Source organism: Actinoplanes palleronii (genome assembly GCF_016862315.1).
In the GTDB taxonomy this organism is placed as follows: domain Bacteria; phylum Actinomycetota; class Actinomycetes; order Mycobacteriales; family Micromonosporaceae; genus Actinoplanes; species Actinoplanes palleronii.
In genome coordinates this window covers 1-57,671 of record NZ_BOMS01000078.1, presented here as the reverse complement: position 1 = coordinate 57,671, position 57,671 = coordinate 1, and the positions used below count along the sequence as shown (strand labels likewise).

Sequence of the window (57,671 nt, the reverse complement as noted above, 5' to 3'; positions counted from 1 at the left end):
GACGACGAGACCCCGACGGTCCACACTCAAGGCCGCAGGTCCGGTTTCTTCAGCAAGTGGTTCAGCTGGTAAACCCCTATTTGGTACGAATGGGGAGCGCTCGTCCGTAGGCTACGAGCCACGTCCCGCCCGTGAGGCCGCCGCGAGACCGTGACCGCTCCCGGCCGCCGCGCGCCTCACGGTCCCGGCTGGTCCTCAGGGGTGTCTCCGCGACGCGGAGACACCCCTGAGAGCCAGCCAAAGTCTGGGGGCGCGGCCGGGCCGTGAGTGGCGCGGTCTTGCGCGAGACCATCACGGGACTCGGCTTGTAGCCTACGGACGGGCGCTCGGTATTCGTACTATATGGGGTTGAAAGCGGACTCTGGCACCCGCTACCTCAAGCGGAAAGCGGTCCGGAAATGCTTACTCGGGGTCGAGGACGGCTAGGAGTTCGCCGGTGTCCACCTCGGCACCGGGGTGAACCGGGAGTGAGGCGACCACGCCGGCCGACGGGGCGTGCACCGGGTGTTCCAGCTTCATCGCCTCGAGGGTGAGCAGCAGCTCACCGGCACGAACGCGCTGGCCCGGCACCACCAGGACGCGCCGCACCGCGCCCGGCAGCGGCGCGATCAGCGAGCTCTCGGCGGCCTCCGGCGCGGGCAGCGGGAAGCGCGAGATCTCACGGAGCGTCACCGAACCTTCGGGGCTGTCCACGTACGAGACGTCGCCGACCCGGTGCACCAGGACCGCGAGGCGGATGCCCTGGACGTTGAGCACCACCCGGTCCCGGCTGGCCGAGACCACCACGATCGGTGGGTGCTCGTCCACCGGGGCCTGACCGAGACCGGCCAGATCCAGCTCCTCCGGGTCGACCGGGCGGACCCACCAGCCGGCCAGCTCGCCGTGCCGGTTCATCCGGTAGCCGACCTCCACCGGACCGGTCGGGCCGTCGTAGACCGCGGTCTGCGAGCCGGACGGCACGTTGCGCCAGCCGGACGGCAAGGTGCTCAGCACCGGCGCGCTGGCCCGCCGGTCGGCGGCCCCGGCCAGCGCCGAGGCCAGGCAGGACAGCCGGACCGCGTCCACCGAGGAGAGCAGCGGGGCGAACACCTCGGGATGCCGGTCCAGGAAACCGGTGTCGATGTCGCCGGCCCGGAACGAGTGGTGCCGCAGCGTACGGACCAGCAGGTCCCGGTTGGTGACCACGCCGTGCAGCTGTGCCCGGGCCAGCGCCGAGGCCAGCATCCGGGCGGCCTCCTGCCGGGACGGCGCCCAGGCGATCAGCTTGGCCAGCATCGGGTCGTAGTGCATGCCGGTCACCGAGCCGTCCGCGACACCGGAGTCCAGGCGCAGGCCGGGCTGCGGCAGCGGGCGGAACGAGCCGGCCACGTCGGGCACCGAGAACCGGTGCAGGGTCCCGGCGCTGGGCAGCCAGGCGTACGCCGGATCCTCCGCGCAGATCCGCACCTCGATGGCGTGCCCGCGGATCGGCGGCGGACCGGGCATCGGCAGGCTGCCACCCTCGGCGATCAGCAGCTGCAGCCGGACCAGGTCGTAGCCGGAGGTGCACTCGGTGACCGCGTGATCGGTCTGCAGGGTCGGGGTGAGCTCCAGGAACCAGAAGTCGCCGTCCGCGTCGAGCAGGAACTCGACCGCGCCGGCGCCGACGAAGCCGAGCGCCCGGACCGCGACGATGGCCGCCCGGCACAGGTCCTCGCGCAGCGCGGCGTCCACCGCCGGCGACGGGGTCTCCTCGACGATCTTCTGGTACCGCCGCTGCACCGAGCACTCGCGCTCGCCGAACGGCACCACCGCGCCCATCGCGTCGGCCAGGATCGGCACCTCGATGTGCCGGACGTTGCCGACGTACGGCTCGCAGAACACGTCGCCGTCCACCTCGCGCCGGATCGAGGCGACCGCCTCGGCCAGCGTCGCGGCGTCCCGGACCACCCGCATGCCGGCGCCACCGATGCCGGCGTCCGGCTTGATCAGCACCGGGAACCCGGGCACCGTCGCCGGGTCGGTGAAGGACGGCAGGACCGGCACCTTCGCCTCGGCGACCAGCTTCTTCGTCTCGGTCTTGCGGTGCAGGGTACGCAGTGTCGCGGCCGGCGGCCCGACCCAGATCATCCCGGCGTCGACGACCGCGGCGGCGAACTCCGGGTCCTCGGCGAGGATCCCGTTGCCCGGGTGCACGGCGTTCGCGCCGGCCCGCTTGGCGGCGGCGATCAGCGCGTGCTGCTCCAGGTACGTCGCGGCCGTCGTGCTGCCCTCCAGGTGCACGGCGTAGTCGGCCTCGTTGACGTGCGGCGCGTCGGTGTCGACGTCCGAGTAGACGGCGACCGTCTCGATGCCGACCAGGCGGCAGGTGGCGAACACCCGGCGGGCGATCTCACCACGGTCGGCCACCAAGAGTCGTCGGATCACTGGTCTACCTTTCAAGGTCGGAACACACCGACGTGTTCGGCGCCGGCCACAGCGGCGCTGTGCACCGCGGAGAGGCAGAGGCCGAGGACGGTACGAGTGTCCCGGGGGTCGATGACGCCGTCGTCGGCCGCGGCGTGTTCCGCCGGGGGACGCGGCCAGCTGAACTGGAAGCGTGGTTCGTCGGCGCGGGCCGGTGTGCCACCGGGTTCCGGGCCGATCGTGAGTACCAGGTGCGGGACCGTGGACTTGGCCACGGCGTGCACCAGTGGGGCGTCGTGGCGTACGTCGGCGTCACCGTCACCGTCGTCGTCACTGCCGGACAGCTCGCCGGGGTGCCGCAGGAAAATCACCGGGGTGGCCGTGGCGTTGGCGAGCTGCAGGAAGTGCACCGCCTTCTGGGATTCGTCCGGTGAGAGCCAGACGCCGGGGCTGCACAGCACCCCGATCGGGTAACCGTGCAGCTCACCCCAGCCGGCCACCAGCACGCTGTCCGGTCCCGGCTTGAACTCGTCGAAGTCGGAGCCGTCCAGGAACCTGGCCAGCACCTCGCGCGGGTCTAAGCCGGCCGGGTCGGCGGCGGCGAGGCTGAGCAGCGCCTCCGAGTCGTACCGGGGCTCCGGCGGGCGGCTGGTCCGCGGCGGCGGGCCCTGCTTGCGCCAGTTGAACCGGCGTACGCACTGGCGGGCCAGCCGCAGCCCGTCCCGTTCGTCCTCGGCGAGCTGGTCGGCGGGTCCGGCGGGTCCGGCCGGCACCACCGGGGTGGCCCGCACCTCGACGCCGGAGCGCTGCGGGTGGATGGTGAGCACCTTGGCGTGCCCGCGCACCACGATCGTGTAGTCCGACAGGGCCGGCAGGTACGCCGCGTCGCCGCTGGTGGCGCCGAAGACCACGCAGACGGTCGGCACCCGGTCGGCGGTGAGCCGGCTCAGCTCGCGGGCGATGCTCCCGGCCGGTGCCGCAGCGCCTGTCGACTCGACCAGGTTCACCAGCGGCAGCCGGTTCTCCGAGGCGATCCGGGCCGCCCGGCGGATCTTCTCCGCGGTGTACGGATTGACCGCGCCCCCGTCCACCGTGGGGTCATTGGCGATCACCACGCACTCGACGTCCTCGACCACGCCGATACCGGTGACCACGCTCGCGCCGACCGGGAACTCCGAGCCCCAGGCCGCCACCGGTGACAGCTCCAGGAACGGGCTGTCCTGGTCGAGCAGCATCTCGATACGTTCCCGGGGCAGCAGCTTGCCGCGGGCGTGATGACGGGTCACCCACTTCTCGCCGCCGCCGGCCCGTGCCTCGTCGAGGGCTGCCTCCAGCACGGCGAGTCGCTGCAGGGTGATGCTGCGCCCCTCCAGGTAGGCGGGGTCGCGCGGGTCCAGCGTGGTGCCGAGCACGGTCATGTCGTGACCCCGATGCTCGCTACGCCCCTACCTGCGTTCAAATCCGCGCCCTTCCCTGTTCACGCCGGTGCCTCTCGGCCACCTCCGTAACGAGTGGCCGTGCGGGCGCGACACGGACCGGACCATGGTGGCCCGGTCACTGGAAAGAGTGGATCAAGCACGTTTGAGGGGCTGTCCCGCAGGACAGCCCCTATGAACGTGGTGCAGCGTAGGGTCAGACGCGTGCGCGCCGGGCAAGCCGCTCGGGATCGAGGATGATCACGCTCTTGCCGTCCAGGCGCAGCCAGGCCCGGGACGCGAAGTCGGCCAGCGCCTTGTTGACCGTCTCCCGCGAGGCGCCGACCAGTTGGGCCAGCTCCTCCTGGGTGAGGTCGTGCGTGACGCGCAGCACACCACCGTCACGGGTGCCGAATCGACCGGCCATCTGCAGCAGGTTCTTCGCCACCCGGCCGGGCACGTCCGTGAAGATCAGGTCGGCCAGGGCATCGTTGGTCCGACGCAGCCGACGGGCCAGGACCCGTAGCAGCTGTTCGGCGATCTCCGGCCGGTTGTTGAGCCACGGGCGCAACGACGACTTCTTCAGCCGGGCCAGCCGGCTGTCGGTCACCGCAGTGGCCGTAGCGGTCCGCGGACCCGGGTCGAACAGTGAGAGTTCGCCGAGCATGTCGGACGGACCCATGATGGAGACAAGATTCTGCCGACCGTCCGCCGCGCGGCGACCGAGCTTGATCTTTCCGGACAGAACGATATACAGGCTGTCGCCGGCCTCGCCCTCGTTGAAGACCACGTCGCCCTTACGGACTTCGATCGTGTCCATCTCCTTGGCGAGCGCCTCTGCGGCTTCCGGGTCAACGCCCTGGAAGATCCCGCTGCGCGCCAGTACCTCATCCATCGCCGCACCTCCGAAACGCGCAACGTCTGCGCTCGATCAGTCTAGGCGCACGCGGGCGGGAAACGGGCGGCCACCCCTTGATCCAGATACTGGACGGTAACAAAGTCCGCCGAGACCGCCGGTGATTATTCGTCGGTCCGGACATATCCAGACGGGCCTTTCGTCGGTCGCTCCCGCTTGCGAGCCGACGGTATCGTCCCGATCGATGAATTCGCACCCCCGGTCCCACCGCCAGCGAAGTTCTGGGCGTTTGGCCTTGAATGTCACCCTTGTCCTCGCCGCCGTGATCGGCGTGGGTCTCGGCGGCGTCGCCCTGGCCAACCGGGGGAGCAGCAAAGCCCCGGACTGGCAGAGCCCGGTCGCCGGCGCCACCGCCTCCGGATCCACGGTCAACAAGCCGGAATCGGCCACTGTCCCGTCGATCACGCTGTCCGCCACCGGCGACATCATGATGTCCAGCGCGCCGAACGGGCTCCCGCCGAACAACGGCGAGGGCTTCTTCGACCCGGTTCGCAAGAGCCTCGCGTCCGACCTGGTGATGGGCAACCTGGAACAGCCGCTCAGCGGGGACACCGGCGCGTCCAAGTGCGGCTCGCCACCCCAGCCCAACTGCTTCGCGTTCCGCTCACCGCCGTCCTACGCCAAGCACCTCGCCGACGGCGGCTTCCAGCTGCTCAACACGGCGAACAACCACGCGAAGGACTTCGGCTCGGCCGGTTACCGCAACACGATCGAGGCTCTCGAGGGCGCCGGGCTCAAATACACCGGTGCCGAAGACCAGGTCACGATCGTGGAGACGAAGGGCGTCAAGGTCGCGGTGATCGGCTTTTCACCGTACGCCGGAGCCAACAACCTGAACGACCTCACCCACGCGCGCCAGATCGTGAAGCAGGCCAAGGGCACGGCCGACCTCGTGGTGATCCAGGTGCACATGGGCGCGGAGGGTTCGACGAAGAACCACGTCAAGCCGGGCACCGAGAACTTCTTCGGGGAGAACCGGGGTGACCCGATCAAGTTCAGTCACGCGGTGATCGACGCCGGGGCCGACGTGGTCATCGGGCACGGTCCGCACGTGCTGCGGGGCATGGAGTTCTACAAGGGCAAGCTGATCGCGTACAGCCTGGGTAACTTCGCCGGCGGTGGGCACACGCTCTCCAAGGACGGCATCCTGAAATACGCCGGGATCCTCCGGGTGACCCTGACCAAGAACGGCAAGTACGCCGGCGGGAAGTTCCTCTCCACCTATCTCAACGGCGACGGGCTGCCCACCCGGGACGCCACCAACGAGCGCGGCCGGGGCCTGGTCAAGGACCTGACCTCGGCGGACTTCCCGAAGACCGGTGCCACGATCGGCGACGACGGAACGATCAAGCCGTCCGCGTGACCGACAGGGTGTGCGGCTCGACGTACTCTTTACCGGTGACTCGTCCCCGCACCGCCCCCGCCGACCCCGGGCCGGCCGTGCAGGCGGGGCCCGGTCCCGCCCCATCCGGCGCCGCGCCGTCCGGTTCTGCACAGTCCGGCCGCGCGCAGTCCGGCCGCGCGCAGTCCGTTCTCGAGCGGTCGATGAGGCGCTTCGCGCGCGAGACCCCGATCGGCTTGAAGCGCCGGGCCCGCAAGACCGCCCGGCTGCTCGCCGAGACGCACCCGGACGCGCACTGCGAGCTCGACTTCAGCACACCGCTCGAGCTGGCGGTGGCGACGATCCTCTCCGCGCAGACCACCGACGTCCGGGTCAACCAGGTCACCCCGCGGCTGTTCCTGAAATACCGATCGGCCGCCGACTACGCCGCTGCCGACCGGGCCGAGATGGAGGAGATCCTCCGGCCCACCGGCTTCTTCCGGGCGAAGACCGACTCGCTGCTCAAGCTCGGCGCGCTGCTGGAGGAGAAGCACGGCGGCGTGCTCCCGGACAAGCTCGACGAGCTGGTCGCGCTGCCCGGCATCGGGCGCAAGACCGCCAACGTGGTGCTGGGCAACGCGTTCGGGGTCCCGGGGATCACCGTCGACACCCACTTCCGGCGGCTCACCAACCGGTTCGGCTGGGTGCACGAGGACGACCCCGTCAAGATCGAGTTCCTGGTCGCCGACCTGATCGAGAAACGCGACTGGACCATGCTGTCGCACCGGGTGATCTTCCATGGGCGGCGGGTGTGCCACTCGCGCAAGCCGGCCTGCGGGGCGTGCACGCTGGCGGCGGTCTGCCCGTCGTACGGGACCGGCCCGACCGAGGCGGCCCCGGCGGCGAAACTGCTCAAGGGCCCGCGAGCCCGTGACCTGGCGGTGGCCGCCGGTGTCGACCCCGAGCTGGTGCCGGCCGGTGCGGCCCTCGCGGCGGAGGAACCGTGAGGAGGTTCCTTCCCACGGTGGCGGCCCTGGTGCTGCTCGCCGGGTGCACGAGCGGTGCTTCCGGTGACTCGGTCGAGGCTGCCTCCTCGACGCCCTCGCCGTTCGCGGCCTGCTCAACCCCGGTCCCTTCGGCCGCTGTCTCACCGGGCGCCGCTTCGCCGGCTGCCGCTTCGCCGGGCGTCGCTGCGCTGCAGGGGCTCTCGATCGGCTGCTTCACCGGGGACAGCCCGGTCGACCTCGGCGCCCTGCGCGGGCCCGCCGTGATCAACATCTGGGCGTCCTTCTGCGGGCCGTGCCGCACCGAGCTGCCGGTCGTCCAGAAGCTCGCCGACAAGACCACGGGCCGGCTGACCGTGCTCGGAGTGGACAGCGGCGACCGCTGGGAGGCGGCCGCCTCGTTCGGCGCCGACCACGGAGTCAGCATCCCCACGCTGTTCGACCAGGACAGGAAGCTGGCCGGGGCGGTCGGCGCGATCAGCCTGCCCAGCACGATCTTCATCGACGCGAACGGGAAGATGTACCTGCACCGGTACTCGATGGACGCCGCCGACCTGAGCGACCTGCTGCTCGAGCACACCGGCCTGCGGGTCGAGCTATGAGCCGAGGTGTGCTGCTGGACCAGCCGGGGAGCCTCCCGTCCTGGTTCGAGCCACTTCTGACCCGGGTCGAGAGCTGCCGCACCGAAGACTTCAGCACGCTGCGCCGACCGGCCGGCACCGCCGGACGCTCCAGCGCGGTCCTGGTGCTGCTCGGCGAGAGCCCGCCGTCGGCGGACACCCCGGGCGGCCCCGACCTGCTGATCCTGCAGCGGGCCGCGACCATGCGGAACCACGCCGGTCAGCCCGCCTTCCCCGGCGGCGCCACCGACCCGGAGGACGCCGACACCGTCGCCACCGCGCTGCGCGAGGCGAACGAGGAGGTCGGCCTGAACCCGGCCAGTGCCGAGGTGCTGGCCCTGCTCCCCGAGCTGTGGATCCCGGTCAGCGGGTTCTCGGTCACCCCGGTGCTGGCCTGGTGGCGTGCCCCGCACGAGGTCCATCCCCGGCAGGTCACCGAGGTCGCGCATGTGGCGAGACTCCCGATCAGTGAACTCGCCGACCCGGAAAACCGTATCCGGGTGCGACACCCGAGCGGTTGGATCGGCCCGGCCTTCCAGGTCCGCGGTCTGCTCGTCTGGGGTTTCACCGCGGGGGTGATCTCGGTTCTGCTGGACATGGCGGGCTGGGCGCAGCCGTGGGAACCGGGTCGCATCGTGGAACTGCCCGACGCCGCGGCCCCGGTGCCGGCGGCGCGCGGCGGTGCACCCGACGAGGTGGTGCCGTGACGTGCGCCTGACTTCTATGTTGAGTGAGTGCCAGTGGTCGATGTCATCCTGATCGTGCTGATGCTGCTCTTCGCGATCAGCGGCTACCGCCAGGGCTTCGTGATCGGGGCGCTCTCGCTCGGCGGCTTCTTCAGCGGAGTCCTGATCGGCCTGCAACTCGGCCCCTTGCTGGCGAAACAGTTCGCCGACGGCACGGTCCGCCTGGTCGTCGCGCTCGCGGTGATCCTCGCGCTGGCCGTGCTCGGGCAGACCCTGGCCGGGTGGCTCGGGGCCAGCCTGCGGCGGGCCATCTTCAACCGGCCGCTGCAGCACCTCGACGACGCCGGCGGCGCCGTCGTCTCGGTGGTCGCGGTGCTGCTGGCCGCCTGGCTGGTCGCCGTGCCGATGGGGTCGACCCCGTTCCCCGAGATCAACAAGGCGGTTCGCAGCAGCGCGATCCTCGGCGGGATCAACGGGCTGATGCCCGACCAGGCGCAGGCGCTCTCCTCGGCGCTGCGGGAGACCCTGGACACCAACGGCTTCCCGGACGTGTTCGGCGGGCTCACCCGCACCCAGGCCAAGGAGGTCGCCGAGCCGGATCCTGCGCTGCGCGGCTCCAAGATCGTGGCTACCTCGAAGAAGTCGGTGCTCAAGGTGCTCGGCGCCGCGCCGAGCTGCTCCCGGCGGATCGAGGGAACCGGTTTTGTGTACGCGAACGAGCGGGTGATGACGAACGCCCACGTGGTCGCCGGCACCCGTGAGGTCGTGGTGGAGACGTCGCGCGGGCAGCTCGAGGGCACCGTGGTGGTCTACGACCCGAAACGGGACCTCGCCGTGATCCGGGTGCCGGGGCTGACCGCGCCGGTCATGCCGTTCGTCAGCAAGGCCGCCGGGAGCGGGGCCAGCGCGATCGTGCTGGGCTACCCGCAGGACGGGCCGTACAACGCGCAGTCCGCCCGGGTGCGTGACGTCGGCGACATCACCGGCCCGGACATCTACGAGTCGGGTGACGTGACCCGGGAGATCTACACGATCAAGTCCCTGGTCCGCAGCGGCAACTCGGGTGGTCCGCTGATCTCACCGGCCGGCGACGTCCTCGGCGTGATCTTCGCGGCGGCGGCGGACGACAAGAACGTCGGTTTCGCCCTGACCGCGGCCGAAGCCGCCCCGGTCGCCAAGCTGGGCCGCGAGAGCACCCGAGGCGTCAAAACCGGCGAGTGCGCCTAACCCAGCGTGTGAAGTTGTGGTGCGGAGCGCGCCGAAAGTCCCCACGCACGGTGTGGAGCCACCGAGTGTGTGAAGTTGTGGTGCGGAGCGCGCCGTAAGTTCACACGCACGGTGTGGAGCCACCGAGTGTGTGAAGTTGTGGTGCGGAGCGCGCCGTAAGTCCCCACGCACGAGGGGTGACCGTGCCCACCCGCGGACGTCGCCCCGGAGGGCTTCGCGTTCTGGACGCGCCAGCGGCCAGCGAAGCCCGCAGGGGTCCCGGCGGGAGCGGCGATCTGTACCCCGGCGGACGCACGACCAAAAGATTTTGATCTGACGAAGAAAGCTAGCCGGCCGTCCTGGCGAAGCGGCGGATCGTGATGGCGCCGGCCAGGGCCGAGATCGCGAACAGGGCGATCGCGATCCACCGGGCGTGGCTCGTGCCGGCCGGGCGGGCCTCGGCCGGAGCGGCCCAGCCTCCGGCGTTGGTGCCCGGCACCACGGCGGCGTCGCTGGTCGGGTCGGCGTCCTCGCGCGGCGCGGACTGCGCCTCACCCGGCGCCGGCGCGCTGCCGAACCGGGCGACCCCGGCCGGCGGCGTGTTGTCCAGCGGGTTGGTCCGCACCTCGGGAACGTCCGCGGTGAGCGCGCCGGTCGGGTCGACCATGCCGAACCCGAACTGGTCGTCGCGGCCCGGCGTGCCCCGGTCCTTGGCGGTCCGGATGACCCGGTTGATCACCTCGCCGGCGGACATGTCCGGCCAGCGGGAGCGGATCAGTGCGACGGTGCCGCTCACCATCGGTGCGGCGAAGCTCGTGCCCTGCACCTTCCAGTAGCCGCCCGGCTTCGCACCGACCAGGTCGGCGGCCGGCGCCGTGACCACGGTCTCCTTGCCGGTGATCGAACCGGTCCAGAGGTCGGTGCCGTTGCGGTCCATGCCGGCCACGGCGAGCACGCCCGGCTCGCGGGCCGGATACCAGACTCCGCGGGCGCTCGACGTCGCGCTGACGTTGCCGGTGCAGGCGACCACGACCACGTCCTTGGCGAACGCGTAGTCCAGGGCGGCGGCCAGCGCGGGGCTGTTCGCGCTGCCGCCGAGCGACAGGTTCACCACCCGGGCGCCGTGGTCGACGGCCCAGCGCAGGCCCTTCGCCACGATCAGCGCGTCGTCGTAGCGGTTCGCCTCGTTCAGCACCCGGACCGGCAGGATCTTGGCTTTCGGGGCGATGCCCACCACGCCGGTCTTGTCGTCGTTGCGGCCGGCGATGATGCCGGAGACCGTGGTGCCGTGGCCGACCGGATCGCTGTCGCCGTCGCCGTTGCTGTCCACCAGGTCGAGCCCGGGCAGCACCTGGCCCTCCAGGTCGACGTGGTGCGCGTCGACGCCTGAGTCGATCACCGCGACGGTCACACCGGCGCCGTCGGAGTAGGTCCACGCGTCGGCCAGGTCGAGCGTCTGCAGCTGCCACTCGTCGGCCCGGACCGAGTCCTGACCCGCGGCGCCCGGCTCGGTCACCGGCTCGACGAGCGTGGTCCCCTCGATCACCTCATCGGTCACACCCGGCTCAGCCAGCGCGGGGCCGGCGAAGCCCAGCGGCCCGGCGGCGAGGCCCAGCGGCCCGGCCGCGAAAACCAGCGGATCGGCGGCGAAGGCGGGTGCGGCTGCGGGACCCATCACGAGGAATCCGGCCAGAGCCGCTGCGCCGAGCCGGCGTGCGGTCAGCAACGGAAGCCGCCGAAGGGTGCACGACACCGCGGCCGTAGCGGCCGGAAGGTTGTGCTCACTCTGGTCACGGGTCGGCGTCGCCATTCTGATGATGGTCAGTCGATGGGGGGAGATTACTCCGAAACCATGGCGTGTCGCTGCGGTCCGGGGTCTCTAATCGCACTGAGAGTCTGTCCGCACTTCGGTTTCCGGATAGGCCAGCTGGATCAGACGAATTCCCTCACGCCGAGTGATCAGTCGGCCACGCCCCGGTGGTAGTCGCTCCGGTCGTACCGTGCCGATCAGCGGGCCCTCCTCGGGTGGCCCGGACATCACCAGCCCAGGCGCGGAGAGCTCCCGCAGCCGCTGGATCACCGGCTCGTAGAGTGCCCGGCTCGCGCCGCCGGCCCGCCGGGTCAGCACCAGGTGCAGCCCGACGTCCCGGGCCTGCGGGAGGTGTTCGAGCAGCGGGGTCAGCGGGTTGACCGGTCCGGCGGCGACCAGGTCGTAGTCGTCGACCAGGACGAACAGCTCCGGGCCGGTCCACCACGAACGGTCCCGCAGCTGTCTCGCGGTGACCTCCGGGCCGGGCAGCCGGCGCTCCATGTAGCCGGCCACCGACTCCATCAGCTCCAGCGTCGGCTGGCTCTGCATGCCGTACCCGATCCGGTGCTCGGTCTCCGGCAGGTCGATCAGGCTGCGGCGGTAGTCGACCAGGATGATCCGTGCCTGTTCCGGGCTGAACCGGCTGGTCACCGACGTGGCTAGGGCGTGGAGGAAGGACGACTTGCCGCACTCGGCGTCGCCGAACAGCAGGAAGTGCGGGTCGGTGGCGAAATCCACGGTCACCGGCGCCAGGTCCGCTTCGGCCAGGCCGATCGGCAGGTGCAGGCCGCTGCCGGTCCCGGCGATCTTCTGGTACGGCACGAGCGCCGGCAACAACCGCACCCGCGGCGCAGCCTCACCACCCCACGCCCCGGCCACCGCCTCGACCAGCGCGGCGGTGTCACCCAGCGAGCTGACCTCGGGCCGGGCGGTGAGCAGGTGCAGCCACTGACCCTTCAGCGCCGGGTGCTCGATCACACCCCGCCCGGGCTGCTGCTCCGGCACGGTGATCGCGGCCCGGCGCCCGACGTACGAGTCCGCCGTGTCACCCAGCCGCAACTCCACCCGGGAGCCGAACAGGTCCCGTACGGCCGGCCGGAAATCCATCCACCGGGACGCGCTGGCCACCAGGTGGACGCCGTAGGAGAGCCCGCGCGTCGCCAGGTCGGTGAGCACCGGCTCGAGCTCCTCGAAGTCGGTACGCACCGTCGCCCACCCGTCCACCACCAGGAACACGTCGGCACCGGCCCGGGCGGTGCGGAAGTCGGTGATCGAGCCGGCGAACGTCCGTTCCCGCTCGGCCAGCACGGTCACCATCTCGCCCACCGTCCGGCGCACGCCCTCCGCCTCCAGCCGCCCGAACACCCCGCCCACGTGCGGCAGGTCGCGCAGCCCGCCGAGCGAGCCACCCCCGAAGTCCAGGCAGTACACCCGCACCTCGGCCGGGGTGTGCGCCAGCGCCAGCCCGCAGATCAGCGTGCGCAGCGCCGTCGACTTGCCGCTGAGCGTGCCGCCGACCACCGCCACGTGCCCGGCCGACCCGGCGAGCTGCAGCCACAGCACGTCCCGCAGCTGCTCGCGGGGCTTGTCGACGAGCGCGAGCGGCACCTGCAGGGCGCCGTGCAGCGCCGGGTTGGCGCAGGTCAGCCCGCGCTCCTCGGTGCGTACCGGCGGGCCGAGCAGGTCGTCGAGGCCGGCCGGCCGGTCCAGCGGCGGCAGCCACACCCGGTGGGCCGGCGGTCCCTGCCCGGCCAGCCGGCCGACCAGCACGTCGAGCAGGGTGGGCGCGTCCGCCGGGGCCTCGACCGGCGCGGGTGCGGGCGCCGCCATCGTCCGGGTCGTGTAGGGCACCACCCGCACCTCGACGGCCCCGCCGTCCCGGACGCCCGGCCGGCGCAGCTTGCCGGACACGAACGACCCCCGGAACCGGGTCAGCGGCTCGGCGCCGAACTTGAGGTACGCGTGCCCGGGCGCACTCGGCAGCTCGCTCGCGTCCGGCACGCCGAGCACCACGCGCGACTCCAGACCGCTGAACGTCTTCAACCCGATCCGGTACGACAGGTGGGTGTCCAGCCCGCGCAGCCGCCCCTCCTCCAGCCGCTGACTGGCCAGCAGCAGGTGTACGCCGAGCGAGCGCCCCAGCCGCCCGATCTGCAGGAACATCTCGATGAAGTCCGGCTTGTGCTGCAGCAGCTCGGCGAACTCGTCGCAGATCACGAGCAGTGACGGCAGCGGTGGCAGCGCCGCGCCGGCCGCCCGGGCCCGGTCGTAGTCCGGCAGGCCGGCGAAGTTGCCGGCCCGGCGCAGCAGCTCCTGCCGCCGGATCAGCTCGCCGTCGATCGCCTCCGCCATCCGGTCGACGAGCGGCAGCTCGTCACTCAGGTTGGTGATCAGCGCGGCGGTGTGCGGCAGCCGGTCCAGCGAGGCGAACGTGGCACCGCCCTTGAAGTCGATCAGCACGAAGTTCAGCGACTCCGAGGAGTGCGTGCCGGCCAGGGCCAGCACCAGGGTGCGCAGCAGCTCGGACTTGCCCGACCCGGTGGCGCCGATCAGCAGGCCGTGCGGGCCCATCCCGCCCTGCGCGGACTCCTTCAGGTCCAGCTCGACCGGCAGGCCCTCCGGGGTCACCCCGATCGGCACCCGCAGCCGGTCCCGCCCGGCCCGCGGCCGCCACCCGTCGGCCGGCCGGAAACTCTCCGGGTCGCCGAGGCCGAGCAGCTCGGTGAACCCGGTCTCGACCGGCGCCGGCACGCCGGTGGGATCGGCCGACGTGCGACCGGCCAGGCGCAGCGGCGTCAACCGGCGGGCGATCGCCTCGGCGGCGGTCACCGGCAGGCCGTCCGCCCGGCCGGCCTCGGCTTCCAGGTCCAGGGTGGCGGTGTGCAGGGCGCCGGTCCGGTCCACGGCCAGCGCCAGGGTGGCCCGGTCGATCAGCCGGGGTGGCGGGGTGTCCAGGTCCAGCACGGTCACGCCGTCCAGGCCGTCGTTCCGGTCGTTCGCCGGGAGCGGGCCGGCGCCGTCCCGGACGATGACCACGTGTGGCGTGGCGGCGCCGTCCGGGTGGAACCGCGCCCGGCCGGCGAGCACGTCGCCGAGCAGCGCGTCCAGCTCGGTGTCGGCGCCGGCGACCAGGCGCAGCGGCCCGAGCGCGTCGGCGCGTTCCGGGTGCAGGCCGTGCGGCAGCCACTTCACCCACTCCCAGTCCGGGCGCCGGTCCGGGCCGGCGCAGACCGCGATCAGCAGGTCGTCCGGCGGGTGGAAGACCGCGAGCTGGACGAGCGCGGCCCGGGCCAGGGACCGGGCCGGCTCGCCACCGCGCAGGTGCACCCGGGCGAACCCGCGCAGCGACATGGCCACCGGCAGGTCCGGGACCACGGAATACGCGTCGAGAAACCGTCGCAGCGCGCCCGCGGCCATCGGCTCCAGCTCGTGCAGCGGGCGGGTGGCCGGCGGCAGCAGCGGGGTGGCCAGGGTCTGCGGGCCGAGCCCGACCCGGACCACACCGAAGTCCGGATCGTCCGGCCGGCGCTCCCAGACCCGGTGGCTGGCGACCGTCGACCAGAGCCGGGACGGGTCGGGATGGCGGTAGAGCAGCCCGGTCCGCTGCCGCCGCACGGTCTCCCGGGCCCGGCGGCGCAACCCGGCGAGGTGGCGCAGGTACTCCCGCCGGGCGGCGGCCAGCTCGGCCCGGCGGGGTGCGTTCGCCGCACCGAACGACGTGGTCAGCACGGCCAGCGCGGAAACCCCGAAAAGGCCACCGATGACGTACGAATAAGCACCGCCCCGGCCCTGCCCCATCATCATCGCCATGGCCACCGTGCCACCCAGCATCGGCAGCACCATCAGCGCCTGCTGCCAGCGTCCACCGGCCTGGGCCGGCACCTCGGGCGGCGGCTCGATCGGCAGCTCACCGGCCGGGATCTCGGGCGCCGGCCGCCGTTCGGCCCGCTTGATCACCACAGTTCCCATCGCCGCGCCCTCCCACCGCTCCGCGTGCCCACGCCGCACCAGAGTTCCATTGATCAGTAAGTATCGATACGTTCACCTGTGGACAACCCGGAACTGTGGAAAAGCGGGGGCCCGTGTACACCGGTCTGGCTCGTGTGACGATCAGCGCCCCGCACCGCCGGGTGGACGTGGCGCTGCCCGAGCACGTGCCGCTGGCCGAGCTGCTGCCCGAGGTGCTCCGGCACGCCGGTACCGACCTCGCCGACGCCGGTGAGCGGCACGGCGGGTGGGTGCTGCGCCGCGCCGACGGGACGGTCCTCGAGGTCGGCCGCGGTCTGCACAGCCAGGGCGTACGCGACGGCGAGGTGCTGCACCTGCGCCCGGCCCACGACGAGTGGCCGGAGCTGGAGTACGACGACGTCGTCGAGGCGGTGGCCGAGGGCGCCCGGCGGCGTGGCGGCGCCTGGACCCCGGCGGCCACCCGGGCGACCGCGCTGACCCTGGCCGGTGTCGCCCTCACCGCCGGCCTGGCCGCCCTGATCGCCGCTGACCTGCGCGGTGACGGCGCGGGATGGACCGGCCTCGGCCTGGCGGCGCTGCTCGTCCTGGCCGCGACGGCCGCCGCCCGGGCCTATGCCGCGCGCAGCGCCGCCGTGGTGCTCGGCGCGTTCGCCCTGCCCTACGCGTTCACCGGAGCGGCCACCCTGATCGCCGCGGCCGGCACACCGACCGGTCCCGGCGGCCCGGGCGCCGCCAGCACCGGCTGGCCTGGCGCGACCGGGATCGTCGCCGCCGGGATCGGCGGCCCGGAGCTGCTGGCCGGGTCGGTCGCGACCCTGGTCGCGGCGGTGCTCTGCGGCGTCGGGACGGCGGCCGGCGCCCGGATCTTCACAGCCGGCGTGACCGTCGGGACACTCGGCGCCCTGGCCGCGTTCACCGCTCTGGCCGGTGGCCCGGCGGCCGGCGCGGCGGCGCTGCTCGCGGTGCTGGTCTGTGGCGTCTCGGTGCTGCCGGTGCTGGCCATCCGGCTCGGCCGGACCCCGATGCCGCCGGTCGCCCTCCCGCTCGGCACCGCCGCCGAGGAGGACTTCTTCACCACCCCGGCGGAGCTGAACGGCGCCGCGGAGCGGAACGACGCCGCGGAACCGGGCAGCACCGCGGAACGGGACGGCTCCGCCCTCGACGCGATCCGCCGGCGACCGGACCGGGCGGTGGTCTTCGCCGCGGTCGGTCGCGCCGACGACCTGCTGACCGGTCTGCTGCTCGGCCACGCGGTGCTGGTGGCGGGCTCGGTCGCGGTCCTGGCCACGGTGCACACCCTGGCGGCCCGGCTCCTGCTCGGCGCCGCCGCGGTCGCGCTGCTGCTGCGCTCGCGGCTGTTCCGGGCCCGGCGGCAGCGGCTGCCGTTGATCGCGGGCGGGCTGGCCGGGTGTCTCGCGCTCGGCGCCGGGCTGCTGGCCGACGCCGGACCGGCGGCGATGCCCGCGGTCACCGCGGGCTGTGTGCTGCTGGCCCTGCTGCTGGCGGCGGCCGGGGAGACCTGGCCGAGCCGGCCGTCGTCGCGCTGGCCGGCCCGCGCCGCCGACCTGCTGGACGTGCTGGCCACGGTGTCGGTGATCCCGGTCGCCTGCGCGGTGGCCGGTCTCTACCAGGCGGTCAGCGGCATCCCGTTCTGACCGATTCTGCCCACGGAAAGCGGAGGAGAGTCAGGCCGGAACATGGCCATACGACCGCACCTGCGGGGCCGGAGCCCCGCAGGTGCGGTCGTCAGCGGTGTGTGGGGGAGCGAGCGGTCAGTGCGCTCCCTCTTCGGCTTCCTCGGCCTCGGCGCGCTTGAAGGACGCGCGGATCTCGGCTTCCGCCTCGACCCGGCCGACCCAGGTCGCGCCCTCGACCGACTTGCCGGGCTCCAGGTCCTTGTAGACCGTGAAGAAGTGCTGGATTTCCATCCGGTCGAACTCGCCCAGGTGGTGGATGTCCCGCAGGTGCTCCTGACGCGGGTCCTCGAACGGCACGCAGAGGACCTTGTCGTCGCGGCCCTTCTCGTCGCTCATCCGGAACATGCCGATCGCGCGGGACCGGACCAGACAACCAGGGAACGTCGGCTCCTGGATCAGCACCAGCGCGTCGAGCGGGTCGCCGTCCTGGCCCAGGGTGCCCTCGATGAAGCCGTAGTCGGCGGGATACTGGGTGGCCGTGAAGAGGGTCCGGTCCAGCCGGATGCGCCCGGTCTTGTGGTCCACCTCGTACTTGTTGCGCTGCCCCTTGGGGATCTCAACCAGAACGTCGAAATCCATTATGTCGCTCCCCTTATGCTTGCCCGCTGATTAGACCGGGCCGCCGGGCGGGAAGCGGGGGAATGGAAGCAGGCCCGCAGGATCCGCGCGCAACGGTGTGCCGGATGTCGCTAGTCTCCCCTAAGTCTGACGCCACAGGCGAGGAGGGGCGTGTGACGAGGCAAGATTCACAGAACGGTCCGGGCGACGACGGCGTGTCGGACGGGTCGTCGCGGCCGGATTCCGGTAACGGGCAGCCCGGTCGAGCCGCTGTGCCCGCGTCCCCGCCAGGCACTCCGTGGCCCGGTGTCCCGAATCCTCCCGATTTGAACACCCCGGGTCGGGCCAGTGTGCCATCCGGCAGCCCGGCCTGGCCCGTGGTTCCGCAGTTTCCGGCGGCGCCACCGACCCAGCAGCTCCAGCAGGTTCAGCCGTCCCAGTCTGCCCAGCCGTCCCAGCCGACCCAGCAGCTTCCGCCGATCCAGCCGGTTGTCCCGGCGAAGCCGGCCGAGGCGCCGGCCGTCGGTGCGTACGGAAAAGCCTCTGTCCCGTTGAACACCGCGCGTCCGGCAGCGGCCGCGCCCACCGCGGCGGTCCGGGCACCGGCCGCTTCCCCGGCAAAACCCGCCGCCGGCGAGACCGCTGCGGCGAAAAGCCCTTCCCGGACGAAACTGATCGCCGTCGTCGCGGTCGCCGCCGTGCTGGCCGCGGTCGCGCTCGTCGGCCTGGTGGCGCGTCCCGGCCCGATCGCCGGCTGGTTCGGCGACGACCCGGCCACGCCCGCGCCGGTGGCCACCACCCCGGACCCGGCGCCCACCCCGGTGCTGGTCGCCGCGGCCGGCCAGGGCGACGCCCCGAACGAGGCCGCGGTCAAGGAGGCCCTCGACCCGCTGGTGAACTCGTCCGCGCTCGGCTCGACGGTGCACGTCTCGGTGCTCGACGTGTCCTCGGCGCAGGTGCTCTACGCAAAGAACGCCGACATCCCGACCACACCGGCGTCGACCACCAAGCTGCTCACCGCGGTGACCGCGCTGGCCGCCCGCGGACCGGCCTACCGGCTGGCCACCCGGGTGGTGGCCGGCGAGAAGCCCGGCGAGGTGGTGATCATCGGGGGCGGCGACCCGACCCTGGCGATCAACGCGAAGGGGCAGTTCCCCGGCGCGGCCCGGCTGGACAAGCTGGCCGCGCAGGTGAAGAAGGCGATGGGCGACACCCCGATCACCCGGGTGACCGTGGACATCTCGCTGTTCAGCGGCTCGGACACGGCGGTCGGCTGGGACTCGAGCGACATCTCGCCGAACGGCCAGGTCGCCCGGATCCAGGCGCTGATGACCAACGCCGGGCGGATCACGCCGGTGCACAACGAGACCGGCGGCGACCCGCGGTTCACCGATCCGGCGATGGCGGCCGGCCGGGCCTTCGCCAACCAGCTCGGCGTCGCGTCGGAGAAGGTCCGCAAGGGCACCGCGCCGGCCGCGGCCGGTGACACCGCGTCCGCGTCGGCGAGCGCCCCGGCGAGCGCGCCCGCGACCGGGGAGATCACCGCCGGGCAGGAGCTGGGCAAGGTCGAGTCGCCGCCGCTGGTGCAGGTCCTGGACTGGATGCTGCAGCAGAGCGACAACACCATCGCGGAGACGATGGGCCGCCAGGTGGCGCTGGCCGCCGGCGACGAGGCCAGCTTCGACGGCACCGCCGAAGCGATGATCAACAAGCTGCGCGAGCTGGGCCTCAACGGCGACGAGGCGGACCTCTACGACGCCAGCGGCCTGTCCCGGCACAACGGCATCAGCCCGTCCCTGCTGGTGCAGACCCTGGCCCTGGCGGCCGGCGGCACCAAGCCGGAGCTCTCCGCGATGTTCAACGGCCTGCCGGTGGCCGGCTGGTCCGGCACGCTGCGGACCCGGTTCGCCACGCCCAGCCCGAACCAGGCCGCCCAGGGGGTGGTCCGGGCCAAGACCGGCACGCTGAGCGGGGTGAACACCCTCGCCGGGGTGCTCGTCACCAAGGACGGGCGGGTGCTCGCCTTCGCGATCATGGCGAGCGCGACGTCGGACTCGTCCACCGCGAAGGCGGCGCTGGACAAGGTCGCGGCCCGGCTGGTGGCCTGCGGCTGCTCCTGACCCGGGGCCGGTTACACCCTGAGCGGGGGTGCCGGCCTCGGGGTTTCTCCGGAGTGCGCTGTGGAGTCGCGCGGGTACTGTCGGCTGCATGGCGCAGTTCGTAGACTGGGATCTGGCCGCCGCGACCGCTGGCGCGCTCTCCAAATCCGGCCCGGCGGTCTCTTATGACGAGGCCGCTCAGGTGGTGTCCGAGCTGCGGGAGCTGACCGATCAGGCAGCCGGCCACGTGGCGGCATACACCGGCCTGATCTCGCAGGTCGCGGTTCCACCGGTGCGGGTGGTGGACCGCCGCGACTGGGCGAAGGTGAACATCGCCGGCCTCCAGCAGGTGATCACTCCGCTGGTCACCAAGCTCTCCGGCGACAAACAGCCCGGAGCGTTCGCCGACGCGATCGGCTCCCGGGTGACCGGCGTGCAGGCCGGCACGATCCTGGCCTATCTCTCCGGCCGCGTCCTCGGGCAATACGAGGTGTTCTCCGGCGACCCCGGCCAGCTGCTGCTCAACGCGCCGAACATCGTCGAGGTCGAGCGCAAGATCGGCGCGGATCCGCGGGACTTCCGGCTCTGGGTCTGCCTGCACGAGGTGACCCACCGCACCCAGTTCACCGCGGTGCCCTGGATGCGGGGTTATTTCCTCGGCCAGGTGCAGGCGTTCGTCGACGCCTCGCAGGGCGGCGAGCACCTGCTGGAGCGGGTGCGGCGCGGTGTCGGCACGCTCTCCGAGGCGCTGCGCGACCCGGAGAGCCGGGCCTCGGTGCTGGACATCGTGCAGACCCCCGGGCAGAAAGCCGTGCTGGACCGGCTGACCGCGCTGATGACCCTGCTGGAGGGGCACGCCGAGTTCGTGATGGACGGCGTCGGCCCCGAGGTGATCCCCAGTGTCGAGTCGATCCGGGCCAAGTTCAACCGCCGCCGGGAGTCCGGCAACCCGCTGGAGAAGACCATCCGCCGGCTGCTCGGCATCGAGGTCAAGATGCGGCAGTACGCGGAGGGCCACAAGTTCGTGCACGGCGTGGTCGAGCGGGTCGGCATGGACGGCTTCAACAAGATCTTCGAGTCGCCGCTGACCCTGCCCTGGCTGGAGGAGCTGGGTGACCCGGACGCCTGGGTGACCCGGGTCCACGGCTCGCACGCCGCGCTCGACTGACCGTGGCCCGGATCCCGGCGCCGGTCGCCGCGGTCCGCTCGGCGGTCCGCCGCTGCCTGGCCGACCTGCCGACGGACGCCCTGGTGCTGGTCGCCTGCTCGGGCGGGGCGGATTCGCTGTCGCTGGCCGCCGCGGCCCGGTTCGTGCTGGGCCGAGCCGGCCTGGTCACGGTGGATCACGGGCTGCAGGAGGGCTCGGACCGCCGGGCCCGGTCGGTGGCGGCCTGGGCCCGGGACGCCGGCTTCGACCCGGTGCGGGTGTCCACCGTCACGGTGGCCGGCCGGCCCGGTGGCCCCGAGGCCGCCGCCCGGACCGCCCGCTACGAGGCCCTCGAGGCCGCCGCCGGTGAGTTCGGCGCGGCCGCCGTGCTGCTCGGGCACACCCGCGACGACCAGGCCGAGACGGTGCTGCTGGCGCTGGCCCGCGGGGCCGGCCCGCGTGGGCTGTCCGGTATGCCGGAGCGGCGCGGGGTGTTCCGCCGGCCGCTGCTCGACGTGGCCCGGGCGGACACCCGCAAGGCCTGCGCCGCCCTGGGCCTGGCGCCCTGGGAGGACCCGCACAACACCGATCCGGCGTACGCCCGGTCCCGGGTCCGTGGGACCGCGCTGCCCACCCTGGTGGCCGAGCTGGGCCCGGCCGTGGTGGGCAACCTGGCCCGGACCGCCGCGCTCGTCGCGGTGGACAACGCGGCGCTGGACGAGCTGGCCGCCGCCGCCCTGGAGCAGTCCCGCTCGGCCGCCGGGCTGTCGGTGCCGGTGCTGGCCGGGCTGCTCGCCGCGGTCCGGGGACGGGTGTTGCACCGGTGGGCTCGGGAGCTGGGAGCGCCGGGTGGGGCGCTGGCGTACTCGCACGTGATAGCCCTGGACGCCCTGGTGACCGGCTGGCACGGGCAGGGTTCGGTCTTCCTGCCGGCCGGAATCGGCGTCGAACGGCGGGGAAGTGACCTCGTTCGGGTGGTTCCGGCCCATATCAAGTGAGCGATCGGGATCGGAAACAGGCCCCGTTTCACGAACGGTAACCTCCATGCGGCAGGCTTAGTCCCATGGCTGATGGCTCTTGGTACGAAGCCGACATCGACCACGTGATCATCTCGGAAGAGGAGATCCGCGAGAAGATCGATGAGCTGGCGAAGCAGGTCTCGGTTGACCACGCCGAAGCCACGGAAGGCATTCTCCTGGTCTGCGTGCTGAAGGGCGCGGTCATGTTCATGGCCGACTTCGCCCGCGCGCTGGGACGGCACGGCCCGTCCACCGAGATGGAGTTCATGGCGGTCTCGTCGTACGGGCAGGGCACCACCTCGTCCGGCGTCGTCCGCATCCTGAAGGACCTGGACCGGGACATCACCGGCCGGCACGTGCTGGTCATCGAGGACATCGTCGACTCCGGGCTGACCCTGTCCTGGTTGATGAAGTACCTCGAGTCGCGGCAGCCGGCCAGCGTCGAGGTGGTGGCGCTGTTCCGCAAGCCGGACGCGGTCAAGGTGCAGGTCCCGGTCCGCTACGTGGGCTTCGACATCCCCAACGAGTTCGTGGTCGGTTACGGGCTGGACTTCGCGGAGCGCTACCGAGAGTTGCCGTACGTGGGCGTTCTCAAGCCGGAGGTCTACGCCCGTAGCTGAACCGTTTTCTCAGCGTGTTCTCAGTAATGGTGGTTATGAACCGTTTTATTACTGAAACACGCTGGAATGCGGGGGGTTACGTGGAGTTCGCCCCTTGGCCTCACGGGTTCGCAAGCGGTGCCTACGGTGTACGGTCGAGTGACCGATGGCGTGGTGTCACGAGCGCCGGAGGGGCTGGGAGTGATTCGCCGCGGCCAAGCGGGGGAATTGATTTCCGGCAGCCGCCGGTGGGCGGTTGACGTTGAGGTGACCAGGACGCCAGATCAGGAGGGTCCGGGCGCTTGGCGCCCGACAACAGTATGGAACGTACGCGTTTCTTCCGCCGCCCGGTGGTCTGGATCATTCTGGTGATCATCGGCGTAGTGGCGCTGAGCTCGATCTTCACCAGTGGTCCGAGCTACCAACGGGTGGACACTTCGGTCGCGCTTGACCGTCTGAACCTGCCCGGGATCGAGAAGGTCGTCCAGAAGGACAAGGAGCAGACGCTCCAGATCGACCTGAAGGATCCCGAACAGTTCAACGGCAAGACCACCGACAAGATCGAAACCCAATATCCTTACGAGGTCACCGATCAGATCTGGGCGGACGTCCAGGCGGCCAAGACGGCCGGTCGGATCAGCGGGACGACCAATGCCACGGTCTCCGGCGACAACATCCTGCTCAGTCTGCTGATCAACCTGCTGCCGATCGCCATTCTGGTGGTCCTGCTCTTGCTGTTCATGTCGCAGATGCAGGGTGGCGGCTCGCGGGTGCTCAACTTCGGCAAGTCCAAAGCGAAGATGATCACCAAGGACACGCCGAAGACGACGTTCGCCGACGTGGCGGGTGCCGACGAGGCGGTCGAGGAACTCCACGAGATCAAGGACTTCCTGCAGAACCCGGCGAAATACCAGGCTCTGGGCGCGAAGATCCCGAAGGGCGTGCTGCTCTTCGGTTCGCCCGGTACCGGTAAGACGCTGCTGGCCCGCGCCGTCGCCGGCGAGGCCGGGGTGCCGTTCTACTCGATCTCCGGTTCGGACTTCGTGGAGATGTTCGTCGGCGTCGGCGCGAGCCGGGTCCGCGACCTCTTCGAGCAGGCCAAGGCGAACGCTCCGGCGATCGTCTTCGTCGATGAGATCGACGCGGTCGGCCGGCACCGCGGCGCCGGCATGGGCGGCGGTCACGACGAGCGCGAGCAGACGCTCAACCAGCTGCTCGTCGAGATGGACGGCTTCGACACCAAGGGTGGCGTGATCCTGATCGCGGCCACCAACCGGCCCGACATCCTCGACCCCGCGCTGCTGCGTCCGGGCCGTTTCGACAGGCAGATCCCGGTCGACAACCCGGACATGGAGGGCCGCAAGGCGATCCTCCGGGTGCACGCCAAGGGCAAGCCGTTCACGCCCGACGTCGACCTCGACGCGGTGGCCCGCCGGACGCCCGGTTTCTCCGGCGCCGACCTGGCCAACGTGATCAACGAGTCCGCTCTGCTGACCGCCCGGCACGAGAAGCGGGCGATCTCGAACGAGTACCTCGAGGAGGCGATCGACCGGGTCATCGCCGGCCCCGAGCGCCGCACCCGGGCGATGAGCGACAACGAGAAGAAGATCACCGCGTACCACGAGGGTGGACACGCTCTGGTCGCCTACGCGCTGCCGCACTCGGCTCCGGTGCACAAGGTGACGATCCTGCCGCGCGGTCGCTCGCTGGGTCACACCCTGGTCCTGCCGACCGAGGACAAGTACACCCAGACCCGCGCCGAGATGATCGACACCCTGGCGTACGCGCTGGGTGGCCGGGCCGCAGAGGAGCTCGTCTTCCACGAGCCCACCACCGGCGCCGGCAACGACATCGAGAAGGCGTCCGGTCTGGCCCGGGCCATGGTCACGCAGTACGGCATGAGCTCGAAGCTGGGCGCGGTCAAGTACGGCACCAGCGGTGACGAGCCCTTCATGGGTCGCAACATGGGCCACGAGAAGGACTACTCGGACTCGGTCGCCGCCGACATCGACTCGGAGGTGCGTGCGCTCATCGAGCTCGCGCACGACGAGGCGTGGGAGATCCTGGTCGAGTACCGCGACGTGCTCGACAACATGGTCCTGGAGCTGATGGAGAAGGAAACCATCACCCAGGACGACATGAGCCGGATCTGCGCCCGGGTGCAGAAGCGTGCGCCGATGGCGCCGTTCAACGGCTTCGGCAAGCGTCTGCCGTCGGAGGCTCCGCCGGTGGTCACGCCCGCCGAGCGGGCGAAGCTGAAGGCGCAGGCCGAGGCGGATGGTCAGATTGCCGTGGGGCCGAACTCCAACGGCGCCGTGGAAGGCAGTAACTGATCAGCACCAAAGACGAACTCGACTATCTCGCCGCCCGGCTGGTCGATGGCAAGCTCACCGGAACTCCGGTGGAGGACGCCGTCGACCTCGGGCGGATCGAGAAAGCGGTCCGGGAGATCCTCATCGCGATCGGTGAGGACCCGGACCGGGACGGTCTGGTACGCACCCCGTCCCGCGTCGCCCGGGCCTACGCGGAACTCTTCGCCGGCCTGCGGGTCGACCCGGCGACCGTGCTCACCACCACCTTCGAGGCGGACCACGAGGAACTCGTCCTGGTCCGCGACATCGAGGTGCAGAGCATGTGCGAGCACCATCTGCTGCCGTTCACCGGGGTCGCGCACATCGGCTACATCCCGGGCACCAACGGCCGGATCACCGGGTTGTCGAAACTGGCCCGCCTGGTCGAGGTCTTCGCCCGGCGCCCGCAGGTGCAGGAGCGCCTCACGTCGCAAATAGCAGATCTCCTGATGGCGAAGCTGGATGCGCGCGGCGCGATCGTGGTGCTGGAGTGCGAGCACCTCTGCATGGAGATGCGCGGCATCCGGAAGGTCGGCGCGCGGACGGTCACCTCGGCGGTCCGGGGCGCGTTCCAGACCGACGGCAAGGTCCGTGCCGAGGCGATGGCACTGATCAACGCCCGCTGAGCGGGTGCGGTTCTTCGAAAAAGGCGGCCTGCTGAGCGGGCCGCCTTTTTCGTACGCCAGGGTCAGATCATCGCGCGGAACTGATTTGCCGAGTCCATCGCGGCGCGGGTCAACTGGGTCGCCTCGTCCAGCCGGGTGCGGGCCTGCTCCAGCTGGGAGATGGCCGCCACGGTGCTCGGGTGGAACGACCCGACAGCGGTCATCCGCAGCAGCGCCAGCGACTGGTCCAGCTGGTCGGCGACCACCTGGATGCCGGTGATCGCGCGGCCGGCGCCGTCCACCGACGCGGCCAGGTTCACCTTTACCTCTTCGACGTTCGCCACGGTCTACCCCTCGCAGTCTTTGTCCGGATCGGATCAGGCGGGTTCAGCTGAACAGGGACTGCAGGCCGAGACCCATACATGTCAGCAGCACCGGGGTCAGGCAGGCGACGATGCCCACCACCGGCGTGCGGTCCGGCGAGGCTCCGCCCTTCTCGGCGTCGGGGCCCCACACGAAGCCGATGGTGGCCCACCCCAGCCCGAAGGCCAGCAGCGGCATGCTGAGCCCGCACAGGAGCGTGTAGGTGGGCAGGGAGCCACTCGGCGCCACCAGGTAGAGCACGATCTGCACGAACAGCACGGCCGCCGCGAACGGGCCGTACACCAGAAGGTTGCGCGCCCATGGGCGGCCCGGACCGGCCGGCACCGGACCGATGAACGCGTGATCCGCGGCGTCCGCTGTGGTCCGGGCCTGTCGCAGCGCGGTCAGGACGGCCTCCGGTCCGCCGGTCACCGCGGCCAGCGCCGCTGCCCGCTCACCCTCATAGGGCGTCAGATCCAATTCTGGTACGCCGAAGTCGCGCACCAGCCGGGCGCGCTGCGGTGCGAGCCGCGCTCGTACCGAAGAAAGCTCTTGCCGGGCCGCGTCGATCGTCGCGGCCTGCTCCCCGGCCACCGAACTCGCCGCGCGACGCACCGCGTCGAGTTCCCGTGCGGCGGCCAGATAGGCGGCCCAGGGCCCGGCCTCCGGCGAGACGGCCTGAGCGGGCGGACCGGCCTGGCCCGAGCCCTGGCCCTGGGCCGAGCTCGGTTGGTAGGGCACCCGGCCGTGTTCGGTCTGCTCGGTCATGGGTGGTCGCTCTCCGGGTGGACGAAGGGGACCACGGTGACCGTGCGGTCGGTGTGGCGGTCGTGCAGCAGCGCGCGGTTCGGCCGGGGCTGCCAGTCGACCGAGCGGCTCAGCATCAGCGTCACGTCGGACTGAGGCACGTTCAGGAAGAGCAGGCCGGCCACGTCCTCGCGGCCCATGCTGCCGCCGGTCTCCTCGCCGAACCGGCGCACCCCGCGCCACCAGGACAGCAGGTGCGCGCCCCGGCTCGGCCCCTCCCGCAGCAGCTGCCGCAGGCCGCTCAGGCCACCCGGCGGTGCGGCGTCCATCCCGAACACCACCCGGTAACCCGGCTGGTCCGAGACGAGCTCGGCGGCCAGCCCGGCGGCGTCCACCACGACCACTTCCTGGCGGTGCGAGATCTCCGCGGCCAGGGCCTCGGCCAGCGCGTCACCCTCGGCGACCAGGGAGGCGATCACGAAGCGCGTGGTCCGCGGGGAATGACAGGCGGCCACACTGCGTGCCGCGGCGTCCAGCACCTCGGCGCCGGCCGCCTGGGACCCCAGGATCGCCAGGTGCCGGCCCGGCGACGAGTCCAGGGGGAACGCCGCGGTGGACAGGCTCACGTCGATCATGCGGCCGACCAGGGCGGTCGGCCGGGACGCCCGCCCGGCCAGCGCGGCACGATAGGTGGGGTCGTCGGCCAGGTGCTGCTGGGCGTACCCCGCGAAGATCCGCGGCGGGACGGCCTCCGGGTCGCGGGCGCCCCAGAGCTTGTGCCGCAGGTCGCTGAGCAGTCGCTGGTCGGCGTGCGGGTCGGGGAAGCGGACCACCCGTTCGTGGCCGCGGGTGGCGCCACGGGGGCCGCCCAGACCGCCGGCGGTGTTCACCACGGCACTGCCCAGCGGCAGGCCGGCCGCCGAGTCGTTGGTCGGCTCCAGCACGTCGCCGCCGCCGGGCAGCGCGATCCGTACCGGGAACTGGCCGAAGATGGAATCACGCTTGGCGTAGAGCGCCTCGACACCGAGCACGGTCTGGCTGGCCAGCACCAGGTGTATGCCGTACGACCGGCCCTTGCGGGCGAGCGACTCGAGCAGGCTCACCGCCTCGGCGGCCGTCGGGTCGTTGCCGGCCAGCAGCACCTGGAACTCGTCGATCACGCACAGCACCCGGGGCAGTGGACGCCCCCGGCCCTCCTCGGCCGCCACCACGCGCAGGTCGGAGAAGCGGGCGACACCGGCCCGCTTGTACGCCATCGACCGGCGGCCCATCTCGGCGTCCAGCTCGCGGAGGACGGCCAGGCCGTACTCCCGGTCGGACTCGACACCGACCGCGCGGGCGTGCGGCAGCCAGGTGCGGTCGCGCTGGGTCGGCACGAACTCGGCGAAGGAGACGCCCTCCTTGAAGTCGAGCAGGTAGAGGGCCAGCTCGTCGGGGGAGTAGCGGGTGCCGAGACCGTACAAAACGTTGATCAGGAAGGCGGTCTTGCCGGCGCCGGACCGGCCGCCGACCATCCAGTGCGGGGTCAGGTCGTTGAACCGCAGCACCAGCGGCACGTCACCGTGATGCCCGACCACCGTCTCCACCCCGCCGGCCGCGTCCGCCGACCACAGCTCCTCGGCCGGCTCCGGCAGCAGGTCGGAGAGGGTCACCCGGGACGCCGCCGCGGTGTGCGCGGCCAGCTCGTGGCAGACCGCGTCGATCAGGTGCCGCGGCGGCTCCTCGTCGAGGAAGACCGGTGCGTTGAGCCACGGCGCGTCCGGCGTCGACCCGAACGAGCCACCGGGCGGGTCGCCGACCACCGCGAACGGGTTGCGCACCGAGACCGACGTGGTGCGCGGCAGCGGGGCCTGGGTGGTCTCCGCGGTCAGTGGCGGAGGCGGCCAGCCGGCCACGATCAGGTGCAGCCCGGAATCCGGACCCTGCTGGGCCAGCGCGGCGATCCGGCGCAGCTCCTCGCCCTCGGTCAGCTCGGGCAGGCTGGCGATCACCACGAGCAGCATCCGGTCCCGCCGGATCCGGCGCGAGGTGCTGCCGCCGCTGCGAGCCGGGCGCAGCCACTTCTCCGCCTCGGTGAGCACGTCCCGCAGCCCCTGCCGGTCGATCGCCGGCGGCGACATCAGGCCGGCGTCGAACAGCTCCTCGAACGGCTGGAAGACCGAGCCGCCACCGACCCCGTCCACCGCGCGCACCAGCAGCGACCCGGCCGGTGCGGCCGCGAACAGGCGCAGCAGGATCGCCCGGAGCAGGCCGAACACCCGCGGGTCGGTGGCGCTGGCATCCACCGTGAGATGACCGGTCCCGAGCAGCGGCACGATGGCCGGGAAGCGGACGTCGTCGAGCGGCTGCGCCACCCCGATCCGGACGAACTGCGGCGACTGCCCGCCACCGAGCGGCGCCTGGGGGGTCAGCGCCTCCAAGGGCGCCCCTAGCCACCCCGGCGCGAGCTGGGCAGCGGCCACCCTCAGGTGTTCCGCAAGCCGGTGCTGTTCACGCGGGTCAGCGACGCTTGGTGCGTACGCTTCCAGCGCGCCGGAGGCCGCGTCCGCTGTCGCCACCGCCTGCCGGTGCAAAGCAGCGGCCTGCCGGACCCGCAGAGTCGAATCCGCCACTGCCGTCACCTCCTGTCGCGCGCATAAAACCTATCCCAGACCTGCGGTGGTCCACGCAATGCGGTCCCGGTGCGGTGTCGAGGCCCGCGCGGGGGCCGGTCCCGGGGTATGTCCTATCAGGAGATGTCCGGAGTGTCGCCCTTCGGTGCGGGCGCGGGCGGGTGAGTGCGATTGGGCACTCGCCCTGTCGTGAAGGGAGCGCGGGGACGAATTAGTGTCGTAGGTATGCAGCCGCGTGAGCCGGAGACCGGAGTGGGCCCCACACCCCCGGCGGTCCCGCCGGTCCCGAGTCCGGTGGGCGGGGTGAAGGCGCCTCGGAGCCGGAGGGGGCGGCTGCGGAGCCGGAAGGCGCGGTTGTGGGTGGCGCTGGGGGCGGGGGTGATGGCCTTGTTGTGCTTGGGCGGCGTGGGCGTAATCGTCGCCGTCTACGACAACGCCACCGAGGTGAAGCGGTCGGACCCGAGCGAAGTTGTGTTCAATTTCCTCGGCGCCTACTTGGCTGATCGTAATGATCAAAGCGCCGCTTTGTATACCTGTAAGGAAAACAGCGATCTGAGCAGCCTCAGCTCATTTCGGGATAGTATTAAAAAATCTGAGGAGAAAAACTCCAGTGAGATTGTGGTGACCTGGAGAGATCTGGCTGTGCAGGCATCTGGTGATCAAGCTGTCGCAAATGTCAATATTGTGCGATCGGCATCCGATGGCTCGGAAGCGTTTGATCCGTGGAAATTTAAATTGTCGAATAATGACGGTTGGAGAGTTTGCTCGGCGGCCCCTGCCTGACTCTTATTCAAGCCAAAGAAGGCTAGCGGAGACCTCCAGAGTTTGTGGGAATTGCCCATTCCAGGACCAGCGGTACCAGTCGAGCTCGACGGCGACTCGGGCACAGGTCTCGCCGCTTTCGCTGGTGTACAACTCTGTTGTGGCGCGTAGGTCCCGTTGCTCTCCACCATCGTCGAGGAGTCTGACAGCGCGCCTACCAGTCAGAGAGCTGGCCTGTTCAGATGGGGTGGGCTCCCGCCGAGGTGGTTCATCAAGTGAGACCAGTTGAGGCTTTGGCTGCAGGGTTGGGCTCGACATGATGGAAACGCCGAGATCCTCAACCCAGACCCGGTCTATCGGGACGAGCGCGGCGAACACTTCGGTCTGCTCGGACTCAGCCCGATACCATTCTGATTCTGGCATGACGGGAATATAGGTTCGACTTCCCTGGATGACTTTCTCATCAGCTCGAAGATCGCCTCGCCAGCCAAGCCCAGGTAGGCCGATGAGGACTCGACGTCCACGTAGTTGGCCGCTCATCGTGGCCGGAACCGGAGCTATCGGCCTTGGTGGCTCGAGCCCCCAGTGTTCCTGGTCGAGAAAAGGGTCCGGGAATGAATCGTCCATCATCCTGCGTTGCCAAGAGCCGCGCCATGCTGCTGCATGAACGGAACGGGGTTGATGGCGCCTGAGCTCGATCGGTCATTGTTCATGTGAACCTCGAAGTGCAGGTGCGGCCCGGAGGAGTTTCCGCTGGTGCCTACCCGGCCGATGACTTCACCAGCGGTCACTTTTTGGTTCTTCTGGACGAAGGGCTTCTGCACCATGTGACAGTAACGGGTCATCACGTTACCGGCGTGCTGGATCTCGACCATCCAACCGCATCCGCCCTTGCCCGGATATCCGTCGACATTGCAGGTCTTCCTGCCCCGGAAGTCCTCGTCGCACTTGACCATCGAGACGATGCCGCTCGCCGCCGCGGTGATCGGCGTGTACCGACTGGCGATCAGGTCAACACCTTGATGGTTGGGTCGTTCCGGCGACCTGAAGGCGGAACCGACCTCCGCGTGCACCGGGTCCGTCCAACCCGAGGCGGCGATCTGCCCGGATACCGCGCAGGTCATCGAGGTTGAGCTGCCTACCGCGTTCGCCGCGCCGTGGGCCAACATGTTCACCAGCTGGGTGGCGACCGGCTCATGCTTGGCATACGCGTCCGGATACGCGCTGATCTGCACGGACTGTGCTGCGCGAGTGAGTGACTTCCCCTGCCAGCCCCGAACCTTCTTGAGCTTTTCGTAGAACTTCGTGGCGGCGTACTCCGGATTCCGCACCTGTGTCGGCGTCCCCCAGCCGGAACTGGGCCGCTGCTGGAACAGGCCGAGCGAGTCATGGTCGTTCCGGGAACCCAGGTTACCGAGATTGACCAGCCGGGACTCCTGCATCGCGGTGGCCACGGCGATCACCCAGGCCCGCGGCGGCATCTTCAACTTCGCGCCGACGTTGATGATGATGGAGGCGTTGCGGACCTGATCGGCGCCGTACTGCTTGATGGTGGGCAGCTTGGCGTTCGCATCGATCGGGCCGGCCTCGCCGCAGCCGAACGCCGCCGCGTTCATGTTTGCCTGTTCGTCGTCCTTGTCGAGCCCGCCGAACAGGATCAGTGTGACGCTGCCGGCGCAGCAGAGGACGGCCAGCGTCGTCACCAGTGCGATGAGGAGAATGGCCTTGCGCGGCCGCCGGAGGCTCACGCGGCTTCCCAGTCGATGCCGTCGACCAGCCAGTGGCCGTCCGGGGCGACCAGGCGGAGGCTGAGCTTGCCGGAATCCATCGTGATCACCGCGTTGACCATGGTGTCGTTGACCGCGTCGATGACCGGGCGGCCGATCACCCGGCTCGCCGGGACGCCGGCCGGGTCCACGCCGCGGAGTTCGTCCGCGAGGTCGGTGGTGGCGTTCGGTAGGAGGCGGTCCACCCACTTCTTCGAGGTGACGCCGGTGTGGCTGACCCACGCGGAGGCGAACGCGTAGGCGACGGCGTCCGGCTGAGCCCGCCCGGGAACGGTCTTCGGCGTAGGCGGCGGCTCCGACGAGACGACACTGTCGTCATCTGACGGGTTGATGCTGATCGCCGGCGCGGGTGAACCCAGGCCCACCGTGGGCGAACCTGACTTCCCGTCCGAGAAGAGCCGGCCTACACCGACGACGGCCAGCACGATCACGGCCAGCACGAGGGCGACGCCCCACCGGCTGCGGAAGACGGCATTGAGAGCGCGTGCGATCACCCCAGACATGTGGTCACCTCGCCTCGGAGCGCACCCGCGGAGTTGCCGGTTCCTGGGTGGTGGAACCCGTCTCCGGCCGATAGATCGCATACGACGCTGGGCGTTCTGCCACGTCCGGTTCGGTCCACTCGGCGTTGCGCCGGGTGCGACTCGGTGTCGGCCGTCCTGCGTCGGTCGACTCGGCGACAGGGGTGGTCTCCCGGACCGTCTCCTTGCCGTCCGGCCGTGCTGGCAGCGCGCGCCTCGAACCGTCGTTCGCCGTGGTAACGGTCGTCTCGTTGCGGGACGCCGCGGCGTGAGCGGGATCTTCAAGCCTGGCTTCAGGACGCAGGTTTCGCTGCTCGGCGAAGACCACACGCCCGTCCTTCCCGATCATCGGGCGGGTGTCGCCACCCTCGGCGACGTCGAGCTTGGCTGCCTCCCGCATGTCTCGGAAGAAGCGGCGATGCCACGAACCTCCGGATGCGATCGTGGCAGCGCCGTCCTTGCCGCCGAGCTGTGTGATCCGGCGATACGGGCGAAGCAATAGCCACCCGACCACGCCGCAGAGCCAGACCAGCACGACCTGAAGCCATCCGGGAAGAGTGGCTGTGTTCATGATCAGGTCGACGGCGAAGAGGTAGACAGCAGCTCCAGTACCGAAGATTGCGATGTTGAAGATGGCTGCCACAACTGCGTTTGCGAGACGTCGGATGCCTGCGCTCGCAGGTTGCAGAAGTCCAACTGTCCCGAGAACAGGGGCGGCGATTACCGCCCATCGGAATACGAGGAACCCGAGCAGTACAAGAATGGATGCTGTGAGGTCGAACATCGCGAACATTAGCGCAGCTAAAGCGGCGATGAATCCAGACCCGATACGCTCCATCCCGTTGGTTCCCTGTAGGTATTGGTAGGCCTCGGGATCCTCGGTTTTAATTTGAGCGGAAATTGCTTTCCATTGATCCTTTTTGCGTGTAATTGCAGCTTCCCGGGTTCCCGGGTTGTTTCTGATGTCTTCGGCTTCGTCCCACCTGAAAGAGTGTGCCCGGTAGAGTGCGAATCCGTACTTCTTGGCGGTCTCGCTGTCGGCTGAGCCGAGAATGCCTCGCAGCCAGTTCCGATAAAGCATTGTTTCGGTGACTGTGTCACTGGCGCGTACCGCTGGCGGCCGGTTATCGGCACAGGCCGCAGGGTCATCGAGCTTGCAGACGTTGTCCACGTCGGCCTTGGTTTGTGGATCAAGCGCGTCATGAACGACGCTTAGCGAGGTCACGAGACTCTGGTCTGCCAAGTTGGCGGAGCGGACAGGCCAAGCCGCGATTGCCGTGACGCCAACCATCACGAGGATTGCCCAACCCACGGTTGTTGTCGCTGCTCCCATGTCGGCTTGCCGGGAGCGCCAGATCAGATACATGCCGACTACGGCGAGAGTGATAACCCCGAAAACATGGAACACTTTATCGTAAACGGCAACTGTTGCTTTTTCTACGAGGCTGTCGGCCCAGCTCCAGAGTGACTGTGGGTCCCATGCTCGTTCGCGTAGCGCATTCGAAGCCCCGATGATGCCAGTTGCGAACATGAACTCGCCATTGGCAATTGTCGACTCAACCCGTGAATCAGCCTCGGTTACTACGGCGGCGCACCCGCCATCCTGGTCGTAGGTTGGGAAGCTGTAGCCGGCGTATCCGTATCTGGTGTACATGCCCTTGCGGCCGGGCAATTCTGCTGCCGCAGGCATCTCGGCGAACCATCCCGCCAGGCCGGAATCAGGGGTGGTGGGAGTTGGTGCGTTTTCGCATGTTGCCTTGTCTCCGACGGTCTCCATGAGGCGGCTGAGGCAGCCATCGAGGTTGCCGCCCCACTCCTCCACGCTGCAGGCGCCACCTGGCGCCTTGCCCGGAGCTGCGGAGGCGCTCGATGGGGCGGCGACCGCCCAAGCGATCGACGCCACCACCATCACAACCAGAGCCGAAAATAGCGCCAACCCCCGCCGCACCATCTCAAACCTCCAGGTCGGATGGGAGCGGCACCACCGTCGGCTGCGCCGCTCCAGGCGTCGTATCCAGGTGCTCCAACAACCCGTCGACATACGAGACGTCGACGCGAACCTTCTGGACCCGACCGTCCACGTCCCGCATCACGAACTCGCGGAAGCCCAGCCGCTGCTGGGACGACGTGTCGACCTGGGACAGCGACGCGAGGGTCGCTTCGTACCCGTCGTGTACCGGGACCCGCAGCAACCGCAACGCTTCGGAAGCGATCTCCTGGTCTTCGGCGATCCGGCCGACGAAGACGGTGGAGACCAGGTTCTGCACGTCCAGGCCGAGGATGTCGCGCGGGTTCTGCGAGGCCACCATCGCGGCCAGGTTCCACTTCCGGGAGTCGCGGGCGAGCCGGACCAGGAACGACCGGCCGGACCGCCAGCCCTCCATGAAGTGCGCCTCGTCGAGGCCGACCATCTTGCGGGACGACATCGAGCCGCCGTAACAGCGCCGGACGGCGAGCCGGTGCGCGGTGTGCAGCATCGGCAGTGCCAGCGACTCCTCGGCCGACCAGTACTCCCGCTCGATCTTCAGGTCGGGCAGTCGCAGACCGGCCATCGTGATGACGGTGAGCGCGGCGTCCGCACCGAGCAGGTGTGCCGGCGGCCGGCCGAAGAAGAGCAGCGCGAGCGGCATCTCCGCGGTGTCCAGCAACAGGTTGGCCAGCTCGCGGCCCTCGTCGTTGTCCAGCTGCTGCAGGGTGGTGACCACGTCGTCGAGGGTGGACGTCTCCTCGGCCGGGACCTGGCGTACCGCGTGCCGCAGCAGCGTCGCGGTGGACGCCTCCTTGGCGACCTGCGGCGGCACCAGCATCGAGCAGATGTCCTGGACCAGCATGCGGCGTTCGGCCCGCGCGTTGGAGACCGCGATCTCGTATTCCCGGTCGCCGGGGGCGCCGGTGGAGAACTCGGAGCGGACCGGGGTCGGGATCAGCGCGTACGGTGCGAGCGTCCCCTGCTCGGAACCGGTCAGGTTGATCACCCGGCTGTACGGCTTGAGCTCCGGCATCGAGCACAGCCGGGCGAGCGGCCCGGACGGGTCGAGCAGGGTCACCTGCACGCCACGGCGGGCGTTGAGATAGCCGAGCGCGCCCATCAGCGTGGACTTGCCACCACCGGGTTCGGCCACGAAGACGCCGAGCCCGGAGCGTTCCCGCACCTCCATCGGGAAGTGCAGGTCGAGGAAGACCGGCCGGCGGCAGGTGCCAGCGGTACGCCCGATCAGGTCGCCACGCCGGTCACCGACCGTGGAGGCGGCCTGCGGGAGTGCCGCCGCGAGCAGCTTGACCGGCATCCGCCGGACGTACCCGGTGTTGGCGATCGGCTCGCCCGGGATGAACTCGCGGGCCAGCTGGTCCTGGTTCTTCGGGTGCTGCAGCGAGATCCGCAACTCCCGGGAGTAGAGCTGGATCAGCCGCCGGGCGCGTTCCAGGCACTCCTCGCGGTTGGCGCCGCTGACCGCGATCCGGTGCCAGCCGTGCGCCCGGGCCGAGTCGGTGGGCAGCCCGGTGGTCATCTCGTCGCCGATCACCAGCGCGCGCTTGGCCAGGCGTTCCAGCTCGGGCGGCGCGTCGATGCCGTGCTCGGCGTAGTCCAGCTGCTGTGAGCGGATCATCCGCAGCCGGTGCTCGAGGTTCTTGAACGAGCTGTTCGAGCCGAGGATGTCGAGCCGGGAGGAGAGCTCCATCGGCCAGGGCAGGCGCTCGTGGAAGTGCATCCACGGCTCGTGCTTCTCCGGGATCTCCAGCGGTTCCATCCGGCCGACCGAGAGCACCGCGACGTGGCGCTCCTCGCCGGTCATCCGGTTGACCAGCTTGACCGTGGAGCCGTACGGCGTGCGGTACCGCTCCACCTGCTCGGTCAGCGCGAGCAGGTCGCCGGTCTCCCAGTGGCCGTTGGAGACCGGGGAGAGCAGCCCGGGCGGGGCCATGCCGAGTGCCACCGAGCGGAACAGCAGCCATTCCAGCTCCTGCGGGGTGACCCGCCGGCCGCGCATGCCGAACGCGTTGAGCACCTCGTCGAACTGCTCGACCGTACGACCGAGCTTGCGCCGCTCGTTCTCGGACGTGCCGCGGCCGAAGGCGCGCAGCACCCGCTCGGAGAACGTGTCGCCGAGCGAGCGCCGGGCGAACGTGACACCGAGGTACGTCTGCCCCTCCGCGTGGTTCACCGAGAGCAGGTGCCGTTGCGCCGCGACCAGGTGGTCCGACCAGGACGTCCCGCCGTGCACGTCGGGCAGCGGCTTGGCGGTGAACGAGTCGACGGTGCGGGCCCACTCGTCGGCAGGGAACGGCCGGGTGGTGCGCCGCAGGTGCAGCCGGAACCCGGCCAGACCGGCGTACTGCTCGGAGATCGCGCTGAGCAGCGCCTCACGTTCCGCGTCGGGGCGGAACGCCCAGCGGACCTCGGGTAGGTAGTACCAGGCCGTGACGGTGCTCTGGGTGAACGTGAGGTGCCCGGCGATCTCGCTGATCGCCAGCTCGATCGAGGGGTCGCGGTCGTTGAACTTGAGCTTCTGCGGGCGCAGCGGCACCGGCTTCTGGGCTTTCGGCTCCCGGCCGCGGGACGGGTCCCGGCGGGCCGGCGCCTTCTCCTTGCGCCGGGCGGGTGCCTTCTCCGGGACCGGCACCGGCAGGGCGGCCGCGACGGGCTCGGGAGCTGGCGGCAACTCGGCGGGAGCGGCGACACTCTGCCAACGGGCCGGCGCCGGCGCCGGAGTGGGAGCGGGCTGCGCGGCTTTCGGCGGCCACTCGTCGTACTCGGACCAGTCGTCGGCGTCCGGGTCGTCGGGCACCGCGGCGGGTTCCGGGAAATAGTCCGGCTCCGGGCCGGCCGGGGCCCGGGTGAACGGCGCGCCCTGCCAGCCGTCGGCGGCGGGCGGCTCGGCGACCGGCGGCTCCGCGATCGGGGCGGCCGGCAGCGGCACCGCACGGGATCCGTTCGATCCGCCGGATCCGTTGGCACGGCGGCCGTTGGTCTCCTCCGGGTTTGCCGGAAGATCACTCGGACGGGTGGCCGGGATCGGCCGGGCGGGCGTGCTGGTGCCACCGAAGAGATCGAGGAACGGCGAGTCGATGTCCAAGGTGGTGTCGACCGGGGCGCCGTGCGAACGGACCGCGTTCGGTGCCTGGAACACTCCCACGCCGCCGTGACCGGGGGCGGTGACCAGCTCCTCGACCTCGTCGAGGGAGTCCGGCGAGGAGTAGTTGTCCGAGCGCACACCGTTACTCTGCCTGCCCGGCGACGACTCACCTCCGCGGGGATGCCCCTGCGACGGATTCCCGCTGGTCATACCAACTCCTCCCGAACCCGAATGCGCGTGGCGACAAGCCTCGGGTCGCGTCGCTCGATGGCGGGCTCGCGGGTGCGGCGCCAGTCGGTGAGCGCGGTGCGGATGACCATCCGGGCCGGCCGGTCCGGATCGACATGCCGGAACACGTACGACGTCGTCACCATGGCCAGGGCGATCTCCCAGGCCGGGAACGGGTCGAATTCGAGCGTGAGGAAGTAGTGAATGACCATGAAGAGCGGCACCAGCACCACGAACATGCCGTACTGCGCGTACGGCAGGTGGACGGGCAGCGTGTACCCGGGCGGGCCGAGATAGACCAGGCGGGCCCGGTAGATGTCGTCGTCGGTCCGGAGCCGCATCTCAGTTGAAAATCAACTTGATCAGGTAGTCACCGAGGAAGAAGAGCGTCGCGGCGCCGGCTATGAAGGCCAGGCCCACGATGGCGATCGCCGAGCTGGTGAGCACCTTGGAGATCTCACCGCGGCTGGCGCGGCCGATGAAGATGACCCCCAGCACGGCCAGCAGGATCGGCGCGACGTTGCTCGCGAAGAAAGTGACGATGCCTGAGGTGTTGATGCCCTTGGGGTCGGCGGCGGCGGCGAGCACAGTGCTCTGGAACGCCGTCGTGACCTGTCCGGCGAGCTCAGTGGCGATCATCGGTAAACCTCCCCGTGTCCGGTATGGGGGGTACGGACACGCTGCAGTGTTGAAGCCGTTCGGCAACGCCCATATCGTGCTGCCTGTAGCTCACCACGTCGAGTGAGCCGTTCGGGCATTGCCATGCTCGTCTGCTCTCTTCGGTCACTTCATGATGCCCAGATCCGAAGAGTACGGCTCGTACTTGCGAGCAACAAGCGTCCGTTTCGTTACTCAAGGTGAAGGAGTGGTTGAATCTGAGTCATCACGTATCGTACACCTGTTCGAACGACCCTTGCCCCGTACTCTCTACGGGTGCCGACTCCGCCGACAGAAGCGCAGGTCACCAGCGCTGAGCTGCTGCACCGGGATCACCCGGTCGTGATGGGCGTCCTGAACGTCACCCCGGACTCCTTCTCCGACGGCGGGCGGTACGCCGACCTGGGCGCCGCCGTCGAACATGGCATTTCTTTGATGCACCAGGGCGCAAACATCGTCGATGTCGGTGGCGAGTCCACCCGCCCCGGCGCCGAGCGCGTGGACGCGGCGACGGAGGCCGCCCGGGTCGTGCCGGTGATCGAACAGCTCGCCGCCGCGGGCGTCCCGCTGAGCATCGACACCACGCGGGCCGCGGTCGCCGAGGCAGCCCTCGCGGCCGGCGCCGTGGCGATCAACGACGTCTCCGGCGGTCTGGCCGATCCGGGCATGGCCGCGGTCGCCGCGGCGGCCGGCTGCCCGTGGATCCTGATGCACTGGCGCGGGCACTCCCGCGACATGCAGCAGCTCGCCAGCTACCGGGACGTGGTCACCGAGGTGCGCGACGAACTGCGGGCCCGGGCCGACGCCGCGATCGCGGCAGGTGTCGATCCCGGTCAGATCGTTATCGACCCGGGGCTCGGGTTCGCGAAGAACGCGGAACACAACTGGGCACTCAGCGCCCGCCTGGACGTCCTCGTCGACCTCGGTTTCCCGGTGCTCTTCGCGGCCAGCCGCAAGACCTACCTGGGCCGGCTCCTCGCTGGTCCGGACGGCACGCCGCGCCCGGTCGACGGCCGGGAGGCGGCCACGCTCGCCACCTCACTGCTGGCCGCCGCCGCCGGCGCCTGGGGCGTCCGGGTCCATGAGGTCCGCGAGACCGTCGACGCACTGGCCGTCTGGCGCGCCACCGGATCGCCGCGACTCATCACCAACCAGATTTCGTACGGCGGGGAGCCGAGCTGACGTGCCACCTGGAGCGAGGGAGAGACCGTTGACCGGACGGATCACGCTGACCGGCCTGCGCGCCCGCGGCCACCACGGCGTGTACGACTTCGAGCGTGAGCAGGGCCAGGACTTCGTTGTGGACGTACACCTGGATCTTGATTTGGAACGTGCCGCGGCGACCGATGACGTGGCGGACACCGTGCACTACGGCGAATTGGCGTCCGCGCTGGTCGGAGTGCTCACCGGTGAGCCGGTCAACCTGCTGGAGCGGCTCGCCGACCGGCTGCTCGACGTCTGCCTGGCCGACCCGCGGGTGGTCGCCGCCGAGGTCACCGTGCACAAGCCGCAGGCGCCGATCCCGCACGAGTTCGCCGACGTCGCGGTGACCCTACGCCGTGAGCGCGCCCGGTGACCCGCGCCGTGCTGTCGCTGGGCAGCAACCTCGGTGACCGGCTGGCGCACCTGCGCGCGGCGGTGGCCCTGCTCGGCGGGAGCGTCCGGCAGGTGTCCGGGGTGTACGAGACGCCGCCGTGGGGCGACACCGAGCAGCCGCCGTACCTCAATGCCGTGCTCCTCGCCGAGGACGCGGCCGCGACCTCGCGCGACTGGCTTGCTCGCGCCCGCGCGTGCGAGGCGGCCGAAGGTCGCGAGCGGGACCCGGAACGCCGGTACGGCCCGCGCACCCTGGACGTCGACGTGCTGGCCGTCTGGGACGCCGAAGGCCGGTCGGTGGCCAGCGACGATCCCGAGCTGACCCTGCCGCATCCGCGTGCCCACCTGCGCGCCTTCGTGCTGCGCCCGTGGCTCGACCTGCAACCCGGCGGCGAACTGCCCGGGCACGGCCGGATCGCCGATCTGCTGAACGTGCCGGAACTCGCCGCCGACGTCGCCGCGGTGACGTCGCGTCCGGATCTGTCGCTAGAGTCGACCCTGTGAGCGCCAATCCCGACGGTCGCCCGACCGACCCGTCACTGCAGCCGACGAGCGTCTCGGCTCTGGTGGTCGCCGCGCTGATCGGCGCGGCCCTCGGCTGGCTGCTGCTCGGCTACAACCAGGTCTTCTACCAGCTCACGCCGCTGCCGTGGACGGCCGCGATCGTGCTGTTCGCGCTCGCCGTCGCCGAGGCCTACCTGGCGCACAACACCGCCGCGCGGATCCAGCGCAAGCCGGGCGCGCCCCGGGTCGAGCCGCTGGTGGTCGCGCGGTACGTCGCACTCGCCAAGGCGTCCTCGCTGGTCGGCTCGCTCACCGGTGGCTTCGCCGCGGGCGTGCTCGCCTGGCTGGCGCTGGAGCCCACCGACGCCGCCCAGTCGGACGTGCCGACCGTGGGCACCACGCTGTTCGCGGCCGCGGCGCTGGTCGGCGCCGCGCTGTGGCTGGAGCGCACCTGCCGGGTGCCGGACCGGCCCGATCGGGAGGACGACGGCTCCGACCGTCCGACCGGTCGCCGCTGACGTGCGGACTCGTCGTCGGCGGGTCTGAACTGAGTCCGCTTCGTATCCGTACTCTGTGCGGCGGGCGGGCTGTCCCGGAGTAGCGTGCGCCTCGAACCGCTCGTGGAGGCGTAAGGAGGCGCGGACCATGGCGTACGACGACACCACGATGCGTCGGCCGGGTGAGAGCACGGCCGAGAACGATCCGGCTGCGTACCGTCGCCGCGTGCAGTTCGAGGACGCCGTGGCGGGTGGGACGCTCGACCAGTCGTTGGCGGCGCCGGTGACCGCGATCCCGGCTGCCGCTCCCGCCGAGGACGACGGCCGCGACCGGCTCGGGGTGCACCTGGGCTGGGAGGTCGTTCTCCTGGTGGTCGCCGGTGTGCTCGGTTTCCTGCTGTGGCGCGAGGACTCCGCCGCCCTGCAGCGGCCGGCGCTGGACGGCCTGCTGGTCGCCGGTGCGGCGATCGGCCTGGTCGCGCTCGGCGCCGGGCTGTCGCTGCGGGCCGGCGTGCCGAACCTGGCGATCGGCCCGATCGTGCTGGCCGCCGAGTTCCAGTTCGCCGAGAACGGCGACAAGGGCATCCTCCAGTCGCTCGTCCCGGCCCTGATCATCGCGGCGGTCGGCGGCCTGATCGTCGGCGCGCTGATCCTGCTGCTGCACGTGCCCGGCTGGGCGGCCACCCTGGCCGCCGCGTTCGGAGTGATCACTTTCGACCAGCTCCGGGTCGACCCGGTCGCGGTGCAGGGCACCTGGGAGCCCACCGGCCGCGCGTTCCTTCTCTTCGGCGGCTTCGCGATCCTGGCCGTGCTGGGTGGCGGGCTCGGCGCGATCGGCCCGGTGCGCCGGTTCTTCGGCCGGATGCGCCCGGTCGGCGACCCGGCCGCCCGGCGTGGCTCCGCCGTGGTGCTGCCGGTGCTGCTGGCGCTGATCCTCTCCTCGGTCTTCGCGGCCGGCGCCGGCGTGATCCTGGCCGGCAACACGGCCGACCCGATCCGGCCCGGCACCGGGCTGGAGTGGACCGGTATCGGCCTCGGGCTGGCCCTGCTCGGCGGGACCAGCGCGTACGGCCGGCGCGGTGGCATCTTCGGCACGCTCTTCGCGGTCACCGGGCTGACCCTGTTCTTGGACTACCAGACCCGCCGGGAGCTGGACATCTCGCTCTTCGCGATCGCCGGCACGGTGTTCATTGCCGGGCTCGTCGCCACCCGGATCGTCGAGTCGTACGGTCGCCTGGCCGGTGCGGCCGCTGCCGCGGACTGGAACGCCGCGCCATCCGGCGGCGTCACCACCTGGTCGCCGACCCTGCCGGAAACCTGGAACACGCCGGCCGCCCCGGCCGCGCGCAGCGACCGGTGGGACGACGGACCTTGGGGCGCCACCCGCTGAAAGTATGCTTTCGGACATGACCATGCCCGGCTTCGCCGAACTGGACGCCCTGCCCACCGAAGAGCTGCGGGAGCGCGCTTTCGCCAAGGCCCGCGAGCACCACGACGTGCGCTTCTTCTGGTCGGTGCTGAAGCACCTGCCCGACTCCGACGAGGCCGCGTCCCTGGACGGCGCGCCCAACTCGATCGGACCGACCGTGGACGAGGCCGTCGCGCTCTGGCGTGAATTCGAGGGCCGCGACCTGGGCGCTCAGGAGCCGCTGCTGCGGGCCGCGTTCATCGACTATCTGAGTAATTAGGGCGTCGCGGGCATCAATCGCCGCCCTCCGGGCATGTAGTGACGCCCATCGTTTGAGAGCGTGGCCCCGCTGGGAATAGCGGGGCCATGGCTCTCGGAAACAGATACAAGACCGCGCCCGGTGCGGGCACCCTCGCCGCGCTCATACTCGTGCTGGTCTTCGGCAGCCCCTGGTACGGGGACTGGGCCGCGGACAACACCAACCCGAACACGGCGGGCGGCTGGTGGCTGCGCCTGCTGCACTGGCCGGCCTGGACGTTCGACACCTCGGAATCGCTGCGCGACGTGATCGTCGGCGACCTCAAGGCGATTCTGCTCGTCGTGCTGACCCTGCTCTTCCTCTACCTGCTGCCCGGCTCGCAGCTGGCCCGGGCCCGCGGCACGATCAGCCAGTTCTTCGCCGGCTGGGCCGCGTACATCTTCGCGGGCGGGTTCGCCGCCCTGCTCGCCACGCTCTTCCTGACCAACCCGTCGCTGATCAGTGCGTTCAACGCGGCCGGCAGCGGAGCGAGCTACGGCTTGTTCGTCGGCTGGATCGTCGGCCTGGCCACCCTGGGCGGCCGCCGCGGGACCCGATGAGCCGAGCGGGACCAGCCCGGACGGCGCTCTCGCCACCGGCTGACGGCCACTCGACGGATGTACCGAACGCCGGGTCGGTGTATGCCACCCGGCGTTCGGCCGTTTCGTCCCGGGCGCACTCTCGGTAACATCAGCGCCCATGCCGGAACGCGACTCTCAAGCGGGACACAGTGCACGCCTGCTCCGCGGCCTGGTCTGGGCGGGCGTAACCCTCGCCCCGCTGGCCGCGGCCGTGGTGCTGCTCGGTGGGAACTCGAACTCGGCGCGCTTCGCGGTGCTGCTGATCGCGGTCAGCGTCGTGCTGATCGGCGCGTCGGTGCTGATCCGCAGCGATCCGGTGTTGCTTCGGATGGATGTCGAGGATCGCGTCGCGGAAGAGATGGACCGGCTCCGCAAGGAGCTGAAGGCGGAAATATCGACGCCGGCCGGCGGGCCGGATCCGCATCGACCACCCCTGACGCCACGCAAGCCAGGCGGCCGGGTGCAGGTCGGTGCCGCCACGGCAAGTGGTTACGGTCCGCAGTCAAATGGCAGCGCTGAGCATGGAGTCGGCTTCGGCCCGGAGAGTGGCTTCCCGCCGGACAACGGCTTCGGCCCGGACGGCGGCTTCGTCGCCGACGGTTTCGGCCCGGAGGGTGGCGCTCAGGACGGTTTTACGCCGGACGACGGCTTCGTCCCGAACGGCGGGCCCAACGGCTTCGCGCCGGCGGGAAGTTTCAGCCCGGGCGGCCGCCCGCCGCAGGGCGCCTTCAACGGCCGGCCCTCCTTCATCGAACAGCCGGGCTACGACGAGCCCGGTTTCGACGATCAGCAGGGCTTCGACCCTCAGCCCGGCTTCGACGAGCCTGCCACCTACGGTCCGGGCTCCAACGGCTACGACGCCGAGCTCGGTTACGGCGACCAGCAGAACGACTACTACGACGAGTACGGCCAGCCCAGCGCGCCCGCTCCGGAACCGGTCCGGGGCAACGGCGGCCGTGCCGTGGTCGCGGGCAGCGCCCGCCCGATGTCCCCCGGTGGTCCGGCGGGACGCGCGTCGGCCGCGGTACCCACCGGTTCCGCGTCGGTCGGCGGCCCGGCCGCCGGTTCCGCCTCGGTGGGCTCGGCCTCGGTCGGTGCGGCTTCGGCCGGTGCCGTGGTGGCCCCGCCCGGCGGCTCGATGCCACGGCAGCGCGGTGCGGCCTCGGTGCCGATGCCGGCCGCTGGCGCGGCCCGGGCCTCCGTGGCACCCCCGCCGGGCCCCGGCGGCATGCCCGTCGGCCCGGGCGGCAGCGGTATGGGCGGTCCCGGCGGGAACGGCATGGCCGGCCCGGGTGGCATGGCCGGCCCGAACGGGATGGCCGGCCCCGGCCCGGCGCGACCCGGTATGCCCGGCCCCGCCCGTGCCGGAGTCCCCGGTCCGAACGGCCCCGGCGCCCCCGGTGTGATCCCCAGTCAGGTCCGCGGCGTTTACGGCTCCGGCGGCCAGACCGCCATGTCCGGCCCCCCGCGCGCCGCAGCCGCCGTCCGCCCCGGCGGCCCCGGCGGCCCGGGATACGGCCGCCCCGACGGCTACACCGGATCCACCAACCCGAACTCCGGCCCTCCCGGCACCGAATTCGGCTACCAGGACCCGGCGACCGGTGGCTACCAGGACCCGGCGACCGCTGGTTACCAGGATCCGGCCGCGGGTGGCTACCAGGACCCCTCCACCGGCGGATACCACGATCCGGCCACCGGCGGATACCACGACCCGAGCACCTCGCCCGGCTACGTCCAGGACAACACCTACGGCCCGGACAACACCTACGGCCCGGACAACACCTACGTCCCGGGGAGCAACACCTACGGTCCCGAGGGCGGCCCAGGGAACGGCTACGGCCCCGACAACGGCTACGACCCGGAGGCCGGTTACGGACCCGGCTACGGCCCCGAGGACGGCTTCGACCCGGACAGCGGCGGCTTCCCCACCAACCCGGAAGACTCCGCCCAGTACAAGGCTCGCCGCCACCGCCCCTCGGCAAACGACACCAACGTCGGCTCGCTGGCCGATTTCGCCAACATGCCCGGCTACCGAGGCGACCCTCCGGACCAGAAGAACTGGTGATCTGACCGCCCGGCAGCTGGCGAAGCTGCCGGGCTCGGTGACGACCCCGAAGAACCGGGCGCCTACTTGTCGATGTCGCCGACCACGAAGAACATCGACCCGAGGATGGCGATCAGGTCCGGTACCAGGCAGCCGGGGATCAGGGTCGCCAGGGCCTGCACGTTCGCGTAGGACGCGGTCCGCAGTTTCAGCCGCCACGGTGTCTTCTCGCCCCGGGACACCAGGTAGTACCCGTTCACCCCGAGCGGGTTCTCGGTCCACGCATACGTGTGGCCCTCCGGGGCCTTGACCACCTTGGGCAGCCGGACGTTGACCGGGCCGCCGATCCGTTCCACCCGGTCCAGGCACTGGTCGACCAGGTCGAGGGAGACCTGCGTCTGCTCGAGCAGCACCGCGAACCGGCTGTGGCAGTCCCCGGCGGTCCGGGTCACCACGGGCACGTCGAGTTCGTCGTAGGCCAGGTACGGCTCGTCCCGGCGTACGTCAAAATCCAGACCGCTCGCCCGGGCCACCGGACCGGACGCGCCGTAGGCGGCGGCGTCGGCGGCCGACAGGACGCCGACACCGACGGTCCGCGCCATGAAGATGTCATTTTTGTGGATGATCCGGTCCAGGTCCGGCATCCGCTTGCGGACCGCCGCGACCGCCTGCCGGGCCCGCTTCGTCCACCCGGCCGGGATCTCCTCCTTGAGGCCGCCGACCCGGTTGAACATGTAGTGGATCCGGCCGCCGGAGACCTCCTCCATGACCGCCTGCAGCGTCTCCCGTTCCCGGAACGCATAGAACATCGGCGTGATCGCGCCGATCTCCAGGGGGTAGGAACCGAGGAACATCAGGTGGTTCAGCACCCGGTTCAGCTCGGCGAGGGCCATCCGCAGCCAGATCGCCCGCTCGGGCACCTCGATCCCCATCAGCCGCTCGACGGCGAGCACCACGCCGAGCTCGTTGGAGAACGCGGACAGCCAGTCGTGCCGGTTCGCCAGCATGATGATCTGCCGGTAGTCCCGCACCTCGAACAGCTTCTCCGCCCCGCGGTGCATGTAGCCGACGATCGGATCGCAGTCGACCACCCGCTCGCCGTCGAGCGTCAGCTTCAGCCGGAGCACACCGTGCGTCGATGGATGCTGCGGCCCGATGTTGAGAACCATGTCCGCCGTCTCGAGCCCGGACCCGGTCCCGACCGTCATCTCCCGCAGCGAATCAGTCACCGACGCATCGTCCCACGCCCCCGGCGCGGTCCGTCTCAGCCCGCCGCTCGCGACCGCCACCCGAGGCAGGCGTCCGCTCCCGGCAGGCGATCCCCGCACGGTCGCCGTCCGAGATGCCAAAACTCCTGTGGTACGACAATGAGCACACCCACCGCACGCCCCCGGGTCGGCAGGAGCCCGCACTCCCACGACCGGGAGAGGGCGCCCTAGGCGAGGGCGAGGTCGAGGTTGATCGGGTGCCAGAGCCACCAGTGGGCGCCCAGGCCGGTGGTGGCGGTCAGCTCGGCGGCGGCGCCGGCGGTGGAGAGGGCCCGCAAGTAAGCCATCGGGTCGGTGGTGGCCAGGGACAGCGGTGGGCGCGCGCCGCTGATGCCGAGCGCGTCCAGGGCCTCGCGCTGGCGGACCAATTGGTAGGGGTGACCGGCCGCCGCCGCGAGCGAGTCGACGGCCACGTGGGCGGTCACGTCGCAGCGGCCGTCCGGGATCGGCGGGACCTGGCGGCCGTCGCGGAACCCGGTCAGCGTGCCGAAGGGCGGGCGCTCGTCGCGGCGGTGCCCGTAGTCGATGCAGAGCGCGGCACCCCGCCGGACCCGGTCCACCGCCTCCGACCAGGCAGCATCCCGGCTGGCACCGACCTCGATCCGCCCCGGTGCACGATCACTCCGGCCCGCCCCGGCCGCGTCTCGGCCCGCACCGGCTACCTCTCGGCCCGCACCGGCTACCTCTCGGCCCGCACCGGCCGCCTCTCGGGCCGTGCCGAGCTCGCCCTGGGCCGTGCCGAGCTCGCCCGGCCACCAGCGGCTTGCCCAGAAGAGTTCGGCCGGGTCGGCCGGGCCGCCCAGGGTCTCGGCGCCGGTGTGCCGGTCGACGAGGACCTTTCGCAGCCGGCCCTGCTCGTCGGTCTCGACCACGTCGAGGGGCACGTTGTCCAGCCACTCGGTGGCGAGCAGCAGCCCGGTCACCGTCTGCGGCACGTCCGGGCGCCAGCGGATCGCCGGGTTCAACCCGTCCGGCCGGGGTGCCTTCTCGACCGCGACCGTGCGGACCCGGGCGGCCAGCTCGGCGGGGAGCAGCGCGCACAGCGCGGAGAGCAGCTCGCCCCGCCCGGCGCCCACGTCCACCAGGTCGAACGTGGCCGGATGCCCCAGCGCGGCGTCGACCCGCTCGGCCACCCGCAGCAGCGCACCGGCGAACAGCGGCGACGCGTGCACACTGGTCCGGAAGTGATCAGCGGGCCCGGATTGGGGACGCACGAAGAACCCGTCCGCCCCATAAAGCGCCGACTGCATCGCCAGCCGCCAGCCGATCGCCACCATGCCGCCAGCCTAAGCGCGACACCGCCCCGCTCCGGGCATCGGCTGGCGCTGACGGGTGCCTCCCGGCCGTCGAGACAGCCGCCAGCGCCAGCCGGGACCCGGCGGCCGGGCAGCCACCGGAACCCGGCTGGGCCTCAGGGGTGTCAACGAGCGTCCGATACACCTCTGGAAGCCAGCCGGGGGACGGTGACGAACGGCTGGTGCGGTTGTTCACACGTGGTTGCTACGAGCGTGTTACGACGGCGCATACTGGCGCTCGACCGGTACCCCGAGACGAGGACTGGATCCATGAACACATTGACCGTGGGCCTGATCGGCGCCGGGCGAGTGGGCGCCGTGCTGGGTGCGGCGCTGAACGCGGCCGGGCACCGGGTGGTCGCCGCCGCCGCGGTCTCCGCCGCGTCGCGGGACCGGGCCGCGCGCCTGCTGCCGGACGCCGCGATCCTGCCGGCCGACGAGGTCGCCCGCGCCGCCACCGACCTGCTGCTGCTCGCCGTGCCGGACGACGCGCTGCGCGGGGTGGTCGCCGGGCTGGCCGGCACCGGGGCGCTGCGGCCCGGGCAACTCGTCGCGCACACCTCCGGCGCGCACGGGCTCGACGTCTTCGGTGACGTGAACGGCATGGCCCTGCACCCCGCGATGACCTTCACAGGCGCTGACTCCGACGTGGCCCGGCTGCCCGGGATCGCCTGGGGGGTGACCACGCGGGACCGGGTGTTCGCCACCCGGCTGATCGCCGACCTGGGCGGAGTGCCGGAGTGGATCGCCGAGGACGCCCGGCCGGTCTATCACGCGGCGCTCGCGCACGGTGCGAACCACCTGGTCACCCTGGTCAACGAGGCGGCCGACGTGCTGCGCGCGGCAGGTGTCGAGGAGCCCGCGCGGGTGCTCACCCCGCTGCTGACCGCGGCGCTGGACAACGCCCTGCGGATGGGTGACGCGGCGCTGACCGGCCCGGTCTCCCGGGGTGACGCCGGCACGGTGGCGAAGCATCTGGCGCGGATGCCGGCGCGGGCCGTCCCGGCGTACCTGAGTCTGGCCCGGCGCACCGCGGACCGCGCCATCGCGTCCGGGCGGCTGCGCCCGCACGACGCCGCGGCCCTGCTCGACGTGCTGTTCCAGGCCGCGGCGGCGCAGCTGACCACAGAAGCGGCGCTGACCGGAAATGACGCCAGCGAGACGACCGTGGGGAGCCCGGCATGACCCAGGTGGTGCACACCCGCGACGAGCTGGCGGCGGCACTCGACAAAGCCCCGCTCGACCAGGCGGCCGGCGGGATCGCGGTCGTGATGACCATGGGGGCGCTGCACGACGGGCACCGGGAGCTGATCCGGGTGGCCCGGCAGAGTTCCGCGTTCGTGGTCGTGACGATCTTTGTGAACCCGCTGCAGTTCGGGCCGAACGAGGACTTCGAGAAGTATCCGCGGACCCTCGCCGAGGACCTCGAGGCCTGCCGTGCCGAGGGGGCCGCGCTGGTCTTCGCGCCGTCGCGGGACGACGTCTACCCCGGCGGGCCGCCGTCGATCACGATGAACCCCGGGCCGCTCGGCGCGATCCTGGACGGCGCCAGCCGCCCCGGCCACTTCGCCGGCATGCTCACCGTGGTCGAGAAGCTGCTCCGGCTCACCCGCGCCGAGGTCGCCTACTTCGGCGAGAAGGACTTCCAGCAGCTCGCGCTGATCCGCCGGATGGTTGTCGACCTCGAACTCGGTGTGCGGATCGTGGGCGTGCCGACCGTACGGGAAAAGGATGGTCTGGCGCTCTCCAGCCGCAACCGGTTCCTCTCGCCGGCGGAACGACGGTCCGCTCTTGCTCTTTCCCGCGCGCTGCGCGAGGGCGCGGCGCACGGTGATCCCGAAGCGGTCCTGGCCGCGGCCCACAAGATCTTGTCGGAGGAGCCCGGGGTACGCCCGGACTACCTCGAACTGACCGGTCCCGATCTGGGCGCGGTCCCGGACGACGGCCCGGCCCGCCTGCTCGTGGCGGCCAAGGTCGGCACCACCCGCCTGATCGACAACGTCCCGATCGCACTCCGGAAGGCAGTCTGATGCTCCGCACCATGTTGAAGTCGAAGATCCACCGGGCCACCGTGACGCAGGCCGACCTGCATTACGTCGGTTCGGTGACCGTCGACCTCGACCTGATGGAGGCGGCCGACCTGCTGCCCGGCGAGCAGGTGGCGATCGTCGACGTGACGAACGGCGCGCGGCTGGAGACCTACGTGATCGCCGGTGAGCGGGGCAGCGGCGTGCTCGGCATCAACGGCGCCGCCGCGCACCTGGTGCACCCCGGCGACCTGGTCATCCTGATCTCCTACGGTCAGATGGACAGCGCCGAGGCGCGTACCTATCAGCCCCGCGTGGTCCACGTGGACGCGGACAACCAGGTGATCGAGCTGGGGACCGACCCGGCCGAGGCGGTCACCGGGATGGCCGACGAGCTGGTCCGCGGGGATCTCACGCTGTCCGCGCACTGACGCCGGGTGACTTTCCCGAACGCCGCCGTCGGACCCGACCGATCACCATATGATCGTAAATCGGACATCGGCGGCGTGCGGGAGGCTCCTTCATGCGACAGTGGCGTGCCTTCCTGGGCCCCGCTCCGCGCTTCGACCTGGCTGCCACCCTGGGCGTGATGTTGCTGCTCGCGGCGGGGTGCGGCAATCCCGGCAACGTCGACGGCGACCTCACCAACGACTGGGGCGCGATGGCCCCGGCGACCGGGTTCGAGCCGATGTCGGAGACCTGCCACCTGGCCAACTTCGCGGCGACCGGGCCCCGGGCGACGTACGAGGAGGTGGACTGCTCGGTCCAGCACCGCACCGAGACGGTCTACGTCGGCACGTACACCGGCTCGTCCGCGGACGCCGAGCAGCCGCCGGCCGAGTCGTCGGCGGCCGCGCGGGCCGCGTACCAGATCTGTGACCAGAAGGTGAGCACGTACGTCGGGGCGCCGTGGCGGACCGCGCGGCTGTGGATCGGGGTGACCCACCCGTCGCCGGCGGCCTGGACCGGCGGCTCACGCTGGTTCCGCTGCGACGTAGTGGAGCTCGACTCGATCGAGGACAACGGCGCGCTGGTGGAGCGGCAGGGCACGCTGCGCAACGCGCTGGCCGCCAGTTCCGACCTGGAGCTCAGCTGTTACGCGATCAAGCTGGACGACGGCGGCGCGATCGACACCATGCCGCCGGCGTCGTGCGGCAGCAAGCACAACGCGGAGTTCGCCGGGGTGTGGGAGGCGCCGTCCGACGCGTCGTACCCCAAGGGCGACGCGGCCTGGGAGGACTTCCACGACGGCTGCCGGACCGTGGTGTCCGCGTACACCGGGGTGCCCAACGACAAGGAGTTGCAGTACCGCACCGGAGTGGTCTCGCTGCCCGGCAACTCGGACGTGTGGACCCAGGGTGATCGTGGCGTGCGCTGCTACCTGTGGCTGGACGGCGCCGAGCTGACCTCGTCGTTGAAGGGCAAGGGGACCAAGTCCCTGCCGGTCCAGTACAAGTAACGGTGACCACTGATGACGCCCCCGCGGTGACGGGGACGCGGGGGCGGAGTGTACTGACCACATGTCACCTCTCGCGGATCTCCCGGCCCTACCGCGCCGGCTCGCCGCCGCCGAGCCGGGCTGGACCGAGACCACCGACGTGGTCGTGGTCGGTTCCGGGGTCGCCGGCCTGACCGCCGCTCTGCACCTGCGGGAGCAGGGCCTGCACGTCACCGTGGTCACCAAGGTCAATATTGACGACGGTTCGACGCGCTGGGCGCAGGGCGGCATCGCCGGGGTGCTGGACCCGCTGGACACACCACAGGCGCATGCGTACGACACGGAGATCGCCGGCGTCGGGCTCTGCGACCCGGAAGCGGTGAAGGTCCTCGTCGAGGAGGGCCCGGCCCGGATCCGGGAGCTGATCCGCCGGGGAGCCGAGTTCGACCGCAACCCGGACGGCTCGCTGATGCTGACCCGCGAGGGCGGCCACCGGGCCGACCGGATCGTGCACGCCGGTGGCGACGCGACCGGCGCCGAGGTGCAGCGCGCCCTGCACGCCGCGGTCCGCCGCGACCCGTGGATCCGGCTCGTCGAGCACGCCCTGGTGCTGGACCTGCTGCGCGCCACCGACGGCCGGGCCTGCGGGATCACCCTGCACGTGCTGGGCGAGGGCTCGGAGGACGGCGTGGGCGCCGTGCTGGCCCGCGCGGTCGTGCTGGCCACCGGCGGGATGGGCCAGATCTACGCGTCCACCACGAACCCCTCGGTCTCCACCGGCGACGGCGTGGCGCTCGCGCTGCGGGCCGGCGCGGCGGTCACCGACGTGGAGTTCGTCCAGTTCCACCCGACGTCGTTCGTGACGGCCGGGGAGACCGCGGTGCAACGGCCGCTGATCTCCGAGGCGCTGCGCGGCGAGGGCGCGCACCTGGTCGACGAGAACGGCGTGCGGTTCATGGTCGGGCAGCACGAGCTGGCCGAGCTGGCACCGCGCGACGTGGTCGCCAAGGGCATCCACCGGGTGCTGCGGGCCACCGGGGCGGACCACGTCTACCTGGACGCCCGGCACCTCGGCCAGGAGTTCCTGGAGCAGCGCTTCCCGACCATCATGGCCTCGACCCGGGGCGCGGGCATCGACCCGGCCACCGAGCTGATCCCGGTCGCCCCGGCCGCGCACTACGCCTCCGGCGGGGTCCGTACCGACCTGCACGGCCGCAGCACCATCCCGGGCCTGTACGCCTGCGGCGAGGTGGCCTGCACCGGCGTGCACGGCGCCAACCGGCTGGCCAGCAACTCGCTGCTGGAGGGCCTGGTCTTCGCGAAGCGGATCGCCGACGACATCGGCCGCGACCTGCCGGCCCAGGCCGACCCGGTGCGGATGAACCTGACACCGGCCTGGGTGGCCGACGCCGGGATCCGGGCCGACGTGCAGCGCACCATGACCCGGGGCGCCGGCGTGCTGCGCTCGGCCGACTCGCTGGCCGGCGCGGCCAAGGAGCTGAGCCGGCTGGCCGAGTCCCGGTCCACCCCGAACACCGCGGCGTGGGAGGCGACGAACCTGCTCACCGTCGCCACCGCTCTCGTCGCGTCGGCACGCAGCCGCCGGGAGACGCGTGGCTGCCACTGGCGCGAGGATTACCCGACCGCGGCCGACGAGTGGCGCGGCCACCTGCTCGACGCGATCGGCGCGGACGGCGCGATGACCCAGACCTTCCAGGAGATGTCTTGATCGACTACGTGTTGGACTTCGCCGAGGTCCAGCGGATCGTGCTGACCGCGCTCGCCGAGGACCTGGGCGAGCCGCCCCGTGACGTGACGAGCGAGGCCACCATCCCGGCCGAGCAGACCGACACCGCCGAGCTGGTGGCCCGGGCCGACGGCGTGGTGGCCGGGCTGCCGGTGGCCGCCGAGGTCTTCGCGGTCACCTCGCAGGGGCACGCCGAGTTCCGGCAGATCGCCGCCGAGGGCGACCGGGTGGTCCGTGGCGACGTGCTTGCCGTGATCACCGGGCCGACCCGGGCGCTGCTCACCGCCGAGCGCACCGCGCTCAACCTGATCAGCCGGATGTCCGGGGTGGCCACGCACACCCGCAGGTGGGCCGACCAGCTCGAGGGCAGCCGGGCGACGGTGCTGGACACCCGCAAGACCACGCCGGGGCTGCGGTCGCTGGAGAAGTACGCGGTCCGGGTCGGCGGCGGCACCAACAAGCGGATGGGCCTGTACGACGTCGCCATGATCAAGGACAACCACAAGCTGGCGGCCGGCAGCATCACCGCGGCGTACCGGCTGGTGCGGGCGACGTTCCCGGACGTGGCGGTGCAGGTCGAGGTGACCACGCTGGCCGAGGCGCAGGAGGCGGTGGCGGCCGGCGCGACGTTCCTGCTCTGCGACAACATGACCCCGGAGCTGCTGACCGAGGTGGTCGGCGCGATCGGCGGGCGGGCCGAGCTGGAGGCGACCGGCAACCTGACCCTGGCGACGGCGGCGGCGTACGCGGCGACCGGTGTGGACTATCTGTCGGTGGGCGGGCTCACCCACTCGTCGCCGATCCTCGACATCGCGCTGGACCTGCGCCCCCGCTGACCGGGCGGGCGGGCTGCGACGCGTACAAATAAGGGTCTTGATTGTGATTCTTAGGGGCACCCGTGCTGCTTTGCATTGACATCGGTAACACCAACACCGTGCTGGCGACCTTCGACGGCGACAAGCTGGTGCACAACTGGCGGATCAAGACCGACGCCAACTCGACAGCGGACGAGCTCGGACTGATGTTCCGGGGTCTGCTGGCCGGTGACGCGGTCGAGATCACCGGGGTGGCGGCCTGCTCCACCGTGCCGGCCGCGCTGCGCAACCTGCGCACCATGCTGAAGCGGTACTACGACGACGTGCCCAGCGTGATCGTCGAACCGGGTGTGAAGACCGGTGTGCAGCTGGCCATCGACAACCCCAAGGAGGTCGGCGCCGACCGGGTGGTGAACACCCTGGCGGCGCACGCCCTCTACGGCGGACCGTCGATCGTCGTCGACTTCGGCACCACCACGAACTTCGACCTGATCAGCGCGAAGGGCGAGTTCCTCGGTGGCGCGTTCGCGCCGGGCATCGAGATCTCCTTCGACGCGCTCGCCGCCCGCGCCGCCCAGCTGCGCAAGGTGGAGCCGACCAAGCCGCGCTCGGTGATCGGCAAGAACACCGTCGAGTGCCTGCAGTCCGGGCTCTACTACGGTTTCGGCGGCCAGGTGGACCGGATCGTCGAGCGGATGGTCGAGGAGATCGGCCCGGTGCGCGCGGTGATCGCCACCGGTGGCCTGGCCTGGCTGGTGAAGGACGAGTGCCGCACGCTGACCGCGCACGAGCCGATGATCACGCTGATCGGGCTGCGGATGGTATATGAGCGGAACGTCTGAGCACGGCTGAGTAGGCTTTCCAGGTCTTGCAGAGCCCACCACCACACAGGAAGACCGTGCCGTGACCGAGCAGAACGTGCCAGTGACTGACCCCGCCGAGGACCTGCCCGAGCAGATGAAGGTCCGCCGGGCGAAGCGGGACCGGATGCTGGCCGAGGGTGTGCCGCCCTACCCGGTCACCGTCCCCCGGACCATCACCCTGGCCGAGATCCGCAAGCAGTACGCGGAGGTCCCGACGGACACCGCCACCGGCGACCAGGTGTCGATCACCGGCCGGGTGATCTTCCTCCGGAGTGGTGGCAAGCTCTGCTTCGCCACCCTGCGGGAGGGCGACGGCACCGAGCTGCAGGCGATGCTCTCGCTGGACAAGGTCGGCGCCGAGCGCCTGGAGGACTGGAAGCGCCTCGTCGACCTGGGCGACCTGGTCGCGGTCACCGGCGAGGTGATCACCAGCCGGCGGGGCGAGCTCTCGGTCCTCGCCGACTCCTGGGCGATGAGCGCCAAGGCGCTGCGCCCGCTGCCGGTCGCGCACCGGCCGCTTTCCGAGGAAACCCGGGTGCGGCAGCGCTATGTGGATCTGATCGTCCGGCCGCAGGCCAGGGACACTGTGCGTACTCGGGCAACCGTGGTGCGTAGCCTTCGCGAGTCGCTCTTCCGCCGCAATTATCTCGAGGTGGAAACGCCGATGTTGCAGTTGCTGCACGGTGGCGCGGCGGCTCGCCCGTTTGTGACTCACAGCAACGCTATGGCCACCGATCTTTATCTGCGGATCGCTCCGGAACTGTTTTTGAAGCGGGCCGTGGTCGGCGGCATCGACCGGGTCTTCGAGATCAACAGGAACTTCCGGAATGAGGGCATGGACTCCTCGCACTCGCCGGAGTTCGCCATGCTCGAGGCGTATCACGCGTACGCCGACTACAACGACATGCAGGTCTGGACGCGGGAGTGGATTCAGGAGGCCGCGCAGGCGATCACCGGCTCGCACGTGGTCACCCACTACGACGGCACCGAGCTCGACCTGAGCGGTGAGTGGAAGACCACCACCCTGTTCGGCGAGATCTCCGCGGCGCTCGGCGAGGAGGTCACCATCGCGACCGATCTGGCCCAGCTCCAGCGGTACGCGGAGAAGGTGCAGCTCGGCGTCGACCCCAAGTGGAGCGCCGGCAAGCTGGCCGAGGAGCTGTTCGAGCACCTCGCGCAGGACAACCTGCAGCAGCCGACGTTCGTCCGGGACTACCCGGAGCAGACCTCGCCGCTGACCGCCGCGCACCGGGAGACCCCCGGCCTCACCGAGAAGTGGGACCTCTACATCGGCGGCTTCGAGCTCGCCACCGGGTATTCCGAGCTCGTCGACCCGGTCGTCCAGCGGGACCGCCTGCAGACCCAGTCGCTGCTGGCCGCCGGTGGCGACGCCGAGGCGATGCAGCTGGACGAGGATTTCCTCCGTGCGATGGAGTACGGAATGCCGCCGACCGGTGGCATGGGAATGGGAATCGACCGGCTGTTGATGGCGCTCACCGGCCTGGGCATTCGGGAAACGATCCTCTTCCCGTTGGTCCGCGCAGAGTAGCCGAACGCCCATTATCGCCCCCGCCATTGACGGGCGATGTCCCCCTGGCGTTATTGTTCTCCCATTGCGTGGGAGAGAACCTGTGTTCGGGAGGATAACGGCGCGTGGCCAAGCAGATCATTCACAAGCTGGTCGATGACATCGACGGCACCGAAGCCGACGAGACCGTCAAGTTCGCGCTCGACGGTATTCAGTTCGAGATCGACCTCTCGGAGAAGAACGCCGCTGAATTGCGGGAGGTCTTCGCTACGTACGTGACGGCCGGCACCAAGGTGGCTCGCGGCGGTGTGGTCGTCGGCGGCCGCGCGGCGCGTGGCCGGGGCGGTGCGGCGGCGGACCGGGAGCAGAACAAGGCGATCCGGGAGTGGGCCAAGAAGGCCGGTTACGACATCTCCGACCGCGGCCGCATTCCGCAGGAGATCGTCGACGAGTACCACTCGAAGGGCCCTGGTCGGGCCTGAGCTTCGTGACGAGAGGGCGCACCGGTCACCGGTGCGCCCTCTCTGTGCTTCCGGCCCGTCGTCAGCGCTCGTTCAGTACCGTTATCCACAGGAAGGGTGCTGTTGTCCACAGCCTGTGGACTGTGGGGATTTCGCTGTCCGCGTACACGTTCGGGTGGGGGAACAGCCGCTGAGCGTGCGAAGTTGGCTAAATCAACGTCGCGGATCGTTTCGAGGGGCTCCGAGGGCCCAGCGGAGTCTCCGGGCGGCGATAGAGTTACAGCACGGGTATCACCGATGCCCGTGCGCTGGCCCGCCAGCTGTTGAGACAGGCTCAACATTGGCGCACGGCACGTGAGGAGCACGAGGGCATGTTCGAGCGGTTCACCGACCGAGCGCGACGGGTTGTCGTCCTGGCCCAAGAAGAGGCCCGGATGCTCAACCACAACTACATCGGGACAGAGCACATCCTGCTCGGCCTGATCCACGAGGGTGAGGGCGTCGCCGCCAAGGCCCTGGAGAGTCTGGGCATCTCCCTCGAGGGCGTCCGTCAGCAGGTCGAGGAGATCATCGGCCAGGGTCAGCAGGCGCCGAGCGGGCACATCCCGTTCACGCCGCGGGCGAAGAAGGTGCTGGAGCTCTCCCTGCGGGAGGCGCTGCAGCTCGGCCACAACTACATCGGCACCGAGCACATCCTGCTCGGCCTGATCCGTGAGGGCGAGGGCGTCGCCGCCCAGGTCCTGGTGAAGCTCGGCGCCGACCTGAACCGGGTCCGCCAGCAGGTGATCCAGCTGCTCTCCGGCTACCAGGGCAAGGAACCGGCCGCCGCGGGCACCGCCACCGGCGAAGCCGCGCCGTCCACTTCGCTGGTCCTCGACCAGTTCGGGCGCAACCTGACGCAGGCCGCCCGCGAGGGCAAGCTCGACCCGGTCATCGGCCGGGAGAAGGAAATCGAGCGGGTCATGCAGGTGCTGTCCCGCCGCACCAAGAACAACCCCGTGCTGATCGGCGAGCCGGGTGTCGGCAAGACCGCCGTCGTCGAGGGCCTGTCCCAGTCCATCGTCAAGGGCGAGGTGCCCGAGACGCTGAAGGACAAGCAGCTCTACACGCTCGACCTGGGCGCGCTGGTCGCCGGTTCCCGC

Annotated in this window: 50 protein-coding genes (1 of these 50 running past the window's edge); 32 read left to right on the top strand and 18 right to left on the bottom strand. The window is 70.9% G+C overall.

All coding sequences use genetic code 11. The annotated features are described in order from the left end of the window. Positions 1-72, top strand: partial view of a serine/threonine-protein kinase gene (locus tag Apa02nite_RS25845; RefSeq protein WP_067699092.1) — the end only. The gene continues 921 nt to the left of window position 1, outside the view; only the last 72 of its 993 coding nucleotides appear in the window; the start codon falls outside the window, past its left edge; its stop codon occupies positions 70-72. Positions 73-402: 330 nt separating this feature from the next. Here the strand turns inward: Apa02nite_RS25845 and Apa02nite_RS25840 are convergent, their stop codons facing one another. The 3 genes from Apa02nite_RS25840 to Apa02nite_RS25830 form a co-directional block, all read right to left on the bottom strand. Beyond that, on the bottom strand, positions 403-2,406 hold the full coding sequence (locus Apa02nite_RS25840; RefSeq protein WP_067699094.1) for an acetyl/propionyl/methylcrotonyl-CoA carboxylase subunit alpha: 2,004 nt from the start codon (positions 2,404-2,406) through the stop codon (positions 403-405). Between the two features lie 11 nt (positions 2,407-2,417). Beyond that, positions 2,418-3,803, bottom strand: a complete 1,386-nt coding sequence (locus tag Apa02nite_RS25835; protein WP_203827273.1) for a carboxyl transferase domain-containing protein — start codon at positions 3,801-3,803, stop codon at positions 2,418-2,420. A 214-nt stretch (positions 3,804-4,017) separates the two neighbouring features. Then, the gene (locus Apa02nite_RS25830; RefSeq protein WP_014447921.1) at positions 4,018-4,695 is read right to left on the bottom strand and encodes a Crp/Fnr family transcriptional regulator; all 678 of its coding nucleotides are present in this window, start codon (positions 4,693-4,695) and stop codon (positions 4,018-4,020) included. Between the two features lie 205 nt (positions 4,696-4,900). On the opposite strand from Apa02nite_RS25830, the gene Apa02nite_RS25825 reads away from it, so the two are divergent. The 5 genes from Apa02nite_RS25825 (at position 4,901) to Apa02nite_RS25805 (ending at position 9,574) form a co-directional block, all read left to right on the top strand. Beyond that, the gene (locus Apa02nite_RS25825) at positions 4,901-6,079 is read left to right on the top strand and encodes a CapA family protein (RefSeq protein WP_203827272.1); all 1,179 of its coding nucleotides are present in this window, start codon (positions 4,901-4,903) and stop codon (positions 6,077-6,079) included. Between the two features lie 182 nt (positions 6,080-6,261). Continuing rightward, a complete protein-coding gene (gene nth / locus Apa02nite_RS25820; protein WP_203827271.1) occupies positions 6,262-7,044 on the top strand; it encodes an endonuclease III in 783 nt (260 codons plus the stop codon). Next, positions 7,041-7,643 carry a TlpA family protein disulfide reductase gene (locus Apa02nite_RS25815; RefSeq protein ID WP_203827270.1) on the top strand — a complete coding sequence of 201 codons (603 nt, stop codon included), beginning with the start codon at positions 7,041-7,043 and terminating at the stop codon, positions 7,641-7,643. Before nth ends, Apa02nite_RS25815 begins: the two co-directional genes overlap by 4 nt. Next, positions 7,640-8,368: an NUDIX hydrolase gene (locus Apa02nite_RS25810; RefSeq protein ID WP_203827269.1), complete on the top strand. Its 729-nt coding sequence runs from the start codon at positions 7,640-7,642 to the stop codon at positions 8,366-8,368. The genes Apa02nite_RS25815 and Apa02nite_RS25810 overlap by 4 nt, the downstream gene beginning before the upstream one ends. 27 nt (positions 8,369-8,395) lie before the next feature. Continuing rightward, complete coding sequence (locus Apa02nite_RS25805) at positions 8,396-9,574, top strand: MarP family serine protease (RefSeq protein ID WP_203827268.1); 1,179 nt, start codon at positions 8,396-8,398, stop codon at positions 9,572-9,574. A gap of 325 nt (positions 9,575-9,899) precedes the next feature. Here the strand turns inward: Apa02nite_RS25805 and mycP are convergent, their stop codons facing one another. Further along, positions 9,900-11,228 carry a type VII secretion-associated serine protease mycosin gene (mycP, locus tag Apa02nite_RS25800; protein WP_373873061.1) on the bottom strand — a complete coding sequence of 443 codons (1,329 nt, stop codon included), beginning with the start codon at positions 11,226-11,228 and terminating at the stop codon, positions 9,900-9,902. Between the two features lie 204 nt (positions 11,229-11,432). After that, positions 11,433-15,332, bottom strand: coding sequence for a type VII secretion protein EccCa (gene eccCa, locus Apa02nite_RS25795; RefSeq protein ID WP_203827266.1), 3,900 nt, complete (start codon positions 15,330-15,332; stop codon positions 11,433-11,435). Between the two features lie 113 nt (positions 15,333-15,445). On the opposite strand from eccCa, the gene eccD reads away from it, so the two are divergent. After that, a complete protein-coding gene (gene eccD, locus Apa02nite_RS25790; protein ID WP_203827265.1) occupies positions 15,446-16,987 on the top strand; it encodes a type VII secretion integral membrane protein EccD in 1,542 nt (513 codons plus the stop codon). A 117-nt stretch (positions 16,988-17,104) separates the two neighbouring features. On the opposite strand, the gene Apa02nite_RS25785 is transcribed toward eccD, so the two are convergent. After that, a complete protein-coding gene (locus Apa02nite_RS25785; protein WP_067699110.1) occupies positions 17,105-17,608 on the bottom strand; it encodes an inorganic diphosphatase in 504 nt (167 codons plus the stop codon). A 530-nt stretch (positions 17,609-18,138) separates the two neighbouring features. Here Apa02nite_RS25785 and dacB point away from each other — a divergent pair. The 6 genes from dacB (at position 18,139) to folE (ending at position 25,428) form a co-directional block, all read left to right on the top strand. Beyond that, entirely contained in the window at positions 18,139-19,707 is a 1,569-nt protein-coding gene (gene dacB, locus Apa02nite_RS25780) for a D-alanyl-D-alanine carboxypeptidase/D-alanyl-D-alanine endopeptidase (protein WP_239164565.1), read from the top strand. 88 nt (positions 19,708-19,795) lie between these two features. Next, positions 19,796-20,854 carry an Rv3626c family coenzyme F420 biosynthesis-associated protein gene (locus Apa02nite_RS25775; protein WP_203827263.1) on the top strand — a complete coding sequence of 353 codons (1,059 nt, stop codon included), beginning with the start codon at positions 19,796-19,798 and terminating at the stop codon, positions 20,852-20,854. Between the two features lie 2 nt (positions 20,855-20,856). Continuing rightward, the gene (gene tilS, locus Apa02nite_RS25770; protein WP_203827262.1) at positions 20,857-21,831 is read left to right on the top strand and encodes a tRNA lysidine(34) synthetase TilS; all 975 of its coding nucleotides are present in this window, start codon (positions 20,857-20,859) and stop codon (positions 21,829-21,831) included. Between the two features lie 65 nt (positions 21,832-21,896). Then, complete coding sequence (gene hpt / locus Apa02nite_RS25765) at positions 21,897-22,472, top strand: hypoxanthine phosphoribosyltransferase (RefSeq protein ID WP_067699115.1); 576 nt, start codon at positions 21,897-21,899, stop codon at positions 22,470-22,472. A gap of 299 nt (positions 22,473-22,771) precedes the next feature. Next, on the top strand, positions 22,772-24,784 hold the full coding sequence (ftsH, locus tag Apa02nite_RS25760; RefSeq protein ID WP_067699117.1) for an ATP-dependent zinc metalloprotease FtsH: 2,013 nt from the start codon (positions 22,772-22,774) through the stop codon (positions 24,782-24,784). After that, positions 24,781-25,428 carry a GTP cyclohydrolase I FolE gene (gene folE / locus Apa02nite_RS25755; RefSeq protein ID WP_203827290.1) on the top strand — a complete coding sequence of 216 codons (648 nt, stop codon included), beginning with the start codon at positions 24,781-24,783 and terminating at the stop codon, positions 25,426-25,428. Before ftsH ends, folE begins: the two co-directional genes overlap by 4 nt. Positions 25,429-25,490: 62 nt before the next feature. Here the strand turns inward: folE and Apa02nite_RS25750 are convergent, their stop codons facing one another. Genes Apa02nite_RS25750 through Apa02nite_RS25740 form a run of 3 tightly spaced genes read right to left on the bottom strand, consistent with a single transcriptional unit; the run spans position 25,491 to position 29,138 of the window. Next, positions 25,491-25,751, bottom strand: coding sequence for a hypothetical protein (locus tag Apa02nite_RS25750; RefSeq protein ID WP_067699121.1), 261 nt, complete (start codon positions 25,749-25,751; stop codon positions 25,491-25,493). 43 nt (positions 25,752-25,794) lie between these two features. After that, positions 25,795-26,538, bottom strand: coding sequence for a hypothetical protein (locus Apa02nite_RS25745; RefSeq protein WP_239164564.1), 744 nt, complete (start codon positions 26,536-26,538; stop codon positions 25,795-25,797). Further along, the gene (locus Apa02nite_RS25740; protein ID WP_203827261.1) at positions 26,535-29,138 is read right to left on the bottom strand and encodes an FtsK/SpoIIIE domain-containing protein; all 2,604 of its coding nucleotides are present in this window, start codon (positions 29,136-29,138) and stop codon (positions 26,535-26,537) included. Before Apa02nite_RS25740 ends, Apa02nite_RS25745 begins: the two co-directional genes overlap by 4 nt. A 351-nt stretch (positions 29,139-29,489) precedes the next feature. Between Apa02nite_RS25740 and Apa02nite_RS25735 the strand changes: the two genes are divergently transcribed. Then, positions 29,490-29,912, top strand: a complete 423-nt coding sequence (locus tag Apa02nite_RS25735) for an Rv0361 family membrane protein (RefSeq protein WP_203827260.1) — start codon at positions 29,490-29,492, stop codon at positions 29,910-29,912. A 3-nt stretch (positions 29,913-29,915) separates the two neighbouring features. Here the strand turns inward: Apa02nite_RS25735 and Apa02nite_RS51200 are convergent, their stop codons facing one another. From Apa02nite_RS51200 to Apa02nite_RS25705, 7 genes are read right to left on the bottom strand one after another with little or no spacing between them, the layout of a single operon-like run. Further along, a complete protein-coding gene (locus Apa02nite_RS51200; RefSeq protein WP_239164563.1) occupies positions 29,916-30,518 on the bottom strand; it encodes a hypothetical protein in 603 nt (200 codons plus the stop codon). After that, positions 30,518-31,639 (bottom strand): M23 family metallopeptidase, encoded by a 1,122-nt coding sequence (locus Apa02nite_RS25730; RefSeq protein WP_067699125.1) that lies wholly within the window; start codon positions 31,637-31,639, stop codon positions 30,518-30,520. Before Apa02nite_RS25730 ends, Apa02nite_RS51200 begins: the two co-directional genes overlap by 1 nt. Next, entirely contained in the window at positions 31,636-32,181 is a 546-nt protein-coding gene (locus Apa02nite_RS25725; RefSeq protein WP_203827259.1) for a hypothetical protein, read from the bottom strand. The genes Apa02nite_RS25730 and Apa02nite_RS25725 overlap by 4 nt, the downstream gene beginning before the upstream one ends. Before the next feature lie 4 nt (positions 32,182-32,185). Then, positions 32,186-34,150 carry an MFS transporter gene (locus tag Apa02nite_RS25720; protein ID WP_203827258.1) on the bottom strand — a complete coding sequence of 655 codons (1,965 nt, stop codon included), beginning with the start codon at positions 34,148-34,150 and terminating at the stop codon, positions 32,186-32,188. A 1-nt stretch (position 34,151) separates the two neighbouring features. After that, positions 34,152-37,484: an ATP-binding protein gene (locus Apa02nite_RS25715; protein ID WP_203827257.1), complete on the bottom strand. Its 3,333-nt coding sequence runs from the start codon at positions 37,482-37,484 to the stop codon at positions 34,152-34,154. Then, entirely contained in the window at positions 37,481-37,843 is a 363-nt protein-coding gene (locus Apa02nite_RS25710) for a hypothetical protein (RefSeq protein ID WP_067699133.1), read from the bottom strand. The genes Apa02nite_RS25715 and Apa02nite_RS25710 overlap by 4 nt, the downstream gene beginning before the upstream one ends. A gap of 1 nt (position 37,844) precedes the next feature. Next, positions 37,845-38,141 carry a hypothetical protein gene (locus tag Apa02nite_RS25705; protein WP_067699135.1) on the bottom strand — a complete coding sequence of 99 codons (297 nt, stop codon included), beginning with the start codon at positions 38,139-38,141 and terminating at the stop codon, positions 37,845-37,847. Between the two features lie 363 nt (positions 38,142-38,504). On the opposite strand from Apa02nite_RS25705, the gene folP reads away from it, so the two are divergent. From folP to Apa02nite_RS25665, 8 genes are all read left to right on the top strand, one after another. Further along, on the top strand, positions 38,505-39,341 hold the full coding sequence (folP, locus tag Apa02nite_RS25700) for a dihydropteroate synthase (RefSeq protein ID WP_203827288.1): 837 nt from the start codon (positions 38,505-38,507) through the stop codon (positions 39,339-39,341). A gap of 28 nt (positions 39,342-39,369) precedes the next feature. Then, the gene (gene folB / locus Apa02nite_RS25695) at positions 39,370-39,735 is read left to right on the top strand and encodes a dihydroneopterin aldolase (RefSeq protein WP_203827256.1); all 366 of its coding nucleotides are present in this window, start codon (positions 39,370-39,372) and stop codon (positions 39,733-39,735) included. Beyond that, complete coding sequence (folK, locus tag Apa02nite_RS25690; RefSeq protein ID WP_203827255.1) at positions 39,732-40,259, top strand: 2-amino-4-hydroxy-6-hydroxymethyldihydropteridine diphosphokinase; 528 nt, start codon at positions 39,732-39,734, stop codon at positions 40,257-40,259. The genes folB and folK overlap by 4 nt, the downstream gene beginning before the upstream one ends. Then, positions 40,256-40,777: a DUF3180 domain-containing protein gene (locus Apa02nite_RS25685; RefSeq protein WP_239164562.1), complete on the top strand. Its 522-nt coding sequence runs from the start codon at positions 40,256-40,258 to the stop codon at positions 40,775-40,777. The genes folK and Apa02nite_RS25685 overlap by 4 nt, the downstream gene beginning before the upstream one ends. Before the next feature lie 127 nt (positions 40,778-40,904). Beyond that, positions 40,905-42,146 carry an ABC transporter permease gene (locus tag Apa02nite_RS25680; RefSeq protein WP_203827254.1) on the top strand — a complete coding sequence of 414 codons (1,242 nt, stop codon included), beginning with the start codon at positions 40,905-40,907 and terminating at the stop codon, positions 42,144-42,146. 16 nt (positions 42,147-42,162) lie between these two features. Next, on the top strand, positions 42,163-42,444 hold the full coding sequence (locus Apa02nite_RS25675) for a hypothetical protein (RefSeq protein WP_373873057.1): 282 nt from the start codon (positions 42,163-42,165) through the stop codon (positions 42,442-42,444). 86 nt (positions 42,445-42,530) lie between these two features. Next, positions 42,531-43,022 (top strand): hypothetical protein, encoded by a 492-nt coding sequence (locus Apa02nite_RS25670; protein ID WP_067699149.1) that lies wholly within the window; start codon positions 42,531-42,533, stop codon positions 43,020-43,022. Positions 43,023-43,161: 139 nt separating this feature from the next. Next, positions 43,162-45,108, top strand: a complete 1,947-nt coding sequence (locus tag Apa02nite_RS25665; protein WP_203827252.1) for a hypothetical protein — start codon at positions 43,162-43,164, stop codon at positions 45,106-45,108. Positions 45,109-45,170: 62 nt separating this feature from the next. Here the strand turns inward: Apa02nite_RS25665 and Apa02nite_RS25660 are convergent, their stop codons facing one another. Then, on the bottom strand, positions 45,171-46,295 hold the full coding sequence (locus Apa02nite_RS25660) for an NADH-quinone oxidoreductase subunit D (RefSeq protein ID WP_203827286.1): 1,125 nt from the start codon (positions 46,293-46,295) through the stop codon (positions 45,171-45,173). A 227-nt stretch (positions 46,296-46,522) separates the two neighbouring features. Then, entirely contained in the window at positions 46,523-47,632 is a 1,110-nt protein-coding gene (locus Apa02nite_RS25655) for an SAM-dependent methyltransferase (protein WP_239164561.1), read from the bottom strand. A gap of 288 nt (positions 47,633-47,920) precedes the next feature. On the opposite strand from Apa02nite_RS25655, the gene Apa02nite_RS25650 reads away from it, so the two are divergent. The 10 genes from Apa02nite_RS25650 to Apa02nite_RS25605 all read left to right on the top strand — a co-directional run. Further along, positions 47,921-48,835 (top strand): Rossmann-like and DUF2520 domain-containing protein, encoded by a 915-nt coding sequence (locus Apa02nite_RS25650; RefSeq protein ID WP_203827251.1) that lies wholly within the window; start codon positions 47,921-47,923, stop codon positions 48,833-48,835. Further along, positions 48,832-49,680, top strand: a complete 849-nt coding sequence (gene panC, locus Apa02nite_RS25645; RefSeq protein ID WP_203827250.1) for a pantoate--beta-alanine ligase — start codon at positions 48,832-48,834, stop codon at positions 49,678-49,680. Before Apa02nite_RS25650 ends, panC begins: the two co-directional genes overlap by 4 nt. Next, complete coding sequence (panD, locus tag Apa02nite_RS25640) at positions 49,680-50,108, top strand: aspartate 1-decarboxylase (RefSeq protein WP_203827249.1); 429 nt, start codon at positions 49,680-49,682, stop codon at positions 50,106-50,108. Before panC ends, panD begins: the two co-directional genes overlap by 1 nt. A 92-nt stretch (positions 50,109-50,200) precedes the next feature. Next, positions 50,201-51,136, top strand: coding sequence for a septum formation family protein (locus tag Apa02nite_RS25635; RefSeq protein ID WP_083972032.1), 936 nt, complete (start codon positions 50,201-50,203; stop codon positions 51,134-51,136). 61 nt (positions 51,137-51,197) lie between these two features. After that, positions 51,198-52,844, top strand: a complete 1,647-nt coding sequence (locus tag Apa02nite_RS25630; protein WP_203827248.1) for an L-aspartate oxidase — start codon at positions 51,198-51,200, stop codon at positions 52,842-52,844. Continuing rightward, positions 52,841-53,698 carry a carboxylating nicotinate-nucleotide diphosphorylase gene (nadC, locus tag Apa02nite_RS25625; RefSeq protein ID WP_203827247.1) on the top strand — a complete coding sequence of 286 codons (858 nt, stop codon included), beginning with the start codon at positions 52,841-52,843 and terminating at the stop codon, positions 53,696-53,698. Before Apa02nite_RS25630 ends, nadC begins: the two co-directional genes overlap by 4 nt. Before the next feature lie 62 nt (positions 53,699-53,760). Continuing rightward, positions 53,761-54,519, top strand: coding sequence for a type III pantothenate kinase (locus Apa02nite_RS25620; RefSeq protein WP_067699165.1), 759 nt, complete (start codon positions 53,761-53,763; stop codon positions 54,517-54,519). A gap of 61 nt (positions 54,520-54,580) precedes the next feature. Next, entirely contained in the window at positions 54,581-56,089 is a 1,509-nt protein-coding gene (gene lysS, locus Apa02nite_RS25615) for a lysine--tRNA ligase (RefSeq protein WP_067699167.1), read from the top strand. A 104-nt stretch (positions 56,090-56,193) separates the two neighbouring features. Then, entirely contained in the window at positions 56,194-56,550 is a 357-nt protein-coding gene (locus tag Apa02nite_RS25610) for a histone-like nucleoid-structuring protein Lsr2 (RefSeq protein WP_067699169.1), read from the top strand. Between the two features lie 350 nt (positions 56,551-56,900). After that, a partial coding sequence (locus Apa02nite_RS25605; RefSeq protein ID WP_275412521.1) for a Clp protease N-terminal domain-containing protein occupies positions 56,901-57,671 on the top strand: 771 nt, incomplete at its 3' end.

Bases quoted from the DNA above. Each gene is read 5' to 3' on its own strand.
- Apa02nite_RS25650 (WP_203827251.1), top strand. From the start codon at position 47,921: ATGAACACATTGACCGTGGGCCTGATCGGCGCCGGGCGAGTGGGCGCC.
- Apa02nite_RS25715 (WP_203827257.1), bottom strand. From the start codon at position 37,484: ATGACCAGCGGGAATCCGTCGCAGGGGCATCCCCGCGGAGGTGAGTCG.
- Apa02nite_RS25830 (WP_014447921.1), bottom strand. From the start codon at position 4,695: ATGGATGAGGTACTGGCGCGCAGCGGGATCTTCCAGGGCGTTGACCCG.
- Apa02nite_RS51200 (WP_239164563.1), bottom strand. From the start codon at position 30,518: ATGGACGATTCATTCCCGGACCCTTTTCTCGACCAGGAACACTGGGGG.
- ftsH (WP_067699117.1), top strand. From the start codon at position 22,772: ATGGAACGTACGCGTTTCTTCCGCCGCCCGGTGGTCTGGATCATTCTG.
- eccCa (WP_203827266.1), bottom strand. From the start codon at position 15,332: ATGGGAACTGTGGTGATCAAGCGGGCCGAACGGCGGCCGGCGCCCGAG.
- Apa02nite_RS25785 (WP_067699110.1), bottom strand. From the start codon at position 17,608: ATGGATTTCGACGTTCTGGTTGAGATCCCCAAGGGGCAGCGCAACAAG.
- Apa02nite_RS25725 (WP_203827259.1), bottom strand. From the start codon at position 32,181: ATGTCTGGGGTGATCGCACGCGCTCTCAATGCCGTCTTCCGCAGCCGG.
- panD (WP_203827249.1), top strand. From the start codon at position 49,680: ATGCTCCGCACCATGTTGAAGTCGAAGATCCACCGGGCCACCGTGACG.
- Apa02nite_RS25775 (WP_203827263.1), top strand. From the start codon at position 19,796: ATGGCGCAGTTCGTAGACTGGGATCTGGCCGCCGCGACCGCTGGCGCG.
- Apa02nite_RS25810 (WP_203827269.1), top strand. From the start codon at position 7,640: ATGAGCCGAGGTGTGCTGCTGGACCAGCCGGGGAGCCTCCCGTCCTGG.
- Apa02nite_RS25835 (WP_203827273.1), bottom strand. From the start codon at position 3,803: ATGACCGTGCTCGGCACCACGCTGGACCCGCGCGACCCCGCCTACCTG.
- Apa02nite_RS25670 (WP_067699149.1), top strand. From the start codon at position 42,531: ATGGCTCTCGGAAACAGATACAAGACCGCGCCCGGTGCGGGCACCCTC.
- Apa02nite_RS25745 (WP_239164564.1), bottom strand. From the start codon at position 26,538: ATGACCGAGCAGACCGAACACGGCCGGGTGCCCTACCAACCGAGCTCG.
- Apa02nite_RS25675 (WP_373873057.1), top strand. From the start codon at position 42,163: ATGACCATGCCCGGCTTCGCCGAACTGGACGCCCTGCCCACCGAAGAG.
- Apa02nite_RS25655 (WP_239164561.1), bottom strand. From the start codon at position 47,632: ATGGTGGCGATCGGCTGGCGGCTGGCGATGCAGTCGGCGCTTTATGGG.
- Apa02nite_RS25710 (WP_067699133.1), bottom strand. From the start codon at position 37,843: ATGCGGCTCCGGACCGACGACGACATCTACCGGGCCCGCCTGGTCTAT.
- hpt (WP_067699115.1), top strand. From the start codon at position 21,897: ATGGCTGATGGCTCTTGGTACGAAGCCGACATCGACCACGTGATCATC.
- nth (WP_203827271.1), top strand. From the start codon at position 6,262: ATGAGGCGCTTCGCGCGCGAGACCCCGATCGGCTTGAAGCGCCGGGCC.
- Apa02nite_RS25660 (WP_203827286.1), bottom strand. From the start codon at position 46,295: ATGACGGTCGGGACCGGGTCCGGGCTCGAGACGGCGGACATGGTTCTC.
- Apa02nite_RS25680 (WP_203827254.1), top strand. From the start codon at position 40,905: ATGGCGTACGACGACACCACGATGCGTCGGCCGGGTGAGAGCACGGCC.
- Apa02nite_RS25635 (WP_083972032.1), top strand. From the start codon at position 50,201: ATGCGACAGTGGCGTGCCTTCCTGGGCCCCGCTCCGCGCTTCGACCTG.
- mycP (WP_373873061.1), bottom strand. From the start codon at position 11,228: ATGGGTCCCGCAGCCGCACCCGCCTTCGCCGCCGATCCGCTGGTTTTC.
- folP (WP_203827288.1), top strand. From the start codon at position 38,505: ATGGGCGTCCTGAACGTCACCCCGGACTCCTTCTCCGACGGCGGGCGG.
- Apa02nite_RS25720 (WP_203827258.1), bottom strand. From the start codon at position 34,150: ATGGTGCGGCGGGGGTTGGCGCTATTTTCGGCTCTGGTTGTGATGGTG.
- Apa02nite_RS25665 (WP_203827252.1), top strand. From the start codon at position 43,162: ATGCCGGAACGCGACTCTCAAGCGGGACACAGTGCACGCCTGCTCCGC.
- panC (WP_203827250.1), top strand. From the start codon at position 48,832: ATGACCCAGGTGGTGCACACCCGCGACGAGCTGGCGGCGGCACTCGAC.
- Apa02nite_RS25705 (WP_067699135.1), bottom strand. From the start codon at position 38,141: ATGATCGCCACTGAGCTCGCCGGACAGGTCACGACGGCGTTCCAGAGC.
- Apa02nite_RS25630 (WP_203827248.1), top strand. From the start codon at position 51,198: ATGTCACCTCTCGCGGATCTCCCGGCCCTACCGCGCCGGCTCGCCGCC.
- Apa02nite_RS25825 (WP_203827272.1), top strand. From the start codon at position 4,901: ATGAATTCGCACCCCCGGTCCCACCGCCAGCGAAGTTCTGGGCGTTTG.